At 55.0% G+C, this 57,671-nt stretch carries 51 protein-coding genes and 1 rRNA gene (1 of these 52 running past the window's edge); 26 read left to right on the top strand and 26 right to left on the bottom strand.

All coding sequences use genetic code 11. The features are described from left to right. Positions 1–3,089, top strand: partial view of a glutamate synthase large subunit gene (gene gltB, locus IM290_RS02735; RefSeq protein ID WP_193041840.1) — the 3' portion only. The gene continues 1,372 nt to the left of window position 1, outside the view; only the last 3,089 of its 4,461 coding nucleotides appear in the window; its start codon lies beyond the left edge, outside the window; it ends in the stop codon at positions 3,087–3,089. Between the two features lie 9 nt (positions 3,090–3,098). Continuing rightward, a complete protein-coding gene (gltD, locus tag IM290_RS02730; protein ID WP_017382721.1) occupies positions 3,099–4,517 on the top strand; it encodes a glutamate synthase subunit GltD in 1,419 nt (472 codons plus the stop codon). A 34-nt stretch (positions 4,518–4,551) separates the two neighbouring features. Here the strand turns inward: gltD and nanQ are convergent, their stop codons facing one another. From nanQ to zapE, 10 genes are all read right to left on the bottom strand, one after another. Continuing rightward, entirely contained in the window at positions 4,552–5,019 is a 468-nt protein-coding gene (gene nanQ, locus IM290_RS02725) for an N-acetylneuraminate anomerase (RefSeq protein WP_047054290.1), read from the bottom strand. Further along, positions 5,016–5,885 carry an N-acetylmannosamine kinase gene (locus tag IM290_RS02720; protein ID WP_032645685.1) on the bottom strand — a complete coding sequence of 290 codons (870 nt, stop codon included), beginning with the start codon at positions 5,883–5,885 and terminating at the stop codon, positions 5,016–5,018. The genes nanQ and IM290_RS02720 overlap by 4 nt, the downstream gene beginning before the upstream one ends. 46 nt (positions 5,886–5,931) lie before the next feature. Further along, the gene (locus IM290_RS02715) at positions 5,932–7,422 is read right to left on the bottom strand and encodes an MFS transporter (protein WP_022651922.1); all 1,491 of its coding nucleotides are present in this window, start codon (positions 7,420–7,422) and stop codon (positions 5,932–5,934) included. Between the two features lie 112 nt (positions 7,423–7,534). Then, positions 7,535–8,428 carry an N-acetylneuraminate lyase gene (gene nanA, locus IM290_RS02710; RefSeq protein ID WP_193041839.1) on the bottom strand — a complete coding sequence of 298 codons (894 nt, stop codon included), beginning with the start codon at positions 8,426–8,428 and terminating at the stop codon, positions 7,535–7,537. Between the two features lie 122 nt (positions 8,429–8,550). Continuing rightward, positions 8,551–9,333, bottom strand: coding sequence for a transcriptional regulator NanR (gene nanR / locus IM290_RS02705; RefSeq protein WP_193041838.1), 783 nt, complete (start codon positions 9,331–9,333; stop codon positions 8,551–8,553). 112 nt (positions 9,334–9,445) lie between these two features. After that, entirely contained in the window at positions 9,446–9,943 is a 498-nt protein-coding gene (gene sspB, locus IM290_RS02700) for a ClpXP protease specificity-enhancing factor (RefSeq protein WP_026080566.1), read from the bottom strand. Positions 9,944–9,948: 5 nt separating this feature from the next. Continuing rightward, positions 9,949–10,587, bottom strand: coding sequence for a stringent starvation protein SspA (gene sspA / locus IM290_RS02695; RefSeq protein WP_003860438.1), 639 nt, complete (start codon positions 10,585–10,587; stop codon positions 9,949–9,951). Between the two features lie 308 nt (positions 10,588–10,895). Next, positions 10,896–11,288 carry a 30S ribosomal protein S9 gene (gene rpsI / locus IM290_RS02690; protein WP_003860436.1) on the bottom strand — a complete coding sequence of 131 codons (393 nt, stop codon included), beginning with the start codon at positions 11,286–11,288 and terminating at the stop codon, positions 10,896–10,898. A gap of 15 nt (positions 11,289–11,303) precedes the next feature. Next, complete coding sequence (gene rplM / locus IM290_RS02685) at positions 11,304–11,732, bottom strand: 50S ribosomal protein L13 (protein ID WP_003860434.1); 429 nt, start codon at positions 11,730–11,732, stop codon at positions 11,304–11,306. A 346-nt stretch (positions 11,733–12,078) separates the two neighbouring features. Next, the gene (gene zapE, locus IM290_RS02680) at positions 12,079–13,203 is read right to left on the bottom strand and encodes a cell division protein ZapE (RefSeq protein WP_015572004.1); all 1,125 of its coding nucleotides are present in this window, start codon (positions 13,201–13,203) and stop codon (positions 12,079–12,081) included. 189 nt (positions 13,204–13,392) lie between these two features. Here zapE and zapG point away from each other — a divergent pair, with 189 nt between their 5' ends. From zapG to degS, 3 genes are all read left to right on the top strand, one after another. Further along, positions 13,393–13,791: a Z-ring associated protein ZapG gene (gene zapG, locus IM290_RS02675; RefSeq protein WP_003860432.1), complete on the top strand. Its 399-nt coding sequence runs from the start codon at positions 13,393–13,395 to the stop codon at positions 13,789–13,791. Between the two features lie 170 nt (positions 13,792–13,961). Then, positions 13,962–15,329: a serine endoprotease DegQ gene (gene degQ / locus IM290_RS02670; protein ID WP_015572006.1), complete on the top strand. Its 1,368-nt coding sequence runs from the start codon at positions 13,962–13,964 to the stop codon at positions 15,327–15,329. A 92-nt stretch (positions 15,330–15,421) separates the two neighbouring features. Further along, entirely contained in the window at positions 15,422–16,489 is a 1,068-nt protein-coding gene (degS, locus tag IM290_RS02665) for an outer membrane-stress sensor serine endopeptidase DegS (RefSeq protein ID WP_003860430.1), read from the top strand. Between the two features lie 51 nt (positions 16,490–16,540). Here degS and mdh read toward each other — a convergent pair whose 3' ends face one another. After that, the gene (mdh, locus tag IM290_RS02660; protein ID WP_003860429.1) at positions 16,541–17,479 is read right to left on the bottom strand and encodes a malate dehydrogenase; all 939 of its coding nucleotides are present in this window, start codon (positions 17,477–17,479) and stop codon (positions 16,541–16,543) included. A gap of 397 nt (positions 17,480–17,876) precedes the next feature. Between mdh and argR the strand changes: the two genes are divergently transcribed. Further along, positions 17,877–18,347: a transcriptional regulator ArgR gene (gene argR, locus IM290_RS02655; RefSeq protein WP_003860428.1), complete on the top strand. Its 471-nt coding sequence runs from the start codon at positions 17,877–17,879 to the stop codon at positions 18,345–18,347. 378 nt (positions 18,348–18,725) lie between these two features. Next, complete coding sequence (yhcN, locus tag IM290_RS02650; protein ID WP_006812160.1) at positions 18,726–18,989, top strand: peroxide/acid stress response protein YhcN; 264 nt, start codon at positions 18,726–18,728, stop codon at positions 18,987–18,989. Positions 18,990–19,048: 59 nt separating this feature from the next. Here yhcN and IM290_RS02645 read toward each other — a convergent pair whose 3' ends face one another. The 5 genes from IM290_RS02645 to aaeX form a co-directional block, all read right to left on the bottom strand. Then, positions 19,049–19,321: a barstar family protein gene (locus IM290_RS02645; RefSeq protein WP_003860424.1), complete on the bottom strand. Its 273-nt coding sequence runs from the start codon at positions 19,319–19,321 to the stop codon at positions 19,049–19,051. Positions 19,322–19,366: 45 nt separating this feature from the next. After that, complete coding sequence (locus tag IM290_RS02640) at positions 19,367–20,821, bottom strand: NAD-dependent succinate-semialdehyde dehydrogenase (RefSeq protein ID WP_017382714.1); 1,455 nt, start codon at positions 20,819–20,821, stop codon at positions 19,367–19,369. Positions 20,822–20,907: 86 nt separating this feature from the next. Further along, entirely contained in the window at positions 20,908–22,875 is a 1,968-nt protein-coding gene (gene aaeB, locus IM290_RS02635) for a p-hydroxybenzoic acid efflux pump subunit AaeB (RefSeq protein WP_193041837.1), read from the bottom strand. Between the two features lie 5 nt (positions 22,876–22,880). Then, positions 22,881–23,813, bottom strand: a complete 933-nt coding sequence (gene aaeA / locus IM290_RS02630) for a p-hydroxybenzoic acid efflux pump subunit AaeA (protein ID WP_017382713.1) — start codon at positions 23,811–23,813, stop codon at positions 22,881–22,883. 7 nt (positions 23,814–23,820) lie between these two features. Beyond that, a complete protein-coding gene (gene aaeX, locus IM290_RS02625) occupies positions 23,821–24,024 on the bottom strand; it encodes a p-hydroxybenzoic acid efflux pump operon protein AaeX (RefSeq protein WP_003860416.1) in 204 nt (67 codons plus the stop codon). A gap of 179 nt (positions 24,025–24,203) precedes the next feature. Here aaeX and aaeR point away from each other — a divergent pair, with 179 nt between their 5' ends. Then, positions 24,204–25,130 carry an HTH-type transcriptional activator AaeR gene (aaeR, locus tag IM290_RS02620; protein ID WP_003860415.1) on the top strand — a complete coding sequence of 309 codons (927 nt, stop codon included), beginning with the start codon at positions 24,204–24,206 and terminating at the stop codon, positions 25,128–25,130. A gap of 219 nt (positions 25,131–25,349) precedes the next feature. Next, the gene (locus tag IM290_RS02615; protein WP_193041836.1) at positions 25,350–25,964 is read left to right on the top strand and encodes a YagU family protein; all 615 of its coding nucleotides are present in this window, start codon (positions 25,350–25,352) and stop codon (positions 25,962–25,964) included. A gap of 45 nt (positions 25,965–26,009) precedes the next feature. Here IM290_RS02615 and tldD read toward each other — a convergent pair whose 3' ends face one another. From tldD to csrD, 8 genes are all read right to left on the bottom strand, one after another. Beyond that, positions 26,010–27,455 carry a metalloprotease TldD gene (gene tldD / locus IM290_RS02610; RefSeq protein WP_045344046.1) on the bottom strand — a complete coding sequence of 482 codons (1,446 nt, stop codon included), beginning with the start codon at positions 27,453–27,455 and terminating at the stop codon, positions 26,010–26,012. Between the two features lie 83 nt (positions 27,456–27,538). Then, on the bottom strand, positions 27,539–31,345 hold the full coding sequence (yhdP, locus tag IM290_RS02605) for an AsmA2 domain-containing protein YhdP (RefSeq protein ID WP_193041835.1): 3,807 nt from the start codon (positions 31,343–31,345) through the stop codon (positions 27,539–27,541). Between the two features lie 42 nt (positions 31,346–31,387). Continuing rightward, positions 31,388–32,857 carry a ribonuclease G gene (gene rng / locus IM290_RS02600; RefSeq protein ID WP_003860405.1) on the bottom strand — a complete coding sequence of 490 codons (1,470 nt, stop codon included), beginning with the start codon at positions 32,855–32,857 and terminating at the stop codon, positions 31,388–31,390. Then, a complete protein-coding gene (locus tag IM290_RS02595; RefSeq protein ID WP_003860403.1) occupies positions 32,847–33,440 on the bottom strand; it encodes a nucleoside triphosphate pyrophosphatase in 594 nt (197 codons plus the stop codon). Before IM290_RS02595 ends, rng begins: the two co-directional genes overlap by 11 nt. 9 nt (positions 33,441–33,449) lie before the next feature. Beyond that, positions 33,450–33,938, bottom strand: a complete 489-nt coding sequence (gene mreD, locus IM290_RS02590) for a rod shape-determining protein MreD (protein ID WP_003860402.1) — start codon at positions 33,936–33,938, stop codon at positions 33,450–33,452. Continuing rightward, positions 33,938–34,954 (bottom strand): rod shape-determining protein MreC, encoded by a 1,017-nt coding sequence (mreC, locus tag IM290_RS02585; RefSeq protein WP_003860400.1) that lies wholly within the window; start codon positions 34,952–34,954, stop codon positions 33,938–33,940. Before mreC ends, mreD begins: the two co-directional genes overlap by 1 nt. A 62-nt stretch (positions 34,955–35,016) precedes the next feature. After that, the gene (gene mreB / locus IM290_RS02580; protein ID WP_000913396.1) at positions 35,017–36,060 is read right to left on the bottom strand and encodes a rod shape-determining protein MreB; all 1,044 of its coding nucleotides are present in this window, start codon (positions 36,058–36,060) and stop codon (positions 35,017–35,019) included. A gap of 282 nt (positions 36,061–36,342) precedes the next feature. Beyond that, positions 36,343–38,283 (bottom strand): RNase E specificity factor CsrD, encoded by a 1,941-nt coding sequence (csrD, locus tag IM290_RS02575; protein WP_193041834.1) that lies wholly within the window; start codon positions 38,281–38,283, stop codon positions 36,343–36,345. 184 nt (positions 38,284–38,467) lie between these two features. On the opposite strand from csrD, the gene IM290_RS02570 reads away from it, so the two are divergent. The 14 genes from IM290_RS02570 to IM290_RS02505 all read left to right on the top strand — a co-directional run bounded on the left by IM290_RS02570 (position 38,468) and on the right by IM290_RS02505 (position 51,400). Then, positions 38,468–39,442 (top strand): MDR family oxidoreductase, encoded by a 975-nt coding sequence (locus IM290_RS02570; RefSeq protein WP_015572015.1) that lies wholly within the window; start codon positions 38,468–38,470, stop codon positions 39,440–39,442. A gap of 77 nt (positions 39,443–39,519) precedes the next feature. After that, positions 39,520–40,521, top strand: coding sequence for a protein-methionine-sulfoxide reductase catalytic subunit MsrP (msrP, locus tag IM290_RS02565; protein WP_193041833.1), 1,002 nt, complete (start codon positions 39,520–39,522; stop codon positions 40,519–40,521). After that, complete coding sequence (msrQ, locus tag IM290_RS02560) at positions 40,522–41,121, top strand: protein-methionine-sulfoxide reductase heme-binding subunit MsrQ (protein ID WP_193041832.1); 600 nt, start codon at positions 40,522–40,524, stop codon at positions 41,119–41,121. A gap of 234 nt (positions 41,122–41,355) precedes the next feature. After that, a complete protein-coding gene (gene aroQ, locus IM290_RS02555) occupies positions 41,356–41,808 on the top strand; it encodes a type II 3-dehydroquinate dehydratase (RefSeq protein ID WP_003860391.1) in 453 nt (150 codons plus the stop codon). Between the two features lie 21 nt (positions 41,809–41,829). Continuing rightward, entirely contained in the window at positions 41,830–42,294 is a 465-nt protein-coding gene (gene accB / locus IM290_RS02550) for an acetyl-CoA carboxylase biotin carboxyl carrier protein (protein WP_015572018.1), read from the top strand. A gap of 10 nt (positions 42,295–42,304) precedes the next feature. Then, positions 42,305–43,654: an acetyl-CoA carboxylase biotin carboxylase subunit gene (gene accC / locus IM290_RS02545; protein ID WP_003860388.1), complete on the top strand. Its 1,350-nt coding sequence runs from the start codon at positions 42,305–42,307 to the stop codon at positions 43,652–43,654. A 108-nt stretch (positions 43,655–43,762) separates the two neighbouring features. Next, entirely contained in the window at positions 43,763–44,005 is a 243-nt protein-coding gene (locus IM290_RS02540; RefSeq protein WP_163313122.1) for a YhdT family protein, read from the top strand. Continuing rightward, positions 43,995–45,446 carry a sodium/pantothenate symporter gene (gene panF, locus IM290_RS02535; RefSeq protein ID WP_032669089.1) on the top strand — a complete coding sequence of 484 codons (1,452 nt, stop codon included), beginning with the start codon at positions 43,995–43,997 and terminating at the stop codon, positions 45,444–45,446. The genes IM290_RS02540 and panF overlap by 11 nt, the downstream gene beginning before the upstream one ends. Positions 45,447–45,457: 11 nt before the next feature. Next, positions 45,458–46,339 carry a 50S ribosomal protein L11 methyltransferase gene (prmA, locus tag IM290_RS02530; protein ID WP_133983269.1) on the top strand — a complete coding sequence of 294 codons (882 nt, stop codon included), beginning with the start codon at positions 45,458–45,460 and terminating at the stop codon, positions 46,337–46,339. Between the two features lie 137 nt (positions 46,340–46,476). Then, a complete protein-coding gene (locus IM290_RS02525) occupies positions 46,477–47,217 on the top strand; it encodes a carbonic anhydrase (protein WP_017382702.1) in 741 nt (246 codons plus the stop codon). Positions 47,218–47,547: 330 nt separating this feature from the next. Next, the gene (gene dusB / locus IM290_RS02520; RefSeq protein ID WP_015572023.1) at positions 47,548–48,513 is read left to right on the top strand and encodes a tRNA dihydrouridine synthase DusB; all 966 of its coding nucleotides are present in this window, start codon (positions 47,548–47,550) and stop codon (positions 48,511–48,513) included. Between the two features lie 23 nt (positions 48,514–48,536). Continuing rightward, positions 48,537–48,833 carry a DNA-binding transcriptional regulator Fis gene (fis, locus tag IM290_RS02515; protein ID WP_000462905.1) on the top strand — a complete coding sequence of 99 codons (297 nt, stop codon included), beginning with the start codon at positions 48,537–48,539 and terminating at the stop codon, positions 48,831–48,833. A 178-nt stretch (positions 48,834–49,011) separates the two neighbouring features. Continuing rightward, the gene (locus tag IM290_RS02510; protein WP_003860373.1) at positions 49,012–49,176 is read left to right on the top strand and encodes a DUF2556 family protein; all 165 of its coding nucleotides are present in this window, start codon (positions 49,012–49,014) and stop codon (positions 49,174–49,176) included. 139 nt (positions 49,177–49,315) lie between these two features. After that, positions 49,316–51,400, top strand: a complete 2,085-nt coding sequence (locus IM290_RS02505; protein WP_193041831.1) for a bifunctional diguanylate cyclase/phosphodiesterase — start codon at positions 49,316–49,318, stop codon at positions 51,398–51,400. Here IM290_RS02505 and envR read toward each other — a convergent pair. Further along, positions 51,395–52,042 carry an acrEF/envCD operon transcriptional regulator gene (gene envR, locus IM290_RS02500; protein ID WP_023295515.1) on the bottom strand — a complete coding sequence of 216 codons (648 nt, stop codon included), beginning with the start codon at positions 52,040–52,042 and terminating at the stop codon, positions 51,395–51,397. The two genes, IM290_RS02505 and envR, sit on opposite strands and share 6 nt — an antisense overlap. A 395-nt stretch (positions 52,043–52,437) precedes the next feature. Between envR and IM290_RS02495 the strand changes: the two genes are divergently transcribed. From IM290_RS02495 to IM290_RS02485, 3 genes are all read left to right on the top strand, one after another. Continuing rightward, on the top strand, positions 52,438–53,577 hold the full coding sequence (locus tag IM290_RS02495; protein ID WP_015572026.1) for an efflux RND transporter periplasmic adaptor subunit: 1,140 nt from the start codon (positions 52,438–52,440) through the stop codon (positions 53,575–53,577). A gap of 11 nt (positions 53,578–53,588) precedes the next feature. Further along, positions 53,589–56,702: an efflux RND transporter permease subunit gene (locus tag IM290_RS02490; protein WP_193042653.1), complete on the top strand. Its 3,114-nt coding sequence runs from the start codon at positions 53,589–53,591 to the stop codon at positions 56,700–56,702. 248 nt (positions 56,703–56,950) lie between these two features. Continuing rightward, complete coding sequence (locus tag IM290_RS02485; protein WP_003860364.1) at positions 56,951–57,172, top strand: lipoprotein; 222 nt, start codon at positions 56,951–56,953, stop codon at positions 57,170–57,172. 335 nt (positions 57,173–57,507) lie between these two features. Here IM290_RS02485 and rrf read toward each other — a convergent pair. Beyond that, positions 57,508–57,623: ribosomal RNA gene (gene rrf / locus IM290_RS02480) — 5S ribosomal RNA — on the bottom strand. Positions 57,624–57,671 lie beyond the last annotated feature (48 nt).

The following is a 57,671-nucleotide window of genomic DNA, read 5'->3' as shown; positions in this document are numbered from 1 at the left end:
AGAAGCAGTTTAACTACAGCGCGGAAGAGCTGGACTCGGTTATCCGCGTGCTCGGTGAAAACGGCCAGGAAGCGGTCGGCTCAATGGGTGACGATACCCCGTTTGCCGTGCTCTCCAGCCAGCCACGCATTATTTATGACTACTTCCGTCAGCAGTTTGCGCAGGTCACTAACCCGCCAATCGATCCGCTGCGCGAAGCCCACGTCATGTCGCTGGCCACCAGCATCGGCCGTGAGATGAACGTCTTCTGTGAAGCTGAAGGCCAGGCGCACCGTCTGACCTTTAAATCACCGATCCTGCTGTACTCCGATTTCAAACAGCTCACCACCATGATCGAGGAGCACTATCGCGCCGACACGCTCGATATCACCTTTGACGTGACCGAAACGAGCCTCGAAGAGACGGTGAACGCGCTGTGCGATAAAGCCGAGCAGATGGTGCGTAACGGCACCGTTCTGCTGGTGCTGTCTGACCGCAACATCGCGAAAAACCGTCTGCCGGTGCCTGCACCCATGGCGGTGGGGGCTATCCAGACGCGTCTGGTGGACAAGAGCCTGCGCTGCGACGCCAACATCATCGTTGAAACCGCGAGCGCGCGCGACCCGCACCACTTTGCGGTGCTGTTAGGCTTTGGCGCCACGGCAATCTACCCGTATCTGGCCTACGAAACGCTGGCCCGCCTGGTGGATACCCGCGCGATCGACAAAGACTACCGCGCCGTGATGCTGAACTACCGTAACGGCATCAACAAAGGTCTGTACAAGATCATGTCCAAAATGGGCATCTCGACCATCGCCTCTTACCGCTGCTCGAAGCTGTTTGAAGCGGTCGGTCTGCATGACGAGGTCGCGAATCTCTGCTTCCAGGGCGTGGTCAGCCGTATCGGCGGCGCCGGTTTTGCTGACTTCCAGCAGGATCTGGTGAACCTCTCGAAGCGCGCCTGGCTGGCACGTAAGCCGCTGGAACAGGGCGGTCTGCTGAAATATGTCCACGGGGGTGAGTATCACGCTTATAACCCGGACGTGGTGCGCACGCTGCAACAGGCGGTGCAGAGCGGCGAGTACAGCGATTATCAGCAGTATGCAGAGCTGGTGAACAACCGTCCGGCAGCGACGCTGCGCGATCTCATTGCCCTCAATCCAGGTGATGAAGCGGTCAGCATTGACGAGGTTGAACCCGCGTCTGAGCTGTTCAAACGTTTCGACACCGCGGCGATGTCTATCGGCGCGCTGAGCCCGGAAGCCCACGAAGCGCTGGCGGAAGCCATGAACAGCATCGGCGGCAACTCCAACTCCGGCGAAGGCGGTGAAGATCCGGCCCGCTATGGCACCAATAAAGTGTCCCGTATTAAGCAGGTGGCGTCCGGTCGCTTTGGCGTAACGCCTGCGTACCTGGTTAACGCCGACGTGATTCAGATTAAAGTCGCGCAGGGTGCGAAACCGGGTGAAGGCGGTCAGCTGCCGGGTGATAAAGTCACCCCATACATCGCTAAGCTTCGCTATTCAGTGCCGGGCGTGACGCTGATCTCCCCGCCGCCGCACCACGATATCTACTCTATCGAGGATCTGGCGCAGCTGATTTTCGACCTGAAACAGGTCAACCCGAAAGCGATGATCTCCGTGAAGCTGGTTTCCGAACCGGGCGTTGGCACCATTGCCACCGGCGTGGCGAAAGCCTATGCGGATCTGATCACCATCGCCGGTTACGACGGCGGCACCGGCGCAAGCCCGCTCTCCTCCGTGAAATACGCGGGTTGTCCGTGGGAGCTCGGCCTGGTGGAAACCCAGCAGGCGCTGGTCGCTAACGGCCTGCGTCACAAGATCCGTTTGCAGGTGGACGGCGGACTGAAAACCGGCCTCGACATCATCAAAGCGGCGATTCTGGGAGCGGAAAGCTTCGGCTTTGGTACCGGCCCGATGGTTGCGCTCGGCTGTAAATACCTGCGTATTTGCCACCTGAACAACTGTGCAACGGGCGTTGCTACCCAGGACGAAAAGCTGCGTAAGAATCACTACCACGGCCTGCCGTTCAAAGTGACCAACTACTTTGACTTCATCGCCCGTGAAACCCGCGAGCTGATGGCGCAGCTGGGCGTGAAGCGTCTGGTAGACCTGATTGGCCGTACCGACCTGCTGAAGGAGCTTGAGGGCTTCACGGCCAAGCAGCAGAAGCTGGAGCTGTCTAAGCTGCTGGAAACCGCTCAGCCGCATCCTGGCAAAGCGGTTTACTGTACCGAGAACAACCCGCCGTTCGACAACGGCGTTCTGAACGCACAGCTGCTGCAACAGGCGAAGCCGTATGTGGATGAGAAGCAGAGCAAAACGTTCTGGTTTGATATCCGCAACACCGACCGTTCCGTGGGTGCGTCCCTCTCCGGTTACATCGCGCAAACGCACGGTGACCAGGGTCTGGCGTCGGATCCGATTACCGCGCACTTCAGCGGTACCGCGGGTCAGAGCTTCGGCGTGTGGAACGCAGGCGGAGTTGAGTTATACCTGACCGGCGATGCCAACGACTATGTCGGAAAAGGCATGGCGGGCGGTCTGCTGGCGGTGCGTCCTCCGGTTGGTTCAGCCTTCCGCAGCCATGAAGCGAGCATCATCGGCAATACCTGTCTGTACGGCGCAACCGGCGGTCGTCTGTTTGCCGCGGGCCGTGCGGGCGAACGTTTTGCGGTGCGTAACTCCGGCGCCATCACCGTGGTGGAAGGCATCGGCGATAACGGCTGTGAATACATGACGGGCGGAATTGTGTGCGTCCTGGGTAAAACCGGCGTGAACTTTGGCGCGGGCATGACGGGCGGTTTTGCCTACGTCCTGGATGAAGACGGTGAGTTCCGCAAACGCGTGAACCCGGAGCTGGTGGAAGTGCTGGACGTTGATACGCTGGCCATCCACGAAGAACACCTGCGCGGTTTAATTACCGAACACGTGCAGCATACCGGTTCTTCGCGCGGCGAAGAGATCCTGGCCAACTGGCCGGCATTCTCTGCGAAATTCGCGCTGGTGAAGCCGAAGTCCAGCGATGTTAAAGCCCTGTTGGGTCACCGTAGTCGTAGCGCAGCAGAGCTGCGCGTGCAGGCGCAGTAAGGAATTCAGATGAGCCAGAACGTTTACCAGTTTATCGACCTTCAGCGTGTTGATCCGCCAAAGAAACCGCTGAAGATCCGTAAAATTGAATTTGTTGAAATCTATGAGCCGTTTTCAGAAGGCCAGGCCAAAGCACAGGCAGACCGCTGCCTGTCCTGCGGTAACCCTTACTGCGAATGGAAGTGTCCGGTCCATAACTACATCCCGAACTGGCTGAAGCTGGCCAACGAAGGGCGTATTTTTGAAGCCGCCGAGCTGTCTCATCAGACCAACACCCTGCCGGAAGTGTGCGGCCGCGTGTGCCCTCAGGATCGTCTGTGTGAAGGCTCCTGTACGCTGAACGACGAGTTTGGCGCGGTAACCATCGGCAACATCGAACGCTATATCAACGATAAAGCGTTCGAGATGGGCTGGCGCCCGGATATGACCGGTGTGCGTCAAACCGACAAGCGCGTAGCGATTATCGGCGCGGGCCCGGCAGGCCTGGCCTGTGCGGACGTGCTGACCCGTAACGGCGTGAAGGCGGTGGTCTTTGATCGCCACCCGGAGATTGGCGGCCTGCTGACCTTCGGTATCCCGGCCTTCAAGCTGGAGAAAGAGGTGATGACCCGCCGCCGCGAAATCTTCACCGGCATGGGCATTGAGTTCAAACTCAACACCGAAGTGGGCCGCGACGTGCAGCTCGACGACCTGCTGAAAGATTACGACGCCGTGTTCCTGGGCGTAGGCACTTATCAGTCCATGCGCGGTGGTCTGGAGAACGAAGATGCGCCAGGCGTGTACGACGCGCTGCCGTTTCTGATTGCGAATACCAAACAGCTAATGGGCTACGGCGAGACCGCCGATGAGCCGTTCGTCAGCATGGAAGGCAAACGCGTGGTGGTGCTGGGCGGCGGTGATACCGCGATGGACTGCGTGCGTACCTCCATTCGCCAGAATGCGGCGCATGTCATCTGTGCCTACCGTCGTGACGAAGAGAACATGCCGGGCTCTAAGCGCGAAGTGAAAAACGCACGTGAAGAGGGCGTCGAGTTCCAGTTCAACATCCAGCCTCTGGGTATTGAAGTGAATGCCAACGGTAAAGTGAGCGGAGTGAAGATGGCGCGCACGGAGATGGGTGCGCCAGATGCGAAAGGCCGTCGTCGCGCGGAGATCGTGGCCGGTTCTGAACACGTGATCCCGGCTGACGCCGTGGTGATGGCGTTTGGTTTTCGTCCTCACAGCATGGAGTGGCTGGCGAAGCACAGCGTAGAGCTGGACTCTCAGGGCCGCATCATTGCGCCAGAAGGCAGCGATAACGCGTTCCAGACCAGCAACCCGAAAATCTTCGCCGGTGGCGACATCGTTCGCGGCTCTGACCTGGTGGTCACGGCGATTGCTGAAGGCCGTAAAGCGGCTGACGGGATCATGAACTTCCTGGAAGTGTAAGAGACAAGCCGGATGGACATCCCATCCGGCTTTTTTATGCGGTTAACAGGCTGGCCCGGACTTTTACCACGGCTTTTTTAATTTCCCCCTCCGATTCAACAAGACATCCCGGCTTATGCGGCTCACCCGGCATAAAGACCACGAACATACCAGGCTTTAATACAATGGATTGTTCATCATTGATGTGGCGGCAAAGCTGATAATCTTCTGCGCTATGCATTTCTTCACACGCCCGCGCGGACCCCATAACCCCAAAAAAGATGCGTTCTTCTCCAGCGAGCAGAAGCTGAATATCAATATACTGTGCGTGCAGTTCCGCCTTTTTCTGCTTCGGCTCTTGCGTGGCAAACTGCATCACGTTCATAAAGATATCCGTGCCCTGGAGTTCATAATGACCAGGGCGTTTCTCTTCTGGCCGTGCCGCCACGGCCAGCGTGAGGGCATTGATCAGAACCCCGGTCAGGCCAGATGTCGCCAGCGACTGCAACTCTCCCAGCATCATAACGCGTCTCCATGTGCTAACAACGCCGCACCTAACAGCCCGGCATCGTGGCGATAGTGTGCAGGCCGAAGTGCGGCCTGATAGACGGCGGGCTCCCGCGACAGATACGCCTCCACGAGCCCCAGATACCCCTCTGCCAGCCCCACGCTGCCTCCAATAACTACAATCTGGCAATCAGTCACGGCTTTGACATCGGCAATAAGACGCGCCAGCGTCTGCGCTGAACGCGCAATCAGCGCCTGTGCCTGTGGATTACCTTGCGCTGCAAGGCTGAATATCGCTTTCGAATCCAGCCCGGACAATACGCCTTCTGCCTGAGCAGCGATGCCGCGCCCCGAGGCGATAGCCTCAACGCACCCTCTTCGCCCGCAGCCACAACGCGGACCGGCGGGATCGGCCAGCGTGTGACCCAGATGTCCAGCCAGACCGCCGCTGCCCGTTTGCAGTGTTCGATTGAGGACCACGCCACCACCGACACCGGTTGAGACGGTCAGAAAGACCATATCGTCATCATCCGGCAAGGCGCAGAACTCAGCCCAGGCGGCGGCCTGCGCGTCGTTGATCGCCATCACCGGCAGATCGGTTATTCCCGAGAGAAATTCCACCAGTGGAAATTCCGCCAGCCCGCCCAGATTAGACGGATTAATGGAGGTCAAAATACCGTTGTGAATGATCCCGGTTGATGCCACCGCGACCCGCGTTGCCTGCGCCGTAAAGGGTGCAATCAGCGTTTGTAGCGCAGCCTGCAACGCCTCCGGCGTCTGGCTGGCAGGCGTCTGACACTCGCGACGGGCAGTAATGGTCTGCCCCTCCACGCACGCAGCCGCGAGTTTGGTGCCGCCAATATCAATAGCCAGGGTTGTCATTTCACCGCCTCGCGCTGCTGTCTTCTGGTTTAGCAATGACATCAGCTTATCCTTTGTGTTTGATCAGACCGCTTTTACTGGCACCAAAAGGGAGTGCGCCACTCAGCGGTTTACCGTCAATAGCATCATGCGTACGCAGGGCTTCTGGCCTGATCCAGCGCTGAACGCGGGAGGGCATATCCAGACCAATAAGCAAGATCACCACAAACGTCAGGCCAAAGGAGAGCGACCCCAGGGCCGTGCCCAGCGCCATATCCTGCGACAGCAGCGCGCCAATCACCGGGGCAATCGCGCCACCCAACGCGCCAACGTTGTAGGTAAAGCCCAGACCCGCCGCACGCTGGTCGGTATCGAAATAGCCACCGATGAGTTTGGGTAAGATCCCGGAGATCCCCTGCCCCAGCATCTGCTGGAAAAAGAGTAACAAGCCCAACACCCAGACATTGGCGCCGCCGATCGCAAAGACGGGAACAATCAGGAGCTGTGAGGCCAACAGGCTACAGACATAGGCCTTGCGGGTGCCAAGCCAGTCACCGAGAAAACCGCCCACGCAGCAGCCTACTGCCGCGCCGAAGCCGCTAAAGAACAGCACCTTCGCCACCGTTGAGGGATCATAGGCCAGGTCGGTTTTCAGATAAGTGGGTAATAGCGCCTGAATCGGCCAGGAGTAGAGAAAGGCGAAGAGCACGACAACCATCAACGTGACGCCCGTCGGCCAGCGTTTACCGCTGCTTTGCACCATAAAGCTGATAAAGACGATGGCGCACAGCAGGCCGAGAATAACGACCAGCCCCGCGTTGTTGAGTTCGCCTGCAAAACAGAACCACAGCGCCGTACCGGCAAACAGCGTCATCGCCATATTGATGACGCGGTATTTGCCGCGATACAGAATATCAACCATGGTGCGCACCGGGGCTTTGCCTTCGTGCTTCGCTTTCCAGTCCTCAGCTTCCGGAATATTTTTCCGCAGCCACAGGGCAAAGACGATGGGCAGAATGCCGATAAAGAACAGCGCCCGCCAGCCCCAGACGGGCACGACAAGGCTGTAGACCTGGGCCGCAACCACGGCGCCGACGGAGAAACCGGAAATCAGAAAACCACTCGCCTTGTTGCGCAGGTGCTTTGGCCAGCTTTCAATCACATAGGTTGCGCTGGAGCCATATTCCCCCGCCATCCCCATGCCTATCACCATGCGGGCGATAAACAGGGTGACGTAACCCGGCGCAAAACCGCAGGCCAGCGTACCGCAGGAAAAGAGCACGATGCTGGTGATCATCGCCAGCTTGCGGCCATAGCGGTCGCCCATGGCGCCCAGCAGCAGGCCGCCGAACCAGCGCGATATAAAGGCCGCCGAAATCAGGCTCGCCGCTTCCACTGTCGTCAGGGCAAACTCGCTTTTTATTTCTGTCAGGACTAAGGCTATCAATACAAAATCGAAGCCATCAAGCAGATATCCCAGCCAGGCGGCGGAGAAGGCGCGCCACTGAGGACGGGTAAGATGGCGGTACCACGGGATGCTTTGGGTAGACTTACTCATTTCACTCTCCCGACGATTTCTCTGTCGTTTTGCCGGATGGCGGCTGCGCCTTATCCGGCCTACGTAGCATGTTTTTGTAGGCCGGATAAGGCGAAGCGCCCCCGGCTATGCGTTAGCGTTTTTCCGCCATTAGCTGCTCCGCCAGCGCTTTCAGCTCAGGCACGAATTTTTCATCCACAGGGGCAAACGGCTTACGGCACAGCGGCACGGATACCACGTCCATATAGTGCAGAACCGTTTTCAGACCACGGAACACCCCGGCTTTAATCAGCAGATCGATCACCTTGTTGCATTCGCTTTGCAGGCGCTGTGCGGTGGCGTTATCCCCTTCACGAACCGCTTTAGCGATCGCCTGGTAGCGCCAGCCCATAATGTTGTAGGTGCTGCCGATCCCCCCGTCCGCGCCGGCCAGCAGGCCGGAGGCGAAGATCTCGTCATAACCGTTGTAGAGCACCAGATCCGGATGTTCGCGACGGATCTGCTCCATCTGGAAGAGATCGCCGGAGGTTTGCTTCAGCGCGCCGACGCCAGGCAGCGTCACCAGCGTGTTGATCTGATCCAGCGTTAACTTAACGCCGCTTAGCGCAGGGATGTTATAAACCACCATCGGCAAACCCTCCGCGGAGTCAATAATTGCACGATAGTGGTCACAATGTTCTTCAAAGCTAAAGGGATAGTAAAACGGTGTGACGGCGGATACAGCGTCAAAACCGACGCGGGCGGCGGCCATGGCTAACTGCTGGCTTTCCGCCGTGCTGACACAGCCAACATGGGCGATGAGCGTGATTTTCCCTTTCGCCTCTTCCGCCACAATCTCCATCACCTGCTCTCGTTCCGAAAGGCTCTGTACAAAGGCCTCTCCCGTTGAACCGCCGACGTACAGCCCATCGATACCTTGTTCAATATTGAACTGCACCAGACGGCGCAGGCTTTCTTTATCCAGCATCTGCTCAGAGTTAAACGGGGTCAGGAGTGCGGCCATTACGCCGCGTAATTGCGTTGCCATAGTTACCTCAATCGATCGTGTGTTTGTTATAACGACATACCTTTATACCTGTTATACCAGATCAATTAAGCAGCAGTGGAATACAGAACGCTTATATTGCGATCTGCTTCACTAAAGGATCGTTATTTTTTGGCTTTTGAATGCTGGCCGAAAGCGTGCCAGGTGGCGGAGACGCTGTTAAGGTGAGTTTGCAACGCCCGATCCGCTTCATCGGGATCGCGGCGGCGGATCGCATCCACAATTGCGATATGCTGGCGATAGCTGACTTCATTATGCTGATAAAGCTCTGCGTCCGGCACTTTAGGACGCGCCGCAATTAACCAGTCAAGCAGCGCAACGTGGATCGCATTGAAGATCGGATTGCCGGGGATCTCCGCCAGCACCCGGTGAAAATCGACATCGGAACGAATAAATAGCGTGTTGTCATCCAGGGACTGGCTGTTGATCTCCAGGACTTTTGTGAGCTGCGCAATCTGATCGTCAGTGGCATATTCTGCGGCATAACGAACGAGGCTGGATTCAAAGAACAGGCGAAGCTGCTCGAAATGGGCAATACCGCCGGGCTGGGTCAGAAAGTCTTTCGCCATTCCCGACAATTCACTGATGATGGTATCGGCAGACGGCATGGTTACGCGGGCACGTTCACCGTTGTTAATCTGCACCAGCCCTTTACGCTTTAGCGCCGCCAGCGCTTCGCGCACCGAGGGGCGACCCACGTTGAAGAACTCCATCAGTTCGCGCTCGGAGGGTAACTGCTCTCCCTGGGCAAATTCCTTCCGACGGATCATCTGCTCGAGCTCTTCTTCCACCATATCAGACAGTTTTTTGCGCGCCAGCGGCCGACGGCGCAGGCTGCGGCCAATGGTTTCATCAGAGTTTTCAGCTTTAAGATCAGTCGGTTTCATTGCAGTCCGGTGCCATTGAAGGAAAACAGTTCATCATAACACAGGAAATTAGAGGGGGCGAAAAGGGACGGAAAGGGACGGAAAGCAAAACAGGCCCGTCGGGCCTGTTTGTTTATTTCACAACGCGCAGTGCGGGACGACCACCGCGTGGTGGTGGCTCGTCATCCGGATCGGTGTCGTCATTATGATCGGGTTTATCGCCATCGATGACAGACATTACCGTGTCGCTTTCGCGTTCATCGGATGCCTCATCATCATTCAGGCTGGCAACCTCTTCATCATAAGCCGCTTCCGGCTCAAACATGGTGCCCGCACCGTTTTCACGGGCGTAGATAGCCAGCACAGCTGCCAGCGGCACGGAAACCTGACGCGGCACGCCGCCGAAGCGCGCATTAAAGCGCACTTCGTCGTTCGCCAGCTCCAGGTTACCCACTGCGCGTGGCGCAATATTCAGTACAATCTGTCCGTCGCGCGCGTATTCCATTGGAACCAGCACGCCCGGCAACGTCACATCCACAACCAGGTGCGGCGTGAGCTGGTTATCCAGCAGCCATTCATAGAAGGCGCGCAGCAGATACGGACGGCGTGGTGAAAGTTGTGACATTTCCACAGTCATTAGCCTCGGCCGAGACGCATTTCACGTTCCGGTTCAGTTAAAGATGCCAGGAAAGAGTCGCGTTCAAAGACGCGAGTCATATAGCCTTTCAGCTCTTTCGCGCCAGGGCCGCTGAACTCTACGCCCAGGGTTGGCAGACGCCACAGCAACGGAGCCAGGTAGCAATCCACCAGGCTGAACTCATCGCTCAGGAAGAAAGGCTTCTGACCAAAGACTGGCGCGATTGCCAGCAGCTCTTCACGCAGCTGTTTACGTGCAGCATCCGCTTCAGAAGAGGAACCGTTGACGATAACATTCATCAGCGAGTACCAGTCTTTCTCGATACGCTGCATGTACAGGCGGCTTTCACCACGCGCAACAGGATAAACAGGCATCAGCGGCGGATGCGGGAAACGCTCATCCAGGTATTCCATAATGATACGGGATTCCCACAGGGTCAGCTCGCGATCCACCAGCGTCGGTACGCTTTGGCTCGGGTTGAGATCGATCAGATCCTGAGGCGGGTTATCCTTTTCCACATGCTCGATCTCAAAACTGACACCCTTCTCGGCCAGCACGATACGAACCTGATGGCTATAAATGTCAGTAGGACCAGAAAACAGCGTCATTACCGAACGTTTGTTGGCAGCGACAGCCATGAAAACCTCCAGGTATATTCAGAATTTTTACTGCTACCAGCCCAACGGGGCCAGCCAGATGATGTATCGCCCATCCCAGAGAAGACACATTGTTCAAGAATCGAACAAAAATCGAGTATTCACCGATATTTGGGCAGAAAATTGGATGATAGTTTACCAGATTTTGATGGCTTTGTGGTGAGGGGATTCCGGAAATGTGGAAAAAGAGAAGATATATGAAATGTTACTGTGGATAACCTGCGCATTATCCATAAAAAAACCCGCCGAAGCGGGTTTTTTCGCCAATCGTTCTGCGTAAGCAGAATGGATTAACGTTTGGAGAACTGTGGACGACGACGTGCTTTACGCAGACCCACTTTCTTACGTTCAACCTGACGAGCGTCACGAGTAACGAAGCCAGCTTTACGCAGTTCAGAACGCAGGGATTCGTCGTACTCCATCAGCGCGCGGGTGATACCGTGACGGATCGCACCTGCCTGACCGGAGATACCACCACCTTTAACGGTGATGTACAGATCCAGTTTTTCTACCATATCAACCAGTTCCAGCGGCTGGCGAACTACCATGCGGGCAGTTTCGCGACCGAAGTATTGTTCCAGAGAACGCTGGTTGATTACGATTTTACCACTGCCCGGTTTGATGAAAACGCGAGCTGCGGAACTTTTGCGGCGACCAGTGCCGTAGTATTGATTTTCAGCCATTGCCTATAATCCCGATTAGATGTCAAGAACTTGCGGTTGCTGTGCCGCGTGGTTGTGCTCGTTGCCTGCGTAAACTTTCAGTTTACGGAACATAGCACGACCCAGCGGGCCTTTTGGCAGCATGCCTTTAACCGCGATTTCAATCACACGCTCAGGACGGCGGGCAATCATCTCTTCAAAGGTCGCTTCTTTGATACCACCGATGTGGCCGGTGTGGTGGTAGTACATTTTGTCAGTACGCTTGTTGCCGGTAACAGCAACTTTGTCAGCGTTCAGAACGATGATGTAATCACCGGTATCAACGTGCGGAGTGTATTCCGCTTTATGCTTACCGCGCAGGCGACGAGCCAGTTCAGTAGCCAGACGGCCCAGAGTTTTACCGGTCGCGTCAACAACATACCAGTCGCGCTGTACGGTTTCTGGTTTAGCTGTAAAAGTTTTCATTAAAAGCTTACCCAAATAATAAGTTACACGTTGGTGAACACCCAAACGTTTAGTCAGTTGAGGTTCACACGACAAAGTCCGGCAAACCTACCCCTTCGAATAGCACATGCCGACACATAGAAAGTTTCGGGAAAAAAACCTTCTCGTAACGTGGGGTCGCAAGATTATAGAGAAGTTGAGGTCAAAGATCGACCCTTAAATGTGATTTGGAATGGGTTTTTCGGGGTCAGGTATTGTGCGGTCTGGTGCCCTCACCCCCAGCCCCTCTCCCACGGGGAGAGGGTAGCGTTTGTTAAGGCCTGATGCCCTCACCCTCGGCCCCTCCCCCATGGGGAGAGGGGCGTATTTATGGCATATGCTCACGCTTGAGGTACTCTTCGCTCTGCATCTCTTGCAGGCGCGACAGGCAGCGCTGGAACTCAAACTTCAGGCGCTCGCCCTGATAAACCTCATATAAAGGCACCTCGGCGCTGACCACCAGCTTAACGTGGCGCTCGTAAAACTCATCTACCAGCGCGATGAAGCGGCGCGCTTCACTCTCCATGAGTGGGGTCATAACGGGCACATCCCACAACATAACGGTATGGAACAGACGCGAAAGCGCAATGTAGTCATGCTGGCTGCGGGCGTCCACGCAGAGCGTTGCAAACGAGACGGCCAGCGTCTGGTTTTCTACGCCAAGCGTCGGCAACGGACGATGATTAATCTCCAGCGCTGGCGCGTTACCCCGCGGCGCTCCCGCCAGCGCCAGCCACAGTTTATCCATCTCGCGGGCTGTGTCGGCGTTCAACGGCGAAAGCCACAGGTGTGCCTGCGTTAATGTGCGCAGTCGATAATCGACGCCGGCATCGACGTTCATGATGTCGCAGTGCTGTTTGATAGCATCAATGGCCGGCAGGAAACGCGCCCGCTGGAGACCATTGCGATAAAGCTCATCCGGCGGGATATTGGAGGTCGCCACCAGAGTGATCCCACGCGCAAACAGCGCTTTCATGAGGCCCCCCAACAGCATGGCATCCGTAATATCGGAAACGAAGAACTCGTCGAAGCAGAGCACGTCCGTTTCCGCCTTAAAGCGATCGGCCACAATGTCCAGCGGGTCGGTTTCGCCCTGGAGCGCCGTCAGCTCTTCATGGACCCGCAGCATAAAACGGTGAAAGTGCAGGCGCTGCTTACGCGTGCCGGGCAGGCTCTGGTAGAACATGTCCATCAGCCAGGTCTTACCCCGCCCAACGCCGCCCCACATATATAAGCCACGAACCGGTGCGTTTACCGTGGGCTCTTTTTTGCCCAGTAAACGGCCGAATGCCGCCTTCAGCCCACTGCTCTGCACCGCATCGGCGGGTTTCGCCAGAAGTTCCTGATAAATCGTGTCCAGGCGGTTAACCGCTTCACGCTGGACATCATCCGGCTGGTGTGTGCCCTCGCTCAGGGCCAGTTGGTAACGCGATGAAGGGGACAGGTTTTGCATGATGTTGTTGTTATTCCTTTAGTTAAACCTCACCAGCGCGCGTGGCTGATGAAAAAAAGGCCGTTCTACACTACGCGATGATACGTCAGGATTCCACTTCTGCGGAAATAGCGGTTATAGTGGCATAATCAGGCACAGGCAGGAGCCGAGCCAACACCCTACGGAACAACAAGACAACGGGAGAAGTTCATGACCTGGGAATATGCGCTAATCGGTTTAGTCGTCGGCATCATCATTGGTGCTGTGGCCATGCGTTTCGGTAACCGCAAATTGCGTCAGCAGCAGTCACTGCAATACGAACTGGAAAAGAACAAAGCCGAACTGGAAGAATATCGCGAAGAGCTGGTCAGCCACTTTGCCCGTAGCGCTGAGCTGCTGGACAACATGGCGACAGATTATCGCCAGCTCTACCAGCACATGGCGAAAAGCTCCAGCAGCCTGCTGCCGGAAATGACCGCGGAGACCAACCCCTTCCGCAATCGTCTGGCTGATTCTGAAGCCGGTAACGATCAGGCTCCGGTTCAGATGCCACGCGACTATTCAGACGGCGCGTCCGGCCTGCTGCGCGGTGGCGTAAAACGCGATTAATCGCACAACCTGAATAAATTTTACGGGCGCACCTTATGCGCCCGTCCTTTCTTCCCGTCCCCAGCTATTATTTAGTCAAACACCTCATTGTTCAGCGGTTGAAAATTCAATAACATCAAGATGTTTTTGGGGCCGTTCTTTTTCATTCCAGGATACGAGAGTCAGCATCAATGAAGAAAAAAAACCAGCTGTTGAGCGCCTTAGCGTTAAGTGTCGGGTTATCTCTCTCGGCGTCCTTCCCCGCCAGTGCGGCACTGCCTTCGCAGGTGCCTGGACAAGAAGCCATTCCCAGCCTTGCGCCGATGCTTGAAAAAGTCCTGCCTGCGGTAGTCAGCGTTCAGGTGGAAGGGACGGCACGCCAAAGCCAGCGTATTCCTGAAGAGCTGAAGAAATATTTTGGCGAAGACGCGCCGGATCAGCAGGCTCAGCCGTTTGAAGGCCTGGGCTCAGGGGTGATTATCGACGCGGCTAAGGGCTATATCCTGACCAATAACCACGTGATCAGCCAGGCCGATAAAATCAGCGTTCAGCTGAACGATGGTCGGGAGTTTGACGCCAAACTGATCGGCGGTGACGATCAGAGTGATATCGCCCTGCTACAGGTGCAAAACCCCAGCAACCTGACCCAGATCGCCATTGCAGATTCCGATAAGCTGCGCGTCGGTGATTTTGCCGTCGCGGTCGGTAACCCGTTCGGTTTAGGCCAGACCGCCACCTCCGGGATTGTCTCCGCCCTGGGGCGCAGCGGCCTGAATCTCGAAGGGCTGGAAAACTTCATCCAGACCGATGCCTCCATCAACCGGGGCAACTCCGGCGGTGCGCTGCTTAATCTGAACGGTGAGCTGATCGGCATCAACACCGCTATCCTCGCGCCAGGCGGCGGCAGCATCGGGATTGGTTTTGCCATTCCGAGTAACATGGCGAAAACCCTGTCTCAACAGCTGATTCAGTTTGGCGAGGTTAAGCGCGGTCTGCTGGGCATCAAAGGCATGGAGATGAGCGCCGATATCGCCAAAGCCTTTAAGCTCAACGTCCAGCGCGGGGCGTTTGTCAGCGAAGTGCTGCCCAACTCAGGCTCTGCGAAAGCGGGCGTGAAATCCGGCGACATTATTGTCAGCCTGAACGATAAACCGCTGAGCAGCTTCGCTGAATTACGATCACGTATTGCCACCACGGAGCCGGGCGCTAAAGTGAAGCTGGGCCTGATCCGTGAGGGCAAACCGCTGACCGTGGAAGTGACGCTGGACAAGAGCACCTCCTCTTCCGCCAGCGCAGAACAGATCTCCCCTGCTCTACAGGGCGCTACGCTGAGCGACGGTCAGCTTAAAAACGGCACGAAAGGCATTACCGTCACTACCGTTGAGAAGAGCAGCCCGGCCGCGCAGGCAGGTTTACATCAGGACGACGTAATCGTGGGCGTGAACCGCACTCGCGTGCAGTCTATTGCCGAAATGCGTAAGGTGCTGGAGAGTAAACCGGCGGTCATTGCCCTGCAAATTATCCGAGGCAACGACACCCTCTACATTTTACTGCGTTAACCATTTGCGACTCCGGACATCGCCGCTGCGTGTGATGTCCGGATAACTCATGTTATGCTGCAAACCGTTCCTTTTTTAACGACACACGCATCATGCTTTTAAAGCTCTTTCGTTCAATTGTCATTGGTTTGATCGTTGCCGGTCTGCTGCTGGTGGCTATGCCATCTTTACGCCAGTTCAACAAACTGTCGGCTCCTCAGTTCGACAGCACGGATGAAACGCCTGCGACGTACAATCAGGCGGTACGCCGTGCCGCCCCCGCCGTGGTTAACGTCTATAACCGCGGGCTTAACAGTTCCGCTCATAACCAGCTGGAGATCCGCACGCTCGGTTCCGGTGTGATCATGGATGACCGGGGCTACATCATCACCAATAAACACGTCATTAACGATGCCGACCAGATTATCGTCGCCTTACAGGATGGCCGCGTGTTTGAAGCCCTGCTGGTGGGGTCGGACAGCCTTACCGACCTGGCGGTGCTGAAGATCAACGCCACGGGCGGTCTGCCGACAATCCCGATTAATCGCAAACGCACCCCGCACATCGGCGATGTGGTGCTGGCGATCGGTAACCCGTACAACCTGGGCCAGACCATCACTCAGGGGATCATCAGCGCGACCGGTCGTATCGGCCTGAACCCGTCAGGGCGGCAGAACTTCCTGCAAACCGATGCCTCAATCAACCACGGTAACTCCGGCGGTGCTCTGGTGAACTCTCTGGGCGAACTGATGGGCATTAACACCCTCTCATTCGACAAGAGCAACGACGGCGAAACGCCGGAAGGGATTGGCTTTGCCATTCCGTTCCAGCTGGCGACCAAGATCATGGACAAGCTGATCCGCGATGGCCGCGTGATCCGTGGCTACATCGGTATTGGCGGGCGTGAAATCGCGCCGATGCATACGCAGGGCGGTGGTATCGATCAGATCCAGGGGATTGTGGTCAACGAAGTGGCGCCTGGCGGCCCGGCGGCCAACGCAGGTATCCAGGTGAACGACGTTATCCTTTCCGTCAACGGTACGCCAGCGGTCTCTGCGCTGGAAACCATGGACCAGGTGGCTGAGATTCGCCCGGGCTCCATCATCCCTGTTGAAGTCATGCGTAATGACAAGAAGCTGACGATTCAGGTCACCATCCAGGAATACCCGGCCACTAACTGACGGGCATAAAAAAACGGAGCTTAACGCTCCGTTTTTTTTACCGGGATAAGATCACTTGTTAACGAATTCTTCGCCCAGCGTAATGTCTTTCTTCAGCGTATCCAGCATGCCTTCCATCGCGTTTTGCTCAAACGCGCTCAGCGTGCCGATAGACTTACGCTCTTCAACACCGTTTTTACCCAGCAGCAGCGGCTGAGAGAAGAAGCGCGCGTGTTCACCGTCGCCTTCAACATAGGCGCATTCAACAACGCCTTTTTCGCCCTGCAACGCGCGAACCAGAGACAGGCCGAAACGTGCCGCCGCCTGGCCCATAGACAGGGTTGCAGAACCGCCACCCGCCTTCGCTTCCACCACTTCGGTGCCTGCGTTCTGAATACGTTTGGTCAGGTCAGCCACTTCCTGCTCGGTGAAGCTCACGCCCGGGATCTGCGACAGCAGAGGCAGGATGGTCACGCCAGAGTGACCGCCGATAACCGGCACTTCCACTTCCGTTGGCTGCTTGCCTTTCAGCTCAGCCACGAAGGTATTGGAGCGGATGATATCCAGCGTAGTTACGCCGAACAGTTTGTTCTTGTCGTAAACGCCCGCTTTCTTCAGCACTTCTGCTGCGATAGCAACGGTGGTGTTCACCGGGTTGGTGATGATCCCGATGCACGCTTTCGGGCAGGTTTCAGCGATCTGCTGAACCAGGTTTTTCACGATGCCCGCGTTGACGTTGAACAGGTCTGAACGATCCATACCCGGTTTACGTGCAACACCCGCGGAGATCAGCACCACGTCGGCACCCTGCAACGCAGGACGCGCATCTTCACCGGAGAAGCCTTTGATTTTCACAGCTGTCGGGATGTGGCTCAGGTCAACCGCCACACCTGGGGTTACCGGAGCAATATCGTACAGGGAGAGTTCTGAGCCTGAAGGCAGTTGGGTTTTCAGTAGTAGGGCAAGCGCCTGGCCGATACCACCAGCAGCGCCGAGGACTGCGACTTTCATCCTAAACTCCTTATTATGGTTAACTTAAGTATCTGTAACTCCGTTGCGGCGACCATAATTCAGCACGTCATTAATTACAATTTTCATCGCTAAAGAATTTGAGGTCGCACGTCTTTCGCCTTCACCTGAATACTATCGGGATGTAGGCAACAACGAATTAAGAGGGGGTTACAATACACCCTGCCACGCCACCAAAACAACATCATTTTGATAACATTTAATTTACTTTTTAGCTTATTTGCGCGGCGTGACCCAGGCATGTTTTCCGATAACAAAATCTGATAAAATCTCTCCCTTTCATAACATTATTTCAGCCTGGTGCCAGGTAGATAATTTGCATAAAAATTCATCCACATGCATAATAATGTTGTTTCTATCGTCATATTCCGGGTGACTTATGCGAAGCTCGTCTAAGCAAGAAGAATTAGTAAAGGCGTTTAAAGCGCTACTCAAAGAAGAGAAATTCAGTTCTCAGGGAGAAATTGTTCAGGCGTTGCAGGAACAAGGCTTCGACAACATCAACCAGTCGAAGGTCTCTCGCATGTTAACCAAGTTTGGTGCGGTGCGTACGCGCAACGCCAAAATGGAAATGGTTTATTGCCTGCCTGCTGAACTTGGCGTGCCAACGACCTCCAGCCCGCTGAAAAACCTGGTTCTGGACATCGACTACAACGATGCCGTGGTCGTGATCCACACCAGCCCGGGCGCAGCCCAGCTGATTGCCCGCCTGCTGGACTCGCTGGGTAAAGCAGAGGGGATCCTCGGAACTATTGCTGGTGATGACACCATTTTTACCACCCCGGCAAATGGTTTCTCGGTGAAAGACCTCTACGAAGCGATTCTGGTCCTGTTCGAACAGGAGCTGTAATTGTCTGCCCCGTAGCGCCTGGCTGCGGGGATCATTCTGCTCTTTCCGCGTTTTACCCTGCTTTTCTCTGCCTGCTACTTTTGCAAATAGTGCTTTTTACCGCCTGTTAACATTCATTCAGTGAATGGTCTGCCGCAAAATCGCACAAAAAATCAAATTGCCCTATCCCTTTGATTTATACAAGAAAAAACTAAAAACCTCGCATTGTGACGCCCTTTTTTATGCATTCTCGTTATAAAAAATGAATTTTTTAACGCGTAATAACAGACGAAACCATTAGCCTGATATTAATTTTTTGCGTGATTAGTGTATACTTGATTTTGTGATGAGGGTCACAGAACAAAGACCCCAGTAAAATAATTGACGAGGTAAATAATCATGAAAATTAAAACCACCGTAGCTGCCCTGAGCGTACTGTCAGTCCTGTCATTCGGTGCGTTTGCAGCCGACACCATTAATGCTGAACAGGCACAATCCCGTCAGGCTATCGGTACTGTTTCTGTTGGTGCCATCGGTACGTCTCCGATGGACATGCACGAAATGCTGAACAAAAAAGCGGAAGAACAGGGTGCGTCATCCTATCGCATCATCGAAGCGCGCAGTGGCGACCACTGGCACGCTACCGCAGAACTGTACAAATAAACCCTCGTCGTATCTCATCATACGACTTGCCCCTGACCTCCCGGTCAGGGGCTTTTTTATCACTGGCGCACGTTGAAACGCAGTTGCCCTTCCAGCTCCTCCTCCGCTTCATCAAACAATAAAATCAATGCACCAAAGCGTCTGCGTAGTTTTTCAGGCAGATGGGTAAATTCGATTTCCAGCGGTAACGGCAGACGATCGCCGGTAACCACATCCCACAGCATATCAAGATTGCTTACGCTGCCCCGCTCCAGGTCGAACGCCCGAATAAACTCGCGATAGAAGTCTTCCTGACTCTCAATTTCGTCAAAATCAAAGGTATAAATTTTCATTGCCAGCCACCCGGTACAGGCGGGCGGCAAATGCCGCCCTGTCTATTATAATCCCCCGATATGCAGGGTTTTGACTTCCAGAAACTCCTCCAGCCCCAGCACGGACCCTTCGCGGCCCAGCCCGGACTCTTTTACGCCCCCAAACGGACCCAGTTCGGTCGAGACAGCACATTCGTTAATTCCGATCATGCCGCTCTCAATGGCCTGCGAGACGCGGAACACGCGCGAGAGATTCTGGGTATAAAAGTAGGCTGCCAGCCCGTAAGGCGTATTGTTAGCGCGCATAACCACTTCGTCTTCCGACGTGAAGCGGAAGCAGGCGGCAACGGGACCAAAGGTCTCCTCTTCTGCCAGTTTCATGCCTTCATGGCAGTCACCGAGTACGGTTGGCATCCAGAAGTTGCCGCCAAGTTCGTGCGGTTTACCCCCAGCCAGCACCGTGGCGCCCTTCGCTACCGCATCTTCGACGTGCTCACGGACTTTTTCGACAGCCGAAGGCTCAATCAGCGGGCCGACAACGACGCCCTCGTCCAGACCGTTACCCACCTTCAGCGCCTTCACCGCATCGGCAAGTTGATTGACAAACTTGTCATAGACCGTCTCCTGAATATAGAAACGGTTTACGCTGACGCAGACCTGCCCGGCGTTACGGAACTTATTGGCAATCGCGCCTTTGACGGCGGCCTCAATATCCGCGTCCTCGAAAACGATATATGGCGCATTACCGCCCAGCTCCATCGATACCTTTTTCATGGTCTCAGCGGAATTGCGAACCAGCGTTTTCCCGACGGCGGTTGATCCCGTAAACGAGATTTTGCGCACGTCATGGCTGGCCATAATGGCGTCGCTAATTTCTGAGGTGCTCCCCGCGACCGCATTCAGCACACCATCCGGCACACCGGCCTGCTTCGCCAGCGTCAGCAGCGCAAAGGCGCTCAGCGGCGTGTTGTTTGCAGGCTTGATGACGCCGGTACATCCTGCTGCCAGCGCCGGGCCGAGCTTACGGGTGAGCATAGCCATCGGGAAATTCCATGGCGTGATAGCAGCAACCACCCCAACAGGCTCACGAGTGGCCAGAATACGGGAGCCGGGTTTAACCGGAGGAATGATTTCACCGTTGGCGCGCTTAGCCTGCTCGGCAAACCACTGAATGAAGCTGGCAGCATAGTCCACCTCACCTTCAGCCTCTTTCAGCGGCTTGCCCTGCTCGGTAGTCATCAGTCGCCCGAGCCAGCTTTTATTCTCGATAATCAGTTCATACCAGCGATAGAGGATCGTGGAGCGCTCTTTTGCCGTTTTTGCGCGCCATGCGGGAAAGGCCTTCGTCGCGGCCGCAATGGCCTCTTCGGTTTCGGCTTTCCCTGCTTTCGCCACTTTCGCGACCACCTCGCCCGTGGCCGGGTTTAGCACATCAAACGTGGTGTCGAGTGTTTTCCAGATACCGTTGACCAGATACCCGGTCTGAAAAAGAATACTGTCCTGAAGAGCCTGGGTTGTCATGTGTCCTCCCTTCCTGAATGTTTGAACCTGCAAGAATAAGTATAGCCACAAAAAAACCGACGCTTTTGGCGTCGGTTTTCTCTTCGTTAGCTGTCTGTCAGCGCATTCTGGTAGCGGTGCAGCATAAACACCAGCCGCTCTACCGGCTCGGTAACCTGCGGCGGCGCTTCCCAGATCCGCAGTTTCTCCTGGTAGATATCCAGCTCCTCCAGCAGTTGCTTAAAGTAGCGGCGACGTTTGTCATCACTCGATGCCGATATCACATGGTCCGCCGTTCGCCGTAGCTGGCGGTGGTAGGCGGACAAATCGTCGTTGATCGGCACTGGCGCGTTCCGCAGACGCTGGTGCGCGATAATCATGGTTAACGCCAGGCGGAAGCGGGCGACATCGCCCGGGAATTTATTCAGCAACAGGAACAATTGCTGATAGAGCGCCGGCAGGTGGTTCTCCTTGCGCCGCGCGGTGTTGGTAGTCAATGACGATACGGCGGCCGACACAAACTGATTCAGCAGCACACGCCCTGTCCGCGCCTGAGAGTTATCCCGCACCAGCAGGATCACCATCATCGCCAGGAAACAGCCCACCAGCTGACCTAATGCGCTATCCAGGAACTGGCTGAAATGGAAGGTCATCGGGTTATCCAGCACGATGATGTTAATCGTGCTCGCCAGCGCACCCAACGATCCCAGACGGCGTTTTTGTACCTCAATCCCGATAAAGAACGCCATCACCGCCAGGCTGATGCAGAGCAAAAGCATGCTTTGCTGCGTCGAGGGGATAATCACCAGGAAGTAGAGCGCGCCAATGGGTAACGCCGCAATGGTGCCGTACAGAAAATCGATCGCGACCATGCGCGGGTTGGGCAGACGCATCGCCAGCGCGGTGACGACGGCAATCATCACCATCGCGCCGCTGCCGGACGTCCAGCCGGTCCACAGCCAGAACAGCGTGCCGAGTATACAGGCCAGGGTGGTACGCCAGAAGTTAACCATCGCATGATGGCGCTCGGCGGATTCCGGTTTGATCACCACTTCGCCCTGCAATACCTCTTCTTCCGCCGCGCTGATTTTGGTGTTGCTAATCACGCCGCGTTTCAGGAGCAGGTAGCGCGTTGCGGCGCCAACCCAGGTATAAATGGTGACTGGCGTATCCCGTTCTCCTGTCCAGGCAATCACACGACGCATGCGTTTAAGCTGTCGATGCACGTCCTGCACCGTCTCCACGGGCTCATCAAACAGTTCGCGGAAAGTATCCGTTACCACTTCGGGGCGGGTGTTCTGAATCAGGTAGGTTTCACACGCCTGGGTGATCAGCATTAGCGAGACGGTATTGATCGCTTTCAGACGACGATTGGCCCGCTCCCAGCGGGAAGACTCCATATTGAGATTACTGCGCATCCCTTCCAGCGCCTGCGTGCGGCGCACCAGCGCGCTCCAGGCCTTGTCGACCTCTTCGCTGTCGCCGTGCTTAATGCACAGCTGCATGAGCTGGTACTGGGCAACAATCAGCGCGTCCAGCTCACGATCGACTTCCTGCTTGATGGATCGCGGAGAGAAGAGCAGATCTGCGACAATCGCGCAGACGATACCAATGACAATCTCGCTACAACGTTCCACGGCGAACTGCGGAGCAAGCAGCGGTTCACTCTGAATGGTGATGATAATAATCAGCGCGGTATACCCCGCCAGACCCCAGGCGTACGAGTTCTCCACCTTCACCAGCGAAGAGACCCAGGTGCAAAAACCCGCCCAGATACAGCACACAATCAGCATCAGCAGCGGTGTGCGGATCATCAGGATGATAATGGTCAGGGCGGCGATACAGCCGATAAAGGTGCCGATAATACGCAGCATCCCGCGATAGCGAATTGCCCCGGAGTAAGGTTCGCCACCCGCCGCGAAGGCTGGACCGGCGGCGACGATCGCGGCGGTCAGAACGGCCCAGCGCGGCGTTTCAAGCTGGAAATGGAAGCCAACAAACAGCGCCAGCACAATGGCGCATGCCAGCTTCACGGCGAAGCGGATGTGCTGGCTGGCGATGGAAAAAATGCCCATAGCGATCAACCAAACTCGCGCAGGCGATGGGCGATTTGACGGAAGATAGAATCCTGGCTGGCATCACGGTCTTTTTCACCCGTGATCACCACCGTCGCGGTGGTGCCTGCGGGCCAGAGGTTGCTCTGCTGCTCATCCAGACGAATGCGTACCGGTACGCGCTGCGCCAGGCGAACCCACTCGAGGTTAGAATCGACGGTCGCCATCCCTTTTGTATCATTGGTACTGCTGGAGTTGGTCACCCCCGCGGCCACGCTGTCCACGGTTCCCTTCAGGACCCGGTTGCTGCCGAGCGGCGTGATTTCGGCGCGATAGCCCGGACGCACGCCTTCCAGCTTGGTCTCTTCCATATAGGCGAGGACGTAGAAGGAGTTCTGTTTCACCAGCGCCACGGCAGTTGAGCCGCGCGTGATAAACTCACCCGCATAGACGTTGAGGTTGGTCACCCAGCCATCGGACGGCGCGCGGATAACGGTACGTTCCAGATCGAGCTTCGCCAGATCGCGCGTCGCCTGCGCTTTTGCCAGCTGATGCAGCACGGTTTGCAGCACGTTATTAGACTGGTCAATCTCTTCCCGGGACATAGCCTGGATGCCCAGCTTGTTACGGCGACCTGCTTCACGGCGTTTTTCAGCGGCCAGCGCGTTGTAATACGCCACGTCGGCTTCCGCTTCTTCCAGCGCTTTTTGATAGCGCGGCTGGTCGATGGTGAACAGCACCTGATCTTTTTTCACCAGTTGGTTATCGTGGACGTTGACCGCCGTAATGAGACCGGCGACATCGGGCGCTATCGCGACCACCTCCGCGCTGAAACGCGCATCGCGCGTCCACGGGGATTCGGTGTAATAAACCCAGGCGCGAAAAATAGCGATGAACGCCAGGATGACCAGCGCCATAGTGATGGCAGTGCGGGAGATTTTTCTTGTTAGCGTTTTCACATCAACCTCAGACAAACATGCGCGATATTAAATAGAACAGGCAGCAATACAGCGCGGTATTGAACAATGCAGGATGCCAGACGAAATCATAAATCCCGGTAGGGACCAGCACCTTGCGCACCAGCCAGAAGATCGCCAGTGATAAAAGAAGCTCGAAAAATATCGGTGGGAACGACAAACCGAACACCACGATAACGGGAAACAGACTCATGTTGACCTTGATTAAAGAGAGTGCAGGTTACTGGATTTTTAAGCTCGCGCCGCCGCAGGAGAGCAAGAATTGCCGGGCGAGAGTGGCGCAGCCGTTATGTAATTAATAATATATTAACGTAACTGTTATGCTGTTATCTATCATATGTGATCTAAATCACTTTTAAGCCAGAGTGAATAATGGAACGTCTAAAACGCATGTCCGTCTTTGCGAAAGTGGTTGAGCAAGGCTCTTTTACCGCCGCAGCACGTCAGCTACAAATGAGCGTCTCATCCATTAGCCAGACAGTGTCAAAACTGGAAGATGAGCTCCAGGTGAAGCTGCTCAACCGCAGCACCCGCAGCATTGGGCTGACGGAAGCGGGTAAAATTTACTATCAGGGCTGCCGTCGAATGCTGCATGAGGTGCAGGATGTTCACGAGCAGCTTTATGCCTTTAACAACACGCCTATCGGCACGCTGCGTATCGGGTGTTCTTCAACTATGGCACAAAATGTTCTCGCTGCCATGACGGCGGAAATGCTTAAAGAGTATCCCGGTTTAACCGTTAATCTGGTAACGGGCATTCCGGCACCGGACCTGATTGCCGATGGGTTAGACGTGGTGATCCGCGTTGGCGCGTTGCAGGACTCGAGCCTGTTCTCGCGTCGACTGGGCAGCATGCCGATGGTGGTCTGCGCTTCGAAAAGCTATCTGGCACAGTATGGCGTGCCGGAAAAACCTGCCGACCTGAGCAACCACTCGTGGCTGGAATACAGCGTTCGGCCAGATAACGAATTTGAACTGATCGCGCCGGAAGGGCTTTCCACTAAACTGCTGCCTGAAGGCCGCTTCGTGACCAACGATCCGATGACCATCTCACGCTGGCTGGTGGCCGGAGCCGGGATCGCCTACGTACCGCTGATGTGGGTGATCAACGAGATCAACAGCGGCGTGCTGGAGATCCTCTTCCCGCGCTACCAGTCCGATCCGCGTCCGGTGTACGCGCTCTATACCGAAAAGGACAAGCTGCCGCTGAAGGTGCAGGTCTGTATTAACTATCTGACGGACTATTTTGTGGAAGTGGCGGAGCTGTTTCAGGGCATGCGAGGCAGAAGGAAGGAATAATCAATTTATTCCTGAACGTAAATGACAGATGAATATAACCAGGATGGATCCCTTGTTCATTCAGGAATATTCCTTCGCCACTATCAGGAATAGATAATTGACACTACCGCCGCCAGCCTATTACTTTATATGCAGTCTGCTCGTCAGACTGTTATTAATTTGTTACTGATATGAATAATAAAATGCATTCCGCAGGATGACGTTAAACAAGGAAAAGACATGAATCTGTTTGAACAAACGCTGCCTTCACGCAGGCGCTATGGACTCGCCGCGTTCATCGGTTTAATTGCAGGGATCGTCTCCGCTTTTGTCAAATGGGGAGCCGAAGTGCCACTTCCGCCACGCAGTCCCACCGATTTATTCACCGGCGCATGCGGACCTGAGCAATTAATAAGAGCCGCAAGCCAGATTGACTGCTCCCGCAATTTTTTAAACCCTCCCTATGTATTTTTACGCGACTGGCTGGGCGTTGCTGATCCTAACGCAGCCGTTTATACATTTGCCGGACATATATTTAACTGGGTCGGTGTGACCCATATTATTTTCTCAATCGTCTTCGCTGTTGGGTATTGCGTTGTTGCGGAAGTCTTTCCGAAAATTAAACTCTGGCAGGGTTTGCTGGCGGGTGCGTTAGCCCAGCTTTTTGTGCATATGATCTCCTTCCCGCTGATGGGTCTGACGCCACCGCTGCTTGAGTTGCCGTGGTATGAACACGTGTCAGAGATCGTGGGGCATCTGGTCTGGTTCTGGTCGATCGAAATCATTCGTCGTGACTTGCGTAACCGCATTACTCACGAGCCTGATCCAGAGATACCGCTGGGTAACTTACGTTAAAAAAAAGGCGCTACATCTGTAGCGCCTTTTTTAAGCATCCTAAGATCAGGCCGTGCCGCCCACCGTCAGATTATCCACTTTCAGCGTAGGCTGACCGACGCCCACAGGCAGGCTCTGGCCCTCTTTGCCGCAAACGCCCACGCCGTTATCCAGTTTCAGGTCGTTACCGACCATGGAAATCTGCTGCATGGCCTCAATGCCGGAGCCAATCAGGGTTGCGCCCTTCACCGCTTTGGTCACTTTGCCCTTCTCAATCAGATACGCCTCTGAGGTAGAGAAGACAAATTTGCCGGAGGTGATATCCACCTGACCGCCGCCAAAGTTTGGCGCGAAGATACCGTAATCAACGGATTCGATAATCTCCTGCGGCGTGGACTGGCCCGGCAGCATGTAAGTATTGGTCATGCGCGGCATCGGCAGATGTGCGTAGGATTCACGACGGCCGTTACCCGTCGGCGCAACGCCCATCAGGCGCGCGTTAAGCTTGTCCTGCATGTAGCCTTTCAGTACGCCGTTTTCGATCAGCACGTTGTACTGACCCGGCGTACCTTCATCGTCGATAGAAATCGAGCCGCGACGGTCGAGCATGGTGCCATCATCCACCACGGTACACAGCTCTGAGGAGACAAGCTGCCCCATCTGACCGCTGAATACGGACGTCCCGCGACGGTTGAAATCACCTTCCAGGCCGTGACCGACCGCTTCGTGCAGCAGCACGCCCGGCCAGCCTGCGCCCAGTACCACCGGCAACGTACCGGCGGGTGCAGCCACGGCAGACAGGTTGACCAGCGCCATGCGCACGGCTTCTTTTGCCCATGCATCCGCGCGGGCTTCGCCGTCGACATCACCCAGGAACCAGTCATAACCAAAACGACCGCCGCCACCGCTGGAGCCGCGCTCGCGCTTGCCGTCGTCTTCAACCTGCACGCTGACAGAGAGACGCACCAGCGGGCGAACATCCGCCGCCAGGGTACCGTCCGTCGCCGCCACCAGGATCAGTTCATAAATACCGGTCAGGCTGGCAGAGACTTCCTGCACGCGTTTATCCGCCGCGCGAGCCACTTTGTCCACGCGACGAAGGATGTCCAGCTTCTCTTCGCGGCTCATGCTTTGCAGCGGGTCGATGCTGGTATAGAGCGCAGCGTGCTGCACTTCACCCAGCGTTTTCACCCGTCCGTCGCCCGTATCGCGCACAATGGTTCGCGCCGCCTGCGCGCTCTGCTCCAGCGCGGCCAGGCTTATCTGGTCTGCATAGGCAAAACCGGTTTTTTCGCCGCTGACGGCGCGCACGCCGACGCCCTGGTCAATGTTATAAGAGCCATCTTTAATGATGCTGTCTTCTAAAACCCAGGATTCGTGATAGCTCGACTGGAAATAGAGATCGCCGTAGTCGAGGCGGCGTTCGGTCAGTTGACCAAGAATGGAGAACAGGTCCTGATGGCTCAGGCCGTTCGCTGCGAGCAAATGTTCACTTACCAGGTTCAGACTCATCTATTGCTACTCGTTCGTTGCCGCCCGTGGCGGTATAAAGATCGTATTTATTGAGAGTGAGGCAATTACCTGCCCACGTCAAATCATTGCTGTGCTTCTTTGCGCGGCTGGCGCAGCACCTCATTAATCTGTGGTTTATCAACCGGCCCGGTGATGCGATAGCGCAGAATCGAGACTTTGCTCCAGAGCGGTCCCAGCACTTTACTGGCCGCAAACACCGCCGCCCCGACGATCGGATTGACCACAAAGGCTGCCGCAACGCCCACGCTTGCGGAAATCTCCGGCGCCACCACGGCTTCCATATCCAGCTCGCGGCGCACGAGATCCACTGACCCTTTCATCGCGATATCCGCTTCCAGGCCGTCCACCAGCGTGTCGTCGGTGTGCAGAACGCCGTCTTTGATCCACGCCGTGCTGCGAATGGAATCGTAGTAGAAACCTTCGCTGAAGGTGTCGCTAAAGTCGAAGCGCAGCTTGCGCAGCAGCGCGTCAAAACTCAGCAGACGCAGGATCTGCCCGGCGCGCCCCGTGCTCACATCGGCAATCTCACCCTTACCGAAGTGGGTTTTCAGGATGCCGTTAAGCGAAGCTTCATCGGGTGTCCATGGCGCTGCGCGCCAGTGCAGATCGTAATTCACATCGAAGGACGATCCGCGAAGCGGCGTGCTAATGCCGAAGAAGTTAGCTGCGGCGTCCAGCTTGTTGCCTTTAATATCGCCTTTCAGCGAGGTGCGCTGTTCACCCGGTTTGTTCACCCATTCGCCAGCGGCAGTCATGCGGCCAAAGCCGGTATCCACCAGCCCACCAGAGAGGCTCAGCGTATTGCCCTGAATAGCAAAATCACCGTCGATACGGCCATATTTTTGCCCCCACAGCCAGCACTCCGCACAGCGCAACTGGAGATCGGGCCAGCCGCTGAAATCCACGCGCGACCTCCCACTGCCACTGACAGGAGAAGCGCTTGTCGACTCTGCTTTAGACGCCGTAAAGGTCGGATTGTAATAGAGATAACGGATAGCCGCCTGCCATGGCGCGTGATCGCGCATGGTCAACGAACCGTTGATCTCACGCCCCTGCGCCTCGACCTTTGAGCCGTTTACCGTTGGCCGGGAGACAATACTCAGGTTGTTCCACTGCTGCCCGCCCAGCGTCAGCGCAGGCGTGCGCAAGGTAATGGACTGTGGGAACTGCGCCGTTTGGTCGACGTTTTGCCCGACACCTTTCTGGAACAGTGCCAGCCACTCTGCGCCATCCATCGGCGGGAGATTCAGTTCAACGCCCGCCTGCTCCGGCAGCGGCGGCGTGGTACGGCTGTCCGTCGTCCAGATCGCTCTGTCCAGCGTCAGCTTGCGGTTAAGCAGCCAGCGGCTGTTGAAGTGGTTTGTTCCACCAGCGTTTCCGGTTAAATCGAAGCTGTTAAGGTTGCCCGCAACCTTAACATTGACGGGCAATGCTTCACCGCTTTTCTTATTCAGCGGCGCGGGAAGTTGGCTGCTGAGGTTTTTCAGATCGCCCGTAATGTCGACGTTATAGCGCGCACCGGCATGATAAGGCAGGTCGATGGCGACCTTGCCATTCCACGACACCGCGCCGTCCACCGCATTCTCAATCGGCTTCGGCAGAACATCCATGCGTGACGGCTGCCAGTTCGCGTCCATATTGACCGCCACCTGGTAGGCTTTATCGCCCTCGGTGGTGGAGAAATCGATATTGACGGGTTGATTGAACCAGGTCGCTTTCAGCGGCTCACTTTTCAGCGTGCCGTTAACAAAGCTGAACTGACCGCTGAGGTTTTTCAGCGTGCTGTCCAGCGGCTTGATATAGAGGCTGTTGTTATTAAGGCTAACGTCGCCTTTGGCGGTGGTCATTTCACCGTCCAGCGGGATATCCAGATGTAAGCGAGCATTCACATCGCCATCTAACTGCAACTGCTGAAGGGTGGCTGCCAGGGAGTCATTCAGCGGCGTATCTTCAAAGTACGGGCCAACCGCTTTACCTGGCCCCTTAATATCCGCATCAATCAGCAGTTTCTCTTTGGAGTAATCCGGGATGTTTGCCGTCAGGTTGCTTGCCGTTACGCCGCCCAGCGCAACGCTGTCCGTCTTCATCCACAGGCCGTCATTCAGGAAGTTGAGTTCAATATCCAGATTCTTCAGCGCCGGCCAGTCCGGCTGGAAGGCATAGGTGGCGTTGCGTAGAGGCACCAGAACCTGGAACTGGCCTTCGTTGTGCTTATACGGGAACAGGTGCGGGTTGCCGCCGTAGACCAGCGTGGCGTTATCCGCCTGGCCGCCCTGAATAGCGCCGCTGAGATAGTCCACCAGCGCTTTCCCCATCAGGTTTTCCGGGAAGTAGCGCCACGCCTGCGAACCGTCATCCGTGCTGATGCCCGCCAGAATACCCAACCACGGCTCATCGCCTTCAGGCTGTAGATAACGGAAATTACCGCGGGCATGTACCGCTTTGGCTTTCACATCGATATCGCGGCCATCGAGCTGAAAACCTTTGTCATTCTTCAGCCAGTTGAGGGTGGCATTTCCCTTTTCGATCTCCAGTGGCGCACGGAAGACCGTTTCGTACGGCATTTTCGCGTCCTGCATTTCTGCCGTCAGCCTGCCGTTTTCCACGCTTCCTTCCAGTTTACCGCTGAAGTGCTCGGCACCCGGCAGCAGTTTCCACTGTTTCCATGCGAGATTTTTCCATGCCGCCTGAAAACGCGTCTTTTCCGTAGCCTGGAGCGGAATATCCAGCGCCAGCCGGTTTATCTGCCCGCTCGGCTGCGTCGCCAGCCAGATTTCGCCCAGCTCCGGGGAGAGTTTTGCGGCCATTGAACGCAGCCCTTCGATCGCCGTCAGATCCAGGTTACTGGCGCGGATACGCAGCTCGTCGCTGCGTTTACCGTTTATCCCGCCGACGTCCTGCTCCGGCATCCACGCCAGCGTCAGCGCGCCGCGCGGCCAGGGTTTGTTATCCATGGAGATGCGCGTATCCGGAATAGCGAACTGCCAGCCGCCTTTATCCTGCGTCACGTGTGCGGTGAGGTTATCGACGGAAAGTTGATGCTGATGGTTTTCCCCTTTCCAGCTCGCGCCCCCCTGCTTAAGCCAGATATCGCCGCTGGCGAACGTCCCGTTCGTCAGGGTCATCCAGCCTTCCAGGCTGAAGCGCGCGGTCTCCAGCTGCATGTTCTGCTGTAGCCACTCACCGAGCCACGGCTTCACGTCCACGTCGTCCGCCTGTAGCCACACCCTGCCGTTGTTCAGCAAGCCATTGTCGTCACGCAGATCCATCCGCACCTGCATAACGCCGTGCTGCCCGTTCAGGCTGGAGAGATTCACCTGCCCCTCGGCGCGGTGGCGATCTTTCCCGTTTAACCAGGTCAGCTGTGGGATCGCCAGCTCAGCGCGCTGGCCGGAAAGAGTAATAAAGCTCACTTCGCTGTCGCGCAGATCGAAATGATCGAACTGCCGCAGGAACAGATCGCTGATACGGCTGGTTTCCAGCCCCCGATCGCTGTCGCCGCTTCGCAGCGGCGTGTTAGTCATCAGCTGAAGTTGCCAGAAGGTGAGATCGCGAAACTGCCAGCGCAGATGCAGCAGGCTTTGCCAGATATCCAGCGCCAGGGTGACGCGTTTGATTTTGAGGTGGCCGCCATCTTTCAGGCCGGCGCTGATATCCCGGGCATCTAGCGTCGGGCCAAAGTTCTGCCAGCTTGCCTCGATATGACTCACGTCCACCGGCAGGCCGGTGGCGGATTCGATTTTTGCCAGGATCTGCGGACGCCAGCTGTCCAGATGCGGCAAGGCGAGACGCAGCCCGCTCACGAGCAGCGCGACAATCACGACCAGCGTTGCCCCTGTAAGCAGTAAAATCCCCGGCAATCGCCTCACGCGTCTCTCCTTGTCAGCCTTAAATCTCGCAGCGAACTGCGTTTACATCATGACGACGTCAAACTGCTCCTGGTTATAGAGCGGCTCAATTTGTACTTTTACCTGTTTGCCGACAAAGATTTCCACTTCTGCCAGCGCGTGCGACTCTTCCCCTTTCAGGGCCTCCGCCACCGCAGGGGAAGCATAGACCAGAAAACGGTCTGAGTCGTAGGCATGATGGACACGGACAATCTCACGCATGATCTCGTAGCAGACCGTCTCCACCGTCTTTACCGTTCCGCGTCCATGGCAGGTTGGACACTCATTACACAGGACATGTTCCACGCTTTCGCGGGTCCGTTTCCGGGTCATTTCCACCAGACCGAGCTGCGAGAAGCCATTGATGCTGGTTTTCACGCGGTCCTTACTCAGCGCCTGCTCCAGGGAGTGCAGCACGCGACGGCGGTGATCTTCATTGTTCATATCGATAAAGTCGATGATGATAATGCCGCCGAGATTACGCAGGCGAAGCTGGCGCGCGATGGCCTGCGTCGCTTCTATGTTGGTGTTGAAGATGGTGTCATCGAGGTTGCGATGGCCGACAAACGCGCCGGTGTTGATGTCGACGGTGGTCATCGCTTCGGTTTGATCGATGATCAGATAGCCACCCGATTTCAGCTCAACCTTACGCTCCAGCGCACGCTGGATTTCGTTTTCAACGTCATAGAGGTCAAATATCGGCTGGCGTCCGGTGTAATGCTCCAGCAGCCCCGGCATTTCCGGGATGTACTCGGCGGTGAACTCCAGTAAGGCTTCATACGTCAGACGGGAGTCCACGCGGATGCGGTCAAGCTGGGCGTCGGCGAAATCACGTAATACGCGCTGAGCGAGCGCCAGCTCACCGTACAGCCTGTAGCGGGTCTGGTTGCGTTTTTTACGCTCCATCACTTTGGTCCAGACGCGCTTCAGGTAGGCCGCATCCGAGGCCAGATCTTCTTCGCTGATCCCTTCCGCCGCGGTACGGATAATAAACCCGCCCTGCTCGTCGCAGTAGGCGCTGACCACCTTTTTCAGGCGCTCACGCTCGCTTTCGCTCTCAATGCGCTGTGACACGCCGACGTGCGACGCCCCCGGCATAAAGACCAGATAGCGTGAAGGCAGGGTGATGTCGGTGGTCAGACGCGCGCCTTTGGTGCCCAGTGGATCTTTTACCACCTGCACCATCAGATCCTGGCCCTGACGCACCAGCTCAGAGATGTCGCGCACGGCAAATTGCTTTTGCTCTTCGCCTGCCACACATTCGGTGTGCGGCATGATATCGGAGGCATGTAAAAACGCCGCCTTATCGAGCCCAATATCTACAAAAGCCGCCTGCATACCCGGCAGGACACGACTGACACGACCTTTGTAGATATTGCCTACGATTCCGCGTCGCGCTTCACGCTCAATATGAATTTCCTGGAGAATGCCACCATCAATGTAGGCCACACGGGTTTCCGATGGCGTTACGTTTACCAACAATTCAGCCGTCATAATTATCCCTTCCCTCACGCAGTGAGTTAAAATTGCTCAGCAACTCATACGTTTCCACCAGCGGTAAGCCGACTACGGCGTGATAGCTGCCATTTATCTTCCTGACAAAACAGCCACCCAACCCTTGAATACCGTATGCACCTGCTTTATCCATAGGTTCACCGCTGGCGATATAGCCGGCGATCTCCTCGTCGGTGAGGACTCTGAACGTCACTTCCGTTACCACAAGGCAATCCAGAACGTACTGGCTATCAGCCAGCGCTACCGCCGTCATCACCTGATGGGTTTGTCCGGACATATTACGCAGCATCCGCGCCGCATGGTCTGCGTCGCGAGGTTTCTCAAGCACCTCACCATTGAGAATGACGATGGTATCCGCACCCAGCACCGGTAAGTCACGCGGCACGCATGCAACGCCCGCCTGCGCTTTTTCACGCGCCAGACGAGAGACATACTGCTGAGCGCTTTCACCCTCAGCACGTTTTTCTTCGATACCGGTAACGATGCGTTCGAAGGAGACACCCAACTGCGCGAGCAGTTCCTGGCGACGCGGAGAACCGGAGGCAAGATACAAAGACGTCATAGAAACCTTTTATTGCACGGCAAACTGCTGGCGAATTTTACGCATCAGCAGGAACAGCCACGGCCAGAGCACACCGTTTACTACACTACTCCAGAACACTTCCGGTCGGAAAGAGACGTTGATCACTAAAAACTCTGCCCAGAAAACAACGATATCCGCAGCGAGCGACAACAACATCACTACCAGCGCCTGTTGCCAGAGCGCAAGGTTACGAAAGAGCTGGAATTTGAGTGCGACGAGATACGCAATAATGCTCATGGATAAGGCGCGGACGCCAAGCGTAGAGCCACTGATAAGATCCAGTATGGCACCCATCACAAAACCTGTGCCGACATTTACGCGGTGCGGCAGGGCAAGGATCCAGTAGAGCAAAATGAGCAATACCCAGTTTGGCCGGAAAACAAGAATGTCGTCCGGCCAGGGCATAATTTGCAGCAACAGTGCAACGAGGAATGAGAGCCAGATTACCCAGCGCCCCTGGCTACGATAACTGGCCACTACTGCCCTCCACCCGAGACTTGCGGCGGTGGGGGGGCATCCGGCAGCGGCTGCGTTAACCCCGTCGCCGGAGCCGGTACGGGTGCAGGTGGTCCCATCGCATCCGGCGCAGGCAGCACCTGCGGCATCATCTGCATCAGGCGTTCGTTGGCCACGCGATGCACATCTTCCGGGGTCATCGGATTAGCGCCGTTACGATCGGCGCCCCACAGCAGCAACAGGTAGCGCAAACGCTGCAAGCCGGCCGTTGGACGCGCCTGAATCACAGTGTAGGCACGCTGAGTGTCGAGCTTCACGGAAGAGACAACCGCAACCGGGTAGCCCTCAGGGAAACGACCGCCCAGACCGGACGTCACCAGCACGTCGCCCACGCGGATATCCGTGTTGGCGGGCAGGTGTTCCAGTTGCAGATCGTCCGTGCAGCCATTACCGGCGGCAATCACGCGAATATCGTTACGCAGCACCTGAATCGGCAGTGCATGGGTGGCATCGCAAATCAGCAGCACGCGGCTGGTCAGTTTGGCAACCGCCACAACCTGGCCCACGACGCCCTTATCGCTGATGACAGGCTGACCTTCGTATACGCCGTTCACGCTGCCTTTATCAATCACCACCTGATCGCTGTACGGATCGTTTACGGTGGAGATTACCTGGGTGACCATTTTCTGTTCATCCTGGCGCAGCGGCGAGCCGAGCAGTTCGCGCAGACGGGCGTTTTCCTGCTTATATTGCCCCAGCATCAGCAGCTCGCTATTTTTCAGCAGCAGTTCCTGGCGTAACGCACGGTTTTCGAGTTCGAGCTGGTCACGCGATGAGAGCGTTTGCGACACGGAGTCGAGCAGTTCACGGGGACCATTTGAAATAAAGTAGAAAGGACTGACGGCGGTATCCATGTACGTTCGGATCTGGCTGAACGTACCGAGGCGGCTATCGGCAATAATGACCCCGAGCGCAACCAGAACCGCCAGGATCAGGCGAAACTGTAGCGACGGGCCACGGCTAAAAATTGGCTTCATAGGCTATGCGTATTCTCGCGTCAGAGAGAAAGGGTAGCGAATTGCTACCCTCTCACACCCGACTACTCTTCGCTAAACAAGTCGCCGCCGTGCATGTCGATCATTTCCAGCGCCTTGCCACCACCACGGGCGACGCAAGTCAGTGGATCTTCTGCAACTACGACAGGAATACCTGTCTCTTCCATTAACAGGCGGTCGAGGTTACGCAGCAGCGCACCACCACCGGTCAGAACCATACCGCGCTCGGAGATATCGGAGGCCAGCTCTGGCGGGCACTGTTCCAGCGCAACCATCACCGCGCTCACGATGCCGGTCAGCGGCTCCTGCAACGCTTCCAGGATTTCGTTGGAGTTCAGGGTGAATCCGCGTGGCACGCCTTCCGCCAGGTTACGACCGCGAACTTCGATCTCGCGTACTTCATCACCCGGATAGGCAGAACCGATTTCATGCTTGATGCGCTCTGCGGTTGCTTCACCGATCAGAGAGCCGTAGTTACGGCGAACGTAATTGATGATGGCTTCGTCGAAACGGTCGCCGCCGATACGCACGGAAGAGGAGTACACCACACCGTTCAGGGAGATAACGGCCACTTCAGTGGTACCGCCACCGATATCCACCACCATAGAACCGGTAGCCTCAGAAACCGGCAGACCCGCACCAATTGCCGCAGCCATCGGTTCTTCAATCAGGAACACTTCACGCGCACCGGCACCCTGAGCGGATTCACGGATCGCACGGCGTTCAACCTGGGTTGCGCCAACCGGCACACACACCAGCACGCGCGGGCTTGGGCGCATGAAGCTGTTGCTGTGAACCTGCTTGATGAAGTGCTGAAGCATTTTTTCGGTCACGAAGAAGTCAGCAATAACGCCGTCTTTCATAGGGCGGATCGCGGCGATGTTGCCCGGCGTACGGCCCAGCATCTGCTTCGCATCATGACCTACTGCGGCCACGCTTTTTGGCGAGCCGGCACGATCCTGACGAATGGCCACAACGGAAGGCTCATTCAATACGATGCCTTGTCCTTTTACATAAATAAGGGTATTCGCGGTACCCAGGTCAATGGACAGGTCATTGGAAAACATGCCACGAAATTTTTTCAACATACTAAGGGATAATCCTGAAAGCTGGGGCGGAAAACAAAATCCGCTTACTTTACCAACCACACGCAGCAGCGACAAGGCGCAAAAATCGTCTGCTACGGTGAAAATTAGTGCAGCACGTTTCCTTTGTTACAAATTCATCCCCTGAATCCCTCAGGGCTGAGTAAACAGCAGCGTCCCTCACTTACACTTGTAACCCACTAAAGGTCGTTCACTGGCTTTTATGCTCGTCTTACTCAAAGCTACAGGCGCGATATTCTACGTGAAAACAAAGTAAACGGCAGGTCAAACAGAGTATCTTTGCAAATATTTTTTCACATTGGTGTCAAGCGGCTGAGAGGCGGCAAAAAAATCCCCCTGACCGCCCGTCACGCCGCGCTCTGTCAACATCTGCCATTCACTACGTGAACGTACGCCTGTGGCAAATACTTGCGTTTGCGTTCCTTTGCACGCTTCCACCAGGCTTTGTACCAGCAGCTGGTTTTCCGTGCGTTTTTCAATATTCCTTACCAGACCCGGATGCAGCTTCAATAATTCAACATCCAGCTCTTTGATCCAGCGGGTGCTCACCAGCGTCAAACCCGCCTGGGTTACCGCCACGCGAGCCCCAAGCGCATTGATTAAACGCACTACCGGGCGCAACCGGCTGATGTGTTGACCTACATCTGCCTCTGCAAGTTCAAAAATAATGCGTTTGCGTTGCGATTTTTCGCATTGCATTAACGTGTCACGTAACCAGCGCTGGAAACGCGGACGGATCAGCGATTCGACGGTCACCTGTAAAGCCAGATTTTCTTCAGGCCAGTACGATAAAAACGGAATGAGGCGGGTGATTTGCTGACGGTCATACTCTTCGGACAATCCGAATTGCAACACCATGGGCAGATATTCCGCGGAGATAACCTCTTCAGTGCCATCAAAAATACGGCACATCAGCTCACGATGATGAACATGACCATTCTTCATGACCGCCGGTTTTTGATAGATGCGCGGTCCGCCCCGGCTAAGCATCTGTTCAATCAGGGTTCGCCAGCGCACGTTGCCGCGCCCTTTCTCCGGCAGCGTATCATCATAGACTGCCCAGCCGTTCGCCCCCTGCAATACGGCGTTACGCGTGGCCGCTTCCGCATGTTCCATCACCTGCTCCGTCGACTGACCGCCGCGCCAGGCACAGATGCCCATATGCACCATATCGTCTCTGTCGAGCATTTTGCTCTGGGGCAGCGCATCGACGGCTTTCAGCAGCTGGCTGGCGATACTCTCGGACTCCTTTAAGGTGCGATGCGGCAGCAAGACGGCAAAATCGCTGCGGTGGTAGCGTGCCAGTAACGCGCCGGGGTAGCGCATAATAAAGGTGGACAGCAGGTTAATCAGCGTAAAGAGGTTCTCTTCCGCCACGCGCTGACCCCAGGTATCACTGAGCAGATCGAAGTCGGGCAGGCGAATCATCATTACCACGCCATGCGTACCCACCTTTTCGGGGTCATCAAGAAGGGTAGCCAGCTGATTATCAAAGAAGAGACGGTTGTTGAGGCCCGTTTTGTTATCCTGCGCGGCGTAAGAGCGAATCAACGTGTCCATACGGCTACGCTGATCGCTGGCAAACTGGATTTCGGAGAGCAGCACGTCCAGGGCGCTACTGGTGCGTGATGGCCATTCATAAACCGATCCCCGCACCTGCGGACCCCGTTCGCCATTCAGTATCCGCACGGAGCGTGTTTCCAGCAGTTCCTGGCCGGAAAGTTGACGACGCTGCCAGCGAACGGCGAGGAAAATCAGCAGTACGATAAAGGCAACGGCGATGGTTAAGGGCGCGGTGGTCATAAGCGAGCGTAAATAGTTGCTCATCGGATCCTGGTACATCAGATGAATTGTCATACCCGGATGTTTAAGTGAATTAACCGTGACGTCCCGATACTGATCTACCGTGCCGGCAGGACGATAGCTGCCCTGGCGGGTATGGCTGAAAACGGTCTGCTTCCCCTGTTTAATGTCGATCTGCACGATATCCACAGGCACCATTAACTCATCCAGCTCACGCGAAAGCGCCGGGAAGGAGGTTGCAATCAGGCGAGTGTCGATAACCGATGCAACCGATTCAACCCGGTTAACCAGCTTATCCTGGATGGCATTGTAAAAGCTCAGCGAGCAGCCGATTAGCGTGACAAATATGGTCAGCCCCGTCAGCAAGGTGATAAAAGCTGAGAACTTCGTCGTTAATCGCATCCTTGAGATTACTCCGTGGGTTGAAGGGGGGTGCAAGTGAGCACTAACTTGCATTTCAAATGCGGCATACTACCAAACCTGGCGTATCTGGCAATTTATTGCGTTAAATCGGCACTGCGTTTCATTGAGCGAGTATAGTCATCAGAACGTATTTTCCCATCATCAAACCTAGTGAGGACCGTGTATGCAGGCTTTGATCTTAGAACAGCAGGACGGCAAAACCGTTGCCTCAGTGCAAGCCATCGAGGAGAGCCGCCTGCCGGAGGGCGACGTGACCGTAGATATCGACTGGTCCAGCCTGAACTATAAGGATGCGCTGGCCATTACGGGAAAAGGTAAAATCATCCGAAATTTCCCGATGGTGCCAGGAATCGACTTTGCAGGCCGCGTGCATACCAGTGAAGATCCACGTTTTCACGCCGGACAGCAGGTGCTGCTCACCGGCTGGGGCGTAGGTGAAAACCACTGGGGCGGACTGGCAGCGCAGGCGCGCGTAAAAGGTGACTGGCTGGTCCCGATGCCGAAAGGCCTGGACGGTCGTAAGGCGATGATCATCGGCACGGCAGGTTTCACCGCCATGCTGTGCGTGATGGCGCTGGAAGAGGCCGGGATCCGCCCTGACTCTGGCGAAATTGTCGTCACCGGCGCCAGCGGCGGCGTGGGCAGCACGGCCGTCACGCTGCTGCACAAGCTGGGGTATCAGGTCGCCGCTGTCTCAGGCCGCGAAAGTACGCATGATTATCTACGTCAATTGGGCGCAAGCCGCATTCTGAGCCGCGATGAATTCGCCGAGACCCGCCCGCTGGAAAAACAGGTCTGGGCTGGCGCAGTAGATACCGTCGGCGACAAAGTGCTGGCGAAGGTGCTGGCGCAAATGAATTACGGCGGCTGCGTGGCGGCCTGTGGTCTGGCGGGCGGTTTTGCCCTGCCGACGACGGTGATGCCATTTATTCTGCGTAATGTGCGTCTTCAGGGTGTCGATTCGGTCATGACCCCAGCCGAGCGGCGGGCTGAGGCCTGGGAACGTCTGGTGCAGGATCTGCCAGCCTCATTCTTTGACCAGAGCGCCACTGAGATTACCCTGAGCCAGGCGCCAGAGTTCGCCAATAAAATCATGGACAACCAGTTCCACGGACGTGCGCTGGTTAAAATCGCCTAATCTTCAAATTTTCGTGACATATTCGCGCTAACCCTCCTCCTCCGTCATGCTTAGAAAAACGCCTGACGGAGGATGCCATGAAAACCCGAAAACTGACGGAAGCCGACGTAACGTCTGAATCTGTCTTTATGCTACAGCGCCGCCAGATCCTGAAAATGCTTGGCATCAGCGCCGCCACCCTGACGCTCACCCCTGCGGCCCATGCCGATCTGCTCGACTGGTTTAAGGGCAACGATCGCCCGAAAGCCCCCTCCGGCGCACCGCTTAACTTCACCAAACCGACGCAGTGGCAGAATAAACTGGCGCTGACGCCGGAAGATAAAGTCACCGGCTATAACAACTTCTATGAGTTTGGTCTCGATAAGGCCGATCCTGCCGCCAACGCCGGGAGCATGAAAACCGATCCCTGGACGCTGAAGATAGATGGCGAGGTGGCAAAACCGCTGACGCTGGATCATCATGACCTCACCACCCGCTTCCCACTTGAAGAACGCATTTACCGTATGCGCTGTGTGGAAGCCTGGTCGATGGTGGTGCCGTGGGTAGGTTTCCCTTTGCATAAACTGCTGGCGCTGGTTGAGCCCACCAGCAACGCGAAGTATGTTTCCTTCCAGACGCGCTACGCCCCGGACGAGATGCCAGGCCAGAAGGATCGGTTTATCGGCGGCGGGCTGGAGTATCCCTACGTTGAAGGTTTACGTCTCGACGAAGCCATGCATCCGCTTACGCTGCTTACCGTTGGGGTTTACGGCAAAGCGCTGCCGCCGCAAAACGGGGCGCCCATTCGCCTGACCGTACCGTGGAAATACGGTTTCAAGGGCATCAAATCGATCGTCAGCATTAAGCTCACCCGTGAACGCCCCCCCACCACCTGGAACCTGGCAGCGCCTGACGAGTATGGTTTTTTTGCCAACGTTAACCCGCACGTTGACCATCCGCGCTGGTCGCAGGCAACGGAACGTTTTATCGGCTCCGGCGGCGCGCTGGATGTTAAACGCCAGCCAACGCTGCTGTTTAACGGCTATGCGGATGAGGTGGCACCCCTCTACCGTGGGCTGAATTTACGGGAGAACTTCTAAGTGCGTTTAACGGCAAAGCAGATAACCTGGCTGAAGGTACTCCTGCATTTAGCAGGATTGCTCCCCTTTATCTGGCTCTTCTGGGCAGCCAGCCAGGGACAGTTCAGTGCCGATCCGGCGAAAGATATTCAGCATTTTACGGGTCGGATGGCTCTGAAATTTTTGCTGGCGACCTTGCTCGTCTCACCGCTGGCGCGCTACGCTAAACAGCCATTATTGATACGCACCCGTCGGCTTTTAGGGCTATGGTGTTTTGCCTGGGCGACGCTGCATCTCACCAGCTACGCCCTGCTGGAACTGGGCATTAACAACCTGGCACTCCTTGGCAGCGAACTGGTGACGCGTCCCTATCTGACGCTGGGTATCGTAAGCTGGCTGGTTTTACTGGCGCTGGCGCTGACATCCACGCAGTATGCGCAGCGAAAACTGGGTCGACGCTGGCAACTGCTGCACAACTTCGTCTATCTTGTCGCGATCCTCGCCCCTATTCATTACCTGTGGTCGGTGAAGATTTTATCCCCTCAGCCGGTCATCTACGCCCTGCTGGCCCTGGCTCTTTTAGCGTGGCGTTACAAGAAGTTCCGCCAGTGGTTGCGATAGTTCACGAAACTGTGCGTTTTCCCGCAGATTATTTATCAACCGCGAATCTTTTTCGGATAGCGGTTGATAATCTTCCCTGATAAGACCAGTATTTAGCTGCCAAATGCTACGAAATCGTTATAATGTGCGACTTCGGTTTTCCGGACAGGGGTTTTAGGCCTCTGAAAGGGTGACAATTGCGCTTTGAGGGTATATGTTGTTTTTTACCCGAAAATCGCAGGAGATAGCGGCACAATGGCTGACAAATTCCAAATTTTAGTATTGAACGGTCCGAACCTGAACATGCTCGGCACCCGTGAGCCAGAGAAGTACGGCACGCTGACATTGAGCGAAATTGTTAACCGTCTGAGTACGGAAGCAGCCTCGCTGAATGTGGATTTGGACCATTTTCAGTCAAACGCGGAGTACGCAATCATCGACCGTATTCATCAGGCTAAAGACACTGTGGACTATATCCTGATCAATCCGGCCGCGTTTACGCACACCAGTGTTGCTATACGCGACGCACTGCTCGCGGTGAGTATCCCGTTTATCGAGATCCACCTGAGTAACGTGCACGCCCGAGAGCCGTTCCGCCACCATTCCTACCTGTCAGATATCGCCGCTGGCGTGATTTGTGGGCTGGGTGCAGACGGCTATTCATACGCTTTACAGACAGCGGTAAAACGCTTGTCACAATCACACTAAACAAGAGTACGGAACCCACTCATGGATATTCGTAAGATTAAAAAACTGATCGAGCTGGTTGAAGAATCAGGCATCTCCGAACTGGAAATTTCTGAAGGCGAAGAGTCTGTACGCATCAGCCGTGCAGCCCCGGCCGCTAGCTTCCCGGTAATGCAGCAAGCTTACGCTGCGCCAGTGCAGCAGCCTGCGCTCTCCGCAGCCGTTGCGCCAGTGGCAGCAGAAGCGGCACCTGCGGCTGCAACAGAAATCAGTGGTCACATCGTACGTTCCCCAATGGTTGGTACTTTCTACCGCACCCCGAGCCCGGACGCGAAGGCGTTCATCGAAGTGGGTCAGAAAGTCAACGTAGGCGATACCCTGTGCATCGTTGAAGCCATGAAAATGATGAACCAGATCGAAGCAGACAAATCAGGTACTGTGAAAGCGATCCTGGTCGAAAGTGGTCAGCCGGTAGAATTTGACGAGCCGCTGGTCGTCATCGAGTAACGAGGCGAACATGCTGGATAAAATTGTTATCGCCAACCGTGGCGAGATTGCACTGCGTATTCTTCGTGCCTGTAAAGAACTGGGCATCAAGACCGTGGCCGTGCACTCAAGCGCGGATCGCGATTTAAAACACGTATTGCTGGCGGATGAGACGGTCTGTATCGGTCCGGCTCCGTCCGTAAAAAGCTATCTGAACATCCCGGCGATCATCAGCGCCGCCGAAATCACTGGCGCGGTCGCGATTCACCCGGGTTATGGTTTCCTCTCTGAGAACGCCAACTTTGCTGAGCAGGTTGAACGCTCTGGCTTTATCTTCATTGGCCCGAAAGCCGACACCATTCGCCTGATGGGTGACAAAGTGTCTGCCATCACCGCGATGAAAAAAGCCGGCGTGCCAACCGTACCGGGCTCTGACGGCCCGCTGACCGACGATATGGATGCTAACCGCGCCCATGCTAAACGCATTGGCTATCCGGTGATCATCAAAGCGTCCGGAGGCGGCGGCGGTCGCGGTATGCGCGTTGTACGCAGCGATGCTGAACTGGCGCAGTCCATCTCCATGACCAAAGCGGAAGCGAAAGCGGCTTTCAGCAATGACATGGTGTACATGGAAAAATACCTGGAAAACCCACGCCACATCGAAATTCAGGTGCTGGCTGACGGTCAGGGTAACGCGATCTATCTGGCAGAACGTGACTGCTCCATGCAGCGTCGTCACCAGAAAGTGGTCGAAGAAGCGCCAGCGCCGGGCATTACGCCTGAACTGCGTCGCTACATCGGCGAGCGTTGCGCTAAAGCGTGTGTCGATATCGGCTATCGCGGGGCGGGTACCTTTGAGTTCCTGTTCGAAAACGGCGAGTTCTACTTCATTGAGATGAACACCCGTATTCAGGTTGAACACCCGGTTACCGAAATGATCACCGGCGTTGACCTGATCAAAGAACAGCTGCGTATCGCAGCCGGTCAGCCGCTGTCCATCAAACAGGAAGAAGTTGTGGTTAAAGGCCATGCGGTAGAGTGCCGTATCAACGCCGAAGACCCGAACACCTTCCTGCCAAGCCCGGGTAAAATCACGCGTTTCCACGCGCCGGGTGGCTTTGGTGTGCGCTGGGAGTCCCATATCTACGCCGGTTACACCGTACCGCCGTATTATGACTCAATGATCGGTAAGCTGATCTGCTACGGCGAAAACCGTGACGTGGCCATTGCCCGCATGAAGAACGCCCTTCAGGAGCTGATCATCGACGGGATCAAAACCAACGTTGATCTCCAGATGCGCATTATGAGCGACGAGCACTTCCAGAATGGTGGGACTAACATCCACTACCTGGAGAAAAAACTCGGTCTGAACGAGAAGTAAGAGACCAGTGTTGCTAAAAGGCCGGATTATCCGGCCTTTTTTATTTCTGGGGATCGCTAAGCCCCATCATGTACAATCCCCGCTTTCTTCATCCACAAGGGACAAAAAATGGACAAACGTTTTGTTCAGGCCCATAAAGAAGCGCGCTGGGCGCTGTGGCTGACCCTTCTCTATCTCGCCTCGTGGTTAGTAACTGCTTACTTACCTGATTCGGCGATTGGCATTACCGGCCTCCCGCACTGGTTTGAAATGGCCTGCCTGCTGCTGCCGCTGGTGTTTATCCTGCTGTGCTGGGCGATGGTGAAATTCATCTATCGCGATATTTCACTGGAGGACGATGATGCAGCTTGAAGTCATTCTGCCCCTTATCGCTTACCTGTTCCTGGTGTTTGGCCTGTCGGTTTATGCGATGCGTAAACGTTCGACCGGCACCTTTCTGAACGAGTATTTCCTCGGGAGCCGCTCAATGGGTGGCGTCGTGCTGGCCATGACGCTGACCGCCACGTACATCAGCGCCAGCTCGTTTATCGGTGGCCCCGGCGCCGCTTATAAGTACGGGCTGGGCTGGGTACTGCTGGCCATGATCCAGCTGCCTGCCATCTGGCTCTCTCTGGGCATACTGGGTAAAAAGTTTGCCATTCTGGCCCGTCGCTACAATGCCGTAACGCTGAACGATATGCTGTTTGCCCGCTATCAGAGTCGCTTGCTGGTATGGCTGGCAAGCCTGAGCCTGCTGGTGGCGTTTATTGGCGCAATGACGGTGCAGTTTATCGGCGGGGCGCGACTGCTGGAGACGGCAGCCGGGATCCCCTATGAGACGGGCCTGGTCATTTTCGGTGTGAGTATCGCGCTGTATACCGCATTTGGCGGGTTCCGCGCCAGCGTACTCAACGACACGATGCAGGGGATGGTGATGCTCATTGGCACCCTCGTTCTGCTGGTGGGTATCGTGCATGCCGCAGGGGGCCTGAGCCATGCGGTTGAAACCCTGGAAGCGATCGATCCGAAACTGGTCTCACCGCAGGGGGCTGATGACATCCTCTCTCCAACCTTTATGACCTCGTTCTGGGTACTGGTGTGCTTTGGCGTGATTGGCCTGCCGCATACCGCCGTGCGCTGCATCTCATATAAAGACAGCAAAGCGGTGCACCGCGGGATCATTATCGGGACAATTGTGGTGGCGATCCTGATGTTCGGTATGCACCTGGCGGGTGCGCTGGGACGCGCGGTGATCCCTGACCTTACCGTACCGGATCTGGTCATTCCAACCCTGATGGTGAAAGTGCTTCCGCCGTTTGCCGCCGGGATTTTCCTCGCCGCACCCATGGCGGCCATTATGTCGACCATCAACGCTCAGTTGCTGCAAAGTTCCGCTACGATCATTAAAGATCTCTATCTGAATTTGCGCCCTGAACAGGTCGAAAATGAGCGACGCCTCAAGCGCATGTCGGCGGTGATTACCCTGGTGCTGGGGGCGTTGCTGCTGCTGGCCGCGTGGCGTCCACCGGAGATGATCATCTGGTTGAACCTGCTCGCCTTTGGTGGGCTGGAGGCCGTTTTCCTGTGGCCGCTGGTGCTGGGGCTCTACTGGGAACGCGCGAATGCCGCGGGTGCATTAAGCGGCATGATTGTCGGGGGCGTCCTGTATGCTGTTCTCGCCACGTTTAAAATTCAGTATCTGGGCTTCCATCCGATCGTGCCTTCGTTACTGTTAAGTTTACTGGCGTTTGTGGTGGGAAACCGTTTTGGTCGACCGGTGCCACAAACTGTCCTGATTTCTACTGACAAATAAAGAGTTTTGCCATGCCGTGGATCCAATTAAAACTGAACACAACCGGCGCGAACGCCGAAGAACTGAGTGATGCGCTGATGGAGGCCGGTTCGGTCTCGATCACCTTCCAGGACACGCATGACACGCCGGTCTTTGAGCCGCTGCCGGGCGAAACGCGCCTGTGGGGCGATACGGACGTTATCGGCCTGTTCGATGCAGAAACCGACATGAAAGAGGTCGTGGCGATTCTGGAAAACCATCCGCTGCTGGGCGTAGGTTTCGCGCATAAAATTGAACAGCTGGAAGACAAAGACTGGGAACGCGAGTGGATGGACAACTTCCATCCGATGCAGTTTGGTCAGCGTCTGTGGATCTGCCCAAGCTGGCGTGAAGTTCCCGATAAAAACGCCGTCAACGTGATGCTGGATCCGGGTCTGGCGTTCGGCACCGGCACCCACCCGACAACCTCCCTGTGCCTGCAATGGCTGGATGGCCTGGATCTGGAAGGCAAAACCGTGATCGACTTCGGCTGCGGATCCGGGATCCTTGCTATCGCGGCGCTGAAACTGGGCGCCGCCAAAGCCATCGGGATCGACATCGATCCGCAGGCGATTCAGGCCAGCCGTGATAACGCCGAGCGTAATGGCGTTTCCGATCGCCTTGAACTGTATCTGCCCGATGCACAGCCAGAGGCGATGAAAGCCGATGTGGTGGTCGCGAATATCCTGGCTGGCCCGTTACGCGAGCTGTCGCCGTTAATCAGCGTGCTGCCGGTTGAAGGCGGTCTGCTGGGCCTGTCCGGTATCCTTGCCAGCCAGGCAGACAGCGTCTGTGAAGCCTACGCCGATCTCTTCGCGCTCGACCCGGTGGTCGAGAAAGAAGAGTGGTGTCGCATCACCGGTCGTAAAAAATAAGCGTTTGGCGTGGTCGTCTGACCACGCCTTTTCCCTTCGGTTTTTTCTCCCGCCTTCTTCCTTTCTTCGATAAAATAACCGCACAAATCATAATGTTACTCATTGATTTGGATAATAAAATTCACAGGAAGAATATGATGAAACACATTTCAGGCAAGGCAGCGCTGCTGGCGCTGAGCATGATTTCGGCTACGGCTTACGCATCACACTGGAGTTATCAGGGAGAAGGCGCACCGGAACACTGGGGCGAACTGGACGAGGCGTACAAGACGTGTAAAAGCGGAATGTATCAGTCGCCGGTTAACATTGATAACACGGTCAAAGCCCACATCTCTCCGCTGGAAACGCACTATATCGACGGCCCGGTCATTCTGACAAACAACGGCCATACTATCCAGGCAAGTGAAAATGCCGATACACGCGACAGCATCACGCTTGATAAACAGCGCTGGACGTTACAGCAGTTCCATTTCCATGCGCCATCCGAAAACACGGTGCACGGTAAAAAATACGCAATGGAAATGCATCTGGTCCATAAAAACGCTGACGGCGAACTGACGGTCGTTGCCGTTATGTTCGATCAGGGCGCGGCAAACACTGAACTGGATAAACTCTGGGGCGTGATGCCTGGACAGGTTGACCAGAACGTCACGATTAAGCCAACCCTCGATATGAATAAATTACTGCCCACGGATAAAACCTACTGGCGTTTTAGCGGCTCTCTGACCACGCCACCATGTTCAGAAGGGGTGACATGGCTGGTGCTCAAGCACCCGCTGACCGTCTCTGCTGAACAGCTGCAAAAATTCACTCACACCATGCACCATGAAAACAGCCGCCCGGTTCAACCGCTTCATGGCCGTCTGGTTGTTGAATAAGTCGATTTTTTTACGCTGATATCCTGTGCTGAAATGCGACGCAGATCGCAAAGAAGCGCCATAATCTGCTGCTTATAGCAGCAGATTATCCCGGACAATTGATTCATTTATTCAGAAATGATGAGAAGTTACGGGAAATTGTAAGCGCCCACAAAATGTTCATTTATTCATAACACAATGATTTAAATAGCGAATAATCTTATCCAAAAAGAATGACTGGCGATTCCTTGATCTACAACAGAGGATTGTTCAAAGTTTGGCCTTTCATCTCGTGCAAAAAATGCGTAATATACGCCGCCTTGCAGTCACAGTATGGTCATTTCTTAACTCATGCGCATCGGACACCACCAGCTCAGAAATCGCCTGATCGCAGCCCCAATGGCAGGTATTACCGACCGGCCGTTCAGGACGCTGTGTTACGAGATGGGAGCAGGCCTGACCGTTTCCGAGATGATGTCGTCTAACCCGCAGGTTTGGGAAAGCGATAAGTCCCGCCTACGGATGGTGCACATTGATGAACCAGGTATCCGCACCGTGCAAATTGCCGGAAGCGTGCCTGAAGAGATGGCAGATGCCGCGCGTATTAACGTGGAAAGTGGCGCCCAGATTATTGATATCAATATGGGTTGCCCGGCCAAAAAGGTGAATCGCAAGCTTGCAGGTTCAGCCCTTCTGCAATACCCCGACCAGGTGAAGTCAATCCTGACGGCGGTTGTCAGCGCAGTGGACGTTCCTGTTACGTTGAAGATTCGCACGGGTTGGTCGCCGGAACACCGTAACTGCGTAGAGATTGCCCAACTGGCCGAAGACTGTGGCATTCAGGCCCTGACCATTCATGGACGCACTCGCGCCTGTTTGTTCAACGGTGAAGCTGAATACGACAGCATTCGGGCAGTTAAGCAGAAAGTTTCCATTCCGGTTATCGCGAATGGCGACATTACTGACCCGCTTAAAGCCAGAGCTGTGCTCGACTATACGGGAGCTGATGCTCTGATGATAGGACGTGCCGCTCAGGGAAGACCCTGGATCTTTCGGGAAATCCAGCATTATCTGGACACTGGGGAGCTGCTTGCCCCACTGCCTCTGGCAGAGGTCAAGCGCTTGCTTTGTTCGCATGTTCGGGAACTGCATGACCACTACGGCCAGGCAAAAGGGTACCGAATTGCGCGTAAACACGTCTCCTGGTATCTCCAGGAGCACGCTCCAAATGACCAGTTTCGGCGCACATTCAACGCCATTGAGGATGCCAGCGAACAGCTGGAGGCGTTGGAGGCATACTTCGAAAATCTTGCGTAATGAAATAAAGAGCTGACAGAACTATGTTCGAACAACGCGTAAATTCTGACGTACTGACCGTTTCTACCGTTAACTCTCAGGATCAGGTGACTCAAAAGCCCCTGCGTGACTCGGTTAAACAGGCACTGAAGAACTATTTTGCTCAACTGAACGGTCAGGATGTTAATGACCTGTATGAGCTGGTACTGGCTGAAGTTGAACAGCCACTGTTGGACATGGTGATGCAATACACCCGTGGTAATCAAACCCGCGCTGCCCTGATGATGGGCATCAACCGTGGTACCCTGCGTAAGAAACTGAAAAAATACGGCATGAACTAATTTCGATTAGCTAACTGCTTGTTTAAAAAGGCGCTCTTCGGCATGGGGAAGCGCCTTTTTTATCGTCCGGACGGGCAACCGTCAATGCTTTGTAAACCTTCTCTTTCCCCACTTTTCAACGCCCGCTTTTCGTGTATATTTCCAGCAACTTACAGGCTCTCTTTTCACGGAATGACACATGATTCGTAAATACTGGTGGCTGGTCGTTTTTGCTGTCTCTGTTTTCATTTTTGATGCGCTGCTGATGCAGTGGATTGAACTGATGAGCACCGAAACCGATAAATGTCGCAATATGAATTCCGTGAACCCGCTTAAACTGGTCAACTGCTCAGAGCTGGACTAACCGCTTCCATCCTGTCCCCCCCTGTTATCACTCAATAAAAACAGGGATTTAAATCACTTTTCGTCATTTCCTGACGATGATAATGTCTGTGCCCTTTCCAACCGCTCTTGCTTAACGTCTCACAACGAGTGAACAGACCATGCTGGTTAGCCAATACAACCAAATCCTCGTAGTCATCTCCTTTGTTGTTGCCATTCTTGCCGCCTATACCGCGCTGAATATGGCTGCGCGCGTTGCCGGAAGCCAGGGCGTCGCTGCACGCGTCTGGCTGACAGGTGGCGGTGTTTCGATGGGGATTGGCGTGTGGGCGATGCATTTCATCGGTATGCTGGCGATGGATCTTTCCATGAGCATGAGTTACAACGCGGCCCTGACCGTGCTTTCGATGGTTATCGCCATTAGCTCGTCAATGTTTGCCCTGTGGCTCGTTAGCGGCGAGCAGCTACGTTTGCGCCGGCTGCTGCCTGGCGCCGTCGTGATGGGAACGGGCATTGTTGCCATGCACTACACCGGTATGGCTGCCCTGGAGGTCACACCGGGTATTGTCTGGGATAAAACGTGGGTGGCTATCTCTGTGGTCATAGCCCTTGCCGCTTCACTGGCCGCCCTTTGGCTGACGTTCCGTTTACGTCAGGAAGCCGCACGAATGGCGTTGATGCGGCTGGGGGCGGCGATCACCATGGGCATCGCTATCGCTGGCATGCATTACGCCGGCATGGAAGCAGCACAATTTCCAATGTCGACGATGGTCCACCATCATGGCATTAACGGGAGCTGGCTGGCGATACTGGTTAGCGTGGTCGCGCTCGCTATTCTGGGGATTACGCTGCTGGTGTCGATGTTCGATGCCCGCCTTCAGGCTCGTACCTCGCTGCTGGCCTCATCACTGGCAGAAGCTAATCGTGAACTCGCACAGCTGGCGTTACATGATACGCTGACGCGATTACCCAATCGTATTCTGCTTGAGGATCGCCTCGATCAGGCCATCAGCAAGGCCGATCGCGAAGGAAGCCCTTTCGCGCTGATGTTTATGGATCTTGATGGCTTTAAAACCGTCAACGATGCCTATGGTCATGATGTCGGTGACAAGCTTCTGGTTGCGGTGACTCAGCGTTTGCTGTTGCAGTTGAAAGGTCAGTATACGCTGGCGCGTATCGGTGGGGATGAATTCGTCCTGCTGGCCGAAACCGCCACTCCGGATGATGCTGCCTCACTGGCAAATTCACTGGTGCGCGTCATTGATAGCCCGTTCCATCTCGATCCTTATGAACTGATGGTCACCCTGAGCATTGGCATTGCGCTCTATCCACACGATGGCAAAACCGATCGTGAACTGATGTTTAACGCTGATGCTGCGATGTACCACACGAAACATATGGGTCGTAACGGCTATCACTTCTTCCAGCCGTCAATGAATACGCTGGCGCAGACGCATCTTCATCTGATGAATGATCTGTGGCAAGCCATCGACCGTAATGAGTTACGCCTGCTTTATCAACCTAAATTCCACGCTCCTGCCGGGCCAGTCCTCGGGTTCGAAGCGCTGTTACGCTGGCAGCATCCCAAACAGGGGTTACTCTCCCCTGACCTGTTTCTACCGCTGGCAGAGAAAACGGGGCTGATTATTCCGATTGGAAACTGGGTAATCGACGAGGCCTGCCGCCAGCTGCATGAATGGCATCTTCAGGGCCACACGGACTGGTCAATGGCGGTGAATCTTTCTACATTGCAGTTCGAACAGCCGTCGCTGGTTAAAACAGTTCTCGATTGTCTGACGCGCCATAGCGTACCGCCCGGCATGTTGATCCTGGAGGTGACCGAAACCACGGCAATGAACAATCCGGACGAAAGCGTTCGTGTCCTGACAGCGCTGACGGATGCGGGAGTAAAAGCCTCGATAGACGATTTTGGCACCGGTTACTCAAGCCTTCTGTATCTTAAGCGACTCCCCGCCTGCGAGTTGAAAATCGATCGTGCTTTTGTGAAAGAGTTAAGTGGTGAGAGCGAAGATGCGACGATTGTCTCGGCGATTGTCGCCCTGGCAAAAACGCTGAATCTGAAGGTCGTGGCGGAAGGGGTCGAAACCGCAGCGCAGCAAACCTTTCTGACAGAACTGGGATGCAATACGCTACAGGGTTACCTGCTGGGCAAACCGATTACCGCGCAAGCTATTATGGAACAGTGCCAGCACGGGGAGATGTCGCCACCCCGGACGCGGTCATGAGGCTGTATCGTAAACCACTGGTGCCACTCGGGTGATATTTAGTGTCGCCAGAATATTATCCACCAGCGCCGGTGCTTGTTTGTACAGATTAAAATTGTTGCTATCCATTAACCAGTTTTTAATGACACCGCTAAAAAAGGCGTGGAAAACAATCAGCGCCAGTTCAATATTGGTTTGCGAAGAGATAACGTTACGAGCAATGCATCGCTTTAGCGTCTTGCGAAGATAATCATCGTTTAAACCGATCCGCTTGCGTATTTCACATTCTGAAATCACATCGTCATGAAATTCACACTTATGATACAAAATTTGTAAAAGCGCATATTGCCGCGGCTCGCTCGCAATATATTGTAGTGCGACAATAAATTGTTCACGAAGCATTAACAAAGGGTCGTCATTTTCGGAAAGTATTAACCTGTCACGAATCATCTCACGCATCGGCAATTGCTGATCCCATATTGCATTAAATATTTCCGCTTTACTCGAGAAATGCCAGTAAACCGCCCCGCGAGTGAGTTGAGCAGCATCGGCGATGTCGGTAAGCGTGGTGCTGGACACGCCACGCGTCGCGAATAGCCCGATAGCGGCTTCAATCAGCTGCTGGCGGGTCTTTTGAGCCTCTTCTTTTTTTTTGCGCACCATAACCTGCTACTCATTACTCATAAAATTGATACGTTATCAAAGGATATTGCCGTGGTCGTGTAGTCAAAGTATTAACCAAAACCCGTGTTAATTTTGCACAAAAAAAGTCAATTCATTTAATTTATAATTCACGTGAATAAATCGAATACATAAAATTCATAAAATATATGAATAGCATTCACCGAAAACATTTCGTTGATTATCCTGACAGAAAAAGAATACCGAATGCACTGTGTCAGATTCCGATTTTTACTTTTAAAAGCTCCATCAGCACTTATAAATTAAAAAACATTAAACACCCTCATTATTATACGCGGCTACATTTCTATTTTTGCCTCACACCCTTTCACCGATTCATGGCAAATATCGGCTCAAGGGTAGTTTAAGGAACAGTAATGACGAATCACTTCAGATGCTTACCCTTATCCGGTTTCATTGTCTGTGCCGCGCTGCTCACCGGGTGCGATGGGCAAGAAAACCCACAGCAGCATGCGCAAGCTCCTCAGGTCAGTGTTCATATTGTTAAAAGCGCGCCACTGGCCGTAACGACAGAATTGCCCGGCAGAACTGACGCGTATCGTGTTGCGGAGGTTCGTCCTCAGGTAAGTGGTATCATTCTGCACCGTAATTTTACCGAAGGCAGCGACGTTAAAGCGGGTGAATCCCTTTATCAAATCGATCCGGCCACCTATCAGGCAGCCTACGACAATGCGAAAGGTGAACTGGTAAAAGCACAGGCGGCGGCGAATATCGCCCATCTGACGGTGAAACGTTACGTTCCGCTGGTTGGTACGCAATATGTGAGCAAGCAGGAGTACGATCAGGCGGTGGCAACTGCCCAGCAGGCGGATGCGAGCGTGGTTGCCGCGAAGGCTGGCGTTGAAAGCGCGCGGATCAACCTGGCCTATACGAAAGTCACATCCCCAATCAACGGGCGTATAGGTAAATCCAGCGTCACCGAAGGGGCGTTAGTCACTAATGGCCAGGCAACTGCACTGGCGACGGTTCAGCAACTCGATCCCATTTATGTCGATGTGACGCAATCCAGCAGCGATTTTATGCGCCTGAAGCAGCAGACGAGCCTGCAAAAGGGAGACACCAGCAGCGTCGAGTTGCTGATGGAAAATGGCCAGCCTTATCCGCTGAAAGGAACGCTCCAGTTCTCTGATGTCACGGTAGATGAAAGTACCGGCTCAATCACCCTTCGCGCCCTCTTCCCTAACCCACAGCATATGCTGTTACCGGGTATGTTTGTCCGTGCGCGCATCGATGAAGGTACGCAACCTGATGCCATACTGGTTCCCCAGCAGGGGGTAACCCGTACACCACGCGGAGATGCCACCGTGCTTGTGGTAAATGAGAAAAACCAGGTGGAATCACGCACTGTCGTTGCACCGCAGGCGATTGGCGATCGCTGGCTGATCACGGAAGGCCTCAAAAACGGCGACCGCGTCATTATCAGCGGCCTGCAAAAAGTTCGCCCTGGCGTCACCGTCGTGGCTATTCCTGATACCGCAGCGACTCCAGCCAGTTAAGGAATAACGACATGGCTAATTTCTTTATTCAACGGCCTGTTTTCGCCTGGGTACTCGCCATCATTCTGATGATTGCGGGCGGGCTGGCCATTTTAAAACTACCGGTCGCGCAATATCCGACCATTGCGCCGCCGGCGGTTGCGGTGACAGCAACCTACCCGGGCGCTGATGCCCAGACGGTACAGGACACCGTCACTCAGGTTATCGAACAGAACATGAACGGTATCGATAATTTGATGTACATGTCGTCCACCAGTGATTCCGCTGGTAACGTCACCATTACGCTGACGTTCGAGTCGGGTACAGATCCTGATATCGCGCAGGTGCAGGTTCAGAACAAACTCCAGCTCGCCATGCCGCTGCTGCCACAAGAAGTGCAGCAGCAGGGGATCGGCGTGGAGAAATCCAGCAGCAGCTTCCTGCTGGTTGCAGGCTTTGTGTCGGACAATAAAAACCTCACGCAGGATGATATCTCCGACTATGTCGCTTCTAACGTAAAAGATGCGATCAGCCGTACTTCCGGCGTCGGTGACGTGCAGCTGTTCGGTGCCCAGTATGCAATGCGCATCTGGCTGGACAGCAACGCGATGAACAAATATCAGCTCACGCCGCTGGATATCATTAACCAGCTAAAAACGCAGAACGACCAGATTGCTGCGGGCCAGTTGGGCGGTACACCGTCCGTACCTGGGCAGCAACTGAACGCCTCAATTATTGCTCAAACGCGTCTGAAATCGCCGGAGGAGTTTGGTCGTGTGACGCTGAAGGTGAACCAGGACGGTTCGATGGTCCAGCTGAAAGATGTGGCCCGCATTGAGCTGGGTGGCGAAAACTACAATATGGTCACCAAAATCAATGGCCAGGCAGCAACGGGGCTGGGGATCAAGCTGGCGACTGGCGCAAACGCGCTGGATACCGCTGCCGCCATCAAGAGTAAACTGGCGCAGTTGCAGCCCTTCTTCCCTCAGGGCCTGAAAGTCGTGTATCCGTACGACACCACACCTTTCGTGAAGATCTCAATCCATGAAGTGGTGAAGACGCTGTTTGAAGCGATTGTCCTCGTGTTCCTGGTGATGTACCTGTTCCTGCAAAACCTGCGGGCAACGCTTATTCCCACTATCGCCGTGCCAGTGGTATTACTGGGCACCTTTGCGGTACTGGCTGCGTTCGGGTTCTCCATTAACACCCTGACGATGTTCGGGATGGTATTGGCGATAGGTCTGCTCGTCGATGACGCCATCGTTGTGGTCGAGAACGTAGAACGCGTCATGGTTGAGGACAAGCTGCCGCCAAAAGAGGCAACGCAGAAGTCGATGGAGCAAATCCAGGGCGCCCTGGTGGGCATTGCCATGGTGCTTTCGGCGGTATTTATCCCGATGGCATTCTTTGGTGGTTCAACCGGGGCTATCTATCGCCAGTTCTCGCTGACCATTGTCTCCGCGATGGCCTTGTCGGTACTGGTGGCGTTGATATTAACGCCTGCTCTTTGTGCAACGCTGCTCAAACCGGTTTCCAGCGAACATCATGAAAAGAAAGGTGGTTTCTTCGGCTGGTTTAACGCGCTCTTTGATAAAAGTGTGGAGCATTACAGCAACAGCGTGAGCGGCATTTTACGTAAGACCGGCCGCTATCTGCTGGTTTACGTCATCATCGTCGGCGGCATGGCAGTTCTGTTCCTGCGCCTGCCTTCCTCCTTCCTGCCGGAAGAGGATCAGGGGGTATTTATGACGATGGTTCAGTTGCCGGCAGGGGCGACGCAGATGCGTACCCAGCAGGTACTCGATCAGGTTCAGGATTATTACCTGACGAAAGAGAAAGCGAACGTTGAATCGGTCTTTACCGTAAACGGGTTTAGCTTTAGCGGACAGGGGCAGAACTCCGGTATCGCTTTCGTCAGCCTGAAGCCATGGGAAGAACGTCCGGGCAAGGAAAACGGCGTTGAGGCGATTGTCAGCCGCGCGACGAAAGCGTTCAGCCAGATCAAAGACGGTCTTGTATTTCCGTTTAACCTGCCTGCCATTATTGAACTGGGTACCGCAACAGGCTTTGACTTTGAATTGATTGACCAGGCAAACCTGGGGCATACGCAGTTAACCCAGGCGCGTAACCAGCTGCTGGGCATGGTGAGAGAACATCCTGACTTACTGGTTCGCGTGCGTCCTAATGGACTGGAAGATACGCCACAGTTCAAGCTGGACGTCGATCAGGAGAAGGCACAGGCGCTGGGTGTGAGCGTGTCTGACGTCAATCAGACGATTTCAACAGCGCTGGGTGGCACCTATGTGAACGACTTTATCGATCACGGACGGGTGAAAAAAGTTTATGTCCAGGCTGATGCTCGCTTCCGTATGCTACCAGGAGACATTAACGGCCTGTATGTGCGTAGCGCTAACGGCGAAATGGTGCCTTTCTCTGCCTTTAGCAGCTCTCACTGGGTGTACGGTTCACCGCGTCTGGAACGTTACAATGGGATGCCGTCAATGGAGATCCTCGGTGAGTCTGCCCCTGGCAAAAGTACCGGTGAGGCAATGGCGTTGATGGAAAGCCTTGCGTCAAAACTGCCTTCCGGCATCGGCTACGACTGGACGGGGATGTCTTATCAGGAACGACTTTCCGGGAATCAGGCTCCGGCGCTGTACGCCATCTCACTGATTGTGGTGTTCCTGTGTCTGGCGGCCCTCTATGAAAGTTGGTCAATTCCCTTCTCGGTCATGCTGGTTGTGCCGCTGGGGGTGATCGGCGCGCTTCTGGCTGCATCAATGCGAGGGCTGAACAATGACGTTTACTTCCAGGTTGGTCTGCTTACGACAATTGGTTTATCAGCCAAGAACGCCATACTGATCGTTGAGTTCGCCAAGGATCTCATGGATAAAGAAGGCAAAGGGATTATCGAAGCCACGCTTGAAGCCTCGCGTATGCGTCTGCGTCCTATCCTGATGACTTCTCTGGCATTCATCCTTGGTGTTATGCCTCTGGTCATCAGCAGCGGTGCTGGTAGTGGGGCACAAAATGCGGTCGGGACGGGCGTGATGGGCGGGATGCTGTCAGCCACCCTGTTGGCCATTTTCTTTGTTCCTGTTTTCTTTGTGGTTGTCCGGAGACGGTTTACAAAGCACAAGGATTAATGAAAATCATAAAGGCACCTCTGGTGCCTTTTTTATTTCCTGAAAACAATGTAAAAACACATCCCCTCTTCACATTTCCTCCATTAATAATCAGTGCCCGCGCTTTTTTCTTCATAATTTTTACAATCCACACAAATTGAGATTATTCCCCGTGCTGCATGGTATTAGTGCGGTGGTAAAATAATCATCAGTTCGTTAATTGCTGTATCGGCTCTTTAGCGAATAAGCGATCATATTGAGGTAACATCATGAAAAGATTCCTTTCCGTTGCACTTCTCGCTGCGCTGCTTGCTGGTTGCGCGCACGACTCTCCATGTGTACCGGTATACGACGATCAGGGGCGACTGGTTCACACCAATACCTGTATGAAGGGCACTACCCAGGATAACTGGGAAACAGCAGGTGCGATTGCTGGTGGCGCCGCGGCAATCGCTGGCCTGACACTCGGTATTGTCGCCCTGACTAAATAAGGCTTCTAAAAGCGCGGCCATCGCCGCGCTTTTATTTTTCCCTGATATAAGGAACGTATATTCCTCATCACGAATAGCATCAGATATTAATTAAATTCAATACGCTACCTTACTCCCCGCTATACCCCATACCTGTACATAACATTTAATTGATTTAACGCTGCTGCGAGCCAGCATAATGCATTCCACAACTTCAGTTTCAGTAGGGTAAAACGCTTTAATACGTCCGTAAGGTATTAATGGCGACAGCAGGAATATCGAATGAGGGAATTGGTTTGGCTGGAGCGATAACGCAAAAAGGCCATCCTTTCGGATGGCCTCTTCACTTGTTTGATGCCTGGCAGTTCCCTACTCTCACATGGGGAGACCCCACACTACCATCGGCGCTACGGCGTTTCACTTCTGAGTTCGGCATGGGGTCAGGTGGGACCACCGCGCTACAGCCGCCAGGCAAATTCTTGTGCTCTGTCCTGTGTCTTTCGCACTGATACTGCGATCG

Source organism: Enterobacter cloacae complex sp. S1, assembly GCF_014930525.1.
GTDB classification, from domain to species: domain Bacteria; phylum Pseudomonadota; class Gammaproteobacteria; order Enterobacterales; family Enterobacteriaceae; genus Enterobacter; species Enterobacter hormaechei_C.
The sequence above is the reverse complement of the archived record's forward strand: the minus strand, read 5'-3'. Positions and strand labels throughout refer to the sequence as shown.

Bases quoted from the DNA above. Each gene is read 5' to 3' on its own strand.
- gltD (WP_017382721.1), top strand. From the start codon at position 3,099: ATGAGCCAGAACGTTTACCAGTTTATCGACCTTCAGCGTGTTGATCCG.
- nanQ (WP_047054290.1), bottom strand. From the start codon at position 5,019: ATGATGCTGGGAGAGTTGCAGTCGCTGGCGACATCTGGCCTGACCGGG.
- IM290_RS02720 (WP_032645685.1), bottom strand. From the start codon at position 5,885: ATGACAACCCTGGCTATTGATATTGGCGGCACCAAACTCGCGGCTGCG.
- IM290_RS02715 (WP_022651922.1), bottom strand. From the start codon at position 7,422: ATGAGTAAGTCTACCCAAAGCATCCCGTGGTACCGCCATCTTACCCGT.
- nanA (WP_193041839.1), bottom strand. From the start codon at position 8,428: ATGGCAACGCAATTACGCGGCGTAATGGCCGCACTCCTGACCCCGTTT.
- nanR (WP_193041838.1), bottom strand. From the start codon at position 9,333: ATGAAACCGACTGATCTTAAAGCTGAAAACTCTGATGAAACCATTGGC.
- sspA (WP_003860438.1), bottom strand. From the start codon at position 10,587: ATGGCTGTCGCTGCCAACAAACGTTCGGTAATGACGCTGTTTTCTGGT.
- rpsI (WP_003860436.1), bottom strand. From the start codon at position 11,288: ATGGCTGAAAATCAATACTACGGCACTGGTCGCCGCAAAAGTTCCGCA.
- rplM (WP_003860434.1), bottom strand. From the start codon at position 11,732: ATGAAAACTTTTACAGCTAAACCAGAAACCGTACAGCGCGACTGGTAT.
- zapE (WP_015572004.1), bottom strand. From the start codon at position 13,203: ATGCAAAACCTGTCCCCTTCATCGCGTTACCAACTGGCCCTGAGCGAG.
- zapG (WP_003860432.1), top strand. From the start codon at position 13,393: ATGACCTGGGAATATGCGCTAATCGGTTTAGTCGTCGGCATCATCATT.
- degQ (WP_015572006.1), top strand. From the start codon at position 13,962: ATGAAGAAAAAAAACCAGCTGTTGAGCGCCTTAGCGTTAAGTGTCGGG.
- degS (WP_003860430.1), top strand. From the start codon at position 15,422: ATGCTTTTAAAGCTCTTTCGTTCAATTGTCATTGGTTTGATCGTTGCC.
- mdh (WP_003860429.1), bottom strand. From the start codon at position 17,479: ATGAAAGTCGCAGTCCTCGGCGCTGCTGGTGGTATCGGCCAGGCGCTT.
- argR (WP_003860428.1), top strand. From the start codon at position 17,877: ATGCGAAGCTCGTCTAAGCAAGAAGAATTAGTAAAGGCGTTTAAAGCG.
- yhcN (WP_006812160.1), top strand. From the start codon at position 18,726: ATGAAAATTAAAACCACCGTAGCTGCCCTGAGCGTACTGTCAGTCCTG.
- IM290_RS02645 (WP_003860424.1), bottom strand. From the start codon at position 19,321: ATGAAAATTTATACCTTTGATTTTGACGAAATTGAGAGTCAGGAAGAC.
- IM290_RS02640 (WP_017382714.1), bottom strand. From the start codon at position 20,821: ATGACAACCCAGGCTCTTCAGGACAGTATTCTTTTTCAGACCGGGTAT.
- aaeB (WP_193041837.1), bottom strand. From the start codon at position 22,875: ATGGGCATTTTTTCCATCGCCAGCCAGCACATCCGCTTCGCCGTGAAG.
- aaeX (WP_003860416.1), bottom strand. From the start codon at position 24,024: ATGAGTCTGTTTCCCGTTATCGTGGTGTTCGGTTTGTCGTTCCCACCG.
- aaeR (WP_003860415.1), top strand. From the start codon at position 24,204: ATGGAACGTCTAAAACGCATGTCCGTCTTTGCGAAAGTGGTTGAGCAA.
- IM290_RS02615 (WP_193041836.1), top strand. From the start codon at position 25,350: ATGAATCTGTTTGAACAAACGCTGCCTTCACGCAGGCGCTATGGACTC.
- tldD (WP_045344046.1), bottom strand. From the start codon at position 27,455: ATGAGTCTGAACCTGGTAAGTGAACATTTGCTCGCAGCGAACGGCCTG.
- rng (WP_003860405.1), bottom strand. From the start codon at position 32,857: ATGACGGCTGAATTGTTGGTAAACGTAACGCCATCGGAAACCCGTGTG.
- IM290_RS02595 (WP_003860403.1), bottom strand. From the start codon at position 33,440: ATGACGTCTTTGTATCTTGCCTCCGGTTCTCCGCGTCGCCAGGAACTG.
- mreC (WP_003860400.1), bottom strand. From the start codon at position 34,954: ATGAAGCCAATTTTTAGCCGTGGCCCGTCGCTACAGTTTCGCCTGATC.
- mreB (WP_000913396.1), bottom strand. From the start codon at position 36,060: ATGTTGAAAAAATTTCGTGGCATGTTTTCCAATGACCTGTCCATTGAC.
- csrD (WP_193041834.1), bottom strand. From the start codon at position 38,283: ATGCGATTAACGACGAAGTTCTCAGCTTTTATCACCTTGCTGACGGGG.
- IM290_RS02570 (WP_015572015.1), top strand. From the start codon at position 38,468: ATGCAGGCTTTGATCTTAGAACAGCAGGACGGCAAAACCGTTGCCTCA.
- msrP (WP_193041833.1), top strand. From the start codon at position 39,520: ATGAAAACCCGAAAACTGACGGAAGCCGACGTAACGTCTGAATCTGTC.
- aroQ (WP_003860391.1), top strand. From the start codon at position 41,356: ATGGCTGACAAATTCCAAATTTTAGTATTGAACGGTCCGAACCTGAAC.
- accB (WP_015572018.1), top strand. From the start codon at position 41,830: ATGGATATTCGTAAGATTAAAAAACTGATCGAGCTGGTTGAAGAATCA.
- accC (WP_003860388.1), top strand. From the start codon at position 42,305: ATGCTGGATAAAATTGTTATCGCCAACCGTGGCGAGATTGCACTGCGT.
- IM290_RS02540 (WP_163313122.1), top strand. From the start codon at position 43,763: ATGGACAAACGTTTTGTTCAGGCCCATAAAGAAGCGCGCTGGGCGCTG.
- panF (WP_032669089.1), top strand. From the start codon at position 43,995: ATGCAGCTTGAAGTCATTCTGCCCCTTATCGCTTACCTGTTCCTGGTG.
- prmA (WP_133983269.1), top strand. From the start codon at position 45,458: ATGCCGTGGATCCAATTAAAACTGAACACAACCGGCGCGAACGCCGAA.
- IM290_RS02525 (WP_017382702.1), top strand. From the start codon at position 46,477: ATGAAACACATTTCAGGCAAGGCAGCGCTGCTGGCGCTGAGCATGATT.
- dusB (WP_015572023.1), top strand. From the start codon at position 47,548: ATGCGCATCGGACACCACCAGCTCAGAAATCGCCTGATCGCAGCCCCA.
- fis (WP_000462905.1), top strand. From the start codon at position 48,537: ATGTTCGAACAACGCGTAAATTCTGACGTACTGACCGTTTCTACCGTT.
- IM290_RS02510 (WP_003860373.1), top strand. From the start codon at position 49,012: ATGATTCGTAAATACTGGTGGCTGGTCGTTTTTGCTGTCTCTGTTTTC.
- IM290_RS02505 (WP_193041831.1), top strand. From the start codon at position 49,316: ATGCTGGTTAGCCAATACAACCAAATCCTCGTAGTCATCTCCTTTGTT.
- envR (WP_023295515.1), bottom strand. From the start codon at position 52,042: ATGGTGCGCAAAAAAAAAGAAGAGGCTCAAAAGACCCGCCAGCAGCTG.
- IM290_RS02495 (WP_015572026.1), top strand. From the start codon at position 52,438: ATGACGAATCACTTCAGATGCTTACCCTTATCCGGTTTCATTGTCTGT.
- IM290_RS02490 (WP_193042653.1), top strand. From the start codon at position 53,589: ATGGCTAATTTCTTTATTCAACGGCCTGTTTTCGCCTGGGTACTCGCC.
- IM290_RS02485 (WP_003860364.1), top strand. From the start codon at position 56,951: ATGAAAAGATTCCTTTCCGTTGCACTTCTCGCTGCGCTGCTTGCTGGT.